This is a genomic window from Maribellus maritimus (assembly GCF_022267315.1).
GTDB classification, from domain to species: Bacteria; Bacteroidota; Bacteroidia; order Bacteroidales; family Prolixibacteraceae; genus Draconibacterium; species Draconibacterium maritimum.
In genome coordinates, this window is sequence record NZ_JAIKLE010000019.1 from 1 (window position 1) to 57,671 (window position 57,671).

At 37.5% G+C, this 57,671-nt stretch carries 41 protein-coding genes (1 of these 41 running past the window's edge); 23 read left to right on the forward strand and 18 right to left on the reverse strand.

The window, feature by feature from the left end; translation table 11 throughout:
* The 3 genes from K5G00_RS16730 to K5G00_RS16740 all read right to left on the reverse strand — a co-directional run.
* Positions 1-3,035: right-handed parallel beta-helix repeat-containing protein (locus tag K5G00_RS16730; protein ID WP_238767331.1), on the reverse strand; the 3,035-nt coding region annotated here is incomplete at its 3' end.
* 453 nt (positions 3,036-3,488) lie between these two features.
* Positions 3,489-7,475 carry a LamG-like jellyroll fold domain-containing protein gene (locus tag K5G00_RS16735; RefSeq protein ID WP_238767332.1) on the reverse strand — a complete coding sequence of 1,329 codons (3,987 nt, stop codon included), beginning with the start codon at positions 7,473-7,475 and terminating at the stop codon, positions 3,489-3,491.
* 660 nt (positions 7,476-8,135) lie between these two features.
* On the reverse strand, positions 8,136-9,131 hold the full coding sequence (locus K5G00_RS16740; protein WP_238767333.1) for a class II fructose-bisphosphate aldolase: 996 nt from the start codon (positions 9,129-9,131) through the stop codon (positions 8,136-8,138).
* 301 nt (positions 9,132-9,432) lie between these two features.
* Between K5G00_RS16740 and fbaA the strand changes: the two genes are divergently transcribed.
* Positions 9,433-10,509 (forward strand): class II fructose-bisphosphate aldolase, encoded by a 1,077-nt coding sequence (fbaA, locus tag K5G00_RS16745; protein WP_238767334.1) that lies wholly within the window; start codon positions 9,433-9,435, stop codon positions 10,507-10,509.
* Between the two features lie 197 nt (positions 10,510-10,706).
* Here fbaA and K5G00_RS16750 read toward each other — a convergent pair whose 3' ends face one another.
* From K5G00_RS16750 to lipA, 4 genes are all read right to left on the reverse strand, one after another.
* The gene (locus K5G00_RS16750) at positions 10,707-14,105 is read right to left on the reverse strand and encodes a family 16 glycoside hydrolase (RefSeq protein WP_238767335.1); all 3,399 of its coding nucleotides are present in this window, start codon (positions 14,103-14,105) and stop codon (positions 10,707-10,709) included.
* A 35-nt stretch (positions 14,106-14,140) separates the two neighbouring features.
* Entirely contained in the window at positions 14,141-15,412 is a 1,272-nt protein-coding gene (locus K5G00_RS16755) for a Gfo/Idh/MocA family oxidoreductase (protein ID WP_158865495.1), read from the reverse strand.
* A gap of 245 nt (positions 15,413-15,657) precedes the next feature.
* Complete coding sequence (gene lipB / locus K5G00_RS16760; RefSeq protein WP_238767336.1) at positions 15,658-16,323, reverse strand: lipoyl(octanoyl) transferase LipB; 666 nt, start codon at positions 16,321-16,323, stop codon at positions 15,658-15,660.
* Between the two features lie 35 nt (positions 16,324-16,358).
* Entirely contained in the window at positions 16,359-17,222 is an 864-nt protein-coding gene (lipA, locus tag K5G00_RS16765; protein WP_238767337.1) for a lipoyl synthase, read from the reverse strand.
* Between the two features lie 126 nt (positions 17,223-17,348).
* On the opposite strand from lipA, the gene K5G00_RS16770 reads away from it, so the two are divergent.
* The 5 genes from K5G00_RS16770 to K5G00_RS16790 all read left to right on the forward strand — a co-directional run bounded on the left by K5G00_RS16770 (position 17,349) and on the right by K5G00_RS16790 (position 22,371).
* Positions 17,349-19,250: a tetratricopeptide repeat protein gene (locus tag K5G00_RS16770; protein WP_238767338.1), complete on the forward strand. Its 1,902-nt coding sequence runs from the start codon at positions 17,349-17,351 to the stop codon at positions 19,248-19,250.
* Positions 19,237-20,130 (forward strand): DMT family transporter, encoded by an 894-nt coding sequence (locus tag K5G00_RS16775; RefSeq protein ID WP_238767339.1) that lies wholly within the window; start codon positions 19,237-19,239, stop codon positions 20,128-20,130. The genes K5G00_RS16770 and K5G00_RS16775 overlap by 14 nt, the downstream gene beginning before the upstream one ends.
* Positions 20,127-20,681 (forward strand): crossover junction endodeoxyribonuclease RuvC, encoded by a 555-nt coding sequence (ruvC, locus tag K5G00_RS16780; RefSeq protein WP_217447751.1) that lies wholly within the window; start codon positions 20,127-20,129, stop codon positions 20,679-20,681. The genes K5G00_RS16775 and ruvC overlap by 4 nt, the downstream gene beginning before the upstream one ends.
* A gap of 409 nt (positions 20,682-21,090) precedes the next feature.
* A complete protein-coding gene (locus K5G00_RS16785; RefSeq protein WP_238767340.1) occupies positions 21,091-21,669 on the forward strand; it encodes a 30S ribosomal protein S16 in 579 nt (192 codons plus the stop codon).
* Positions 21,670-21,840: 171 nt separating this feature from the next.
* The gene (locus K5G00_RS16790; RefSeq protein WP_238767341.1) at positions 21,841-22,371 is read left to right on the forward strand and encodes a ribosome maturation factor RimM; all 531 of its coding nucleotides are present in this window, start codon (positions 21,841-21,843) and stop codon (positions 22,369-22,371) included.
* Here the strand turns inward: K5G00_RS16790 and K5G00_RS16795 are convergent.
* On the reverse strand, positions 22,339-22,779 hold the full coding sequence (locus K5G00_RS16795) for an acyl-CoA thioesterase (protein ID WP_238767342.1): 441 nt from the start codon (positions 22,777-22,779) through the stop codon (positions 22,339-22,341). The two genes, K5G00_RS16790 and K5G00_RS16795, sit on opposite strands and share 33 nt — an antisense overlap.
* 111 nt (positions 22,780-22,890) lie before the next feature.
* Between K5G00_RS16795 and K5G00_RS16800 the strand changes: the two genes are divergently transcribed.
* The 3 genes from K5G00_RS16800 to K5G00_RS16810 all read left to right on the forward strand — a co-directional run bounded on the left by K5G00_RS16800 (position 22,891) and on the right by K5G00_RS16810 (position 28,289).
* Positions 22,891-23,598 (forward strand): head GIN domain-containing protein, encoded by a 708-nt coding sequence (locus K5G00_RS16800; RefSeq protein ID WP_238767343.1) that lies wholly within the window; start codon positions 22,891-22,893, stop codon positions 23,596-23,598.
* A 344-nt stretch (positions 23,599-23,942) separates the two neighbouring features.
* Positions 23,943-26,969: an amidohydrolase family protein gene (locus K5G00_RS16805; RefSeq protein ID WP_238767344.1), complete on the forward strand. Its 3,027-nt coding sequence runs from the start codon at positions 23,943-23,945 to the stop codon at positions 26,967-26,969.
* Positions 26,970-26,984: 15 nt separating this feature from the next.
* A complete protein-coding gene (locus K5G00_RS16810) occupies positions 26,985-28,289 on the forward strand; it encodes an amidohydrolase family protein (protein ID WP_238767345.1) in 1,305 nt (434 codons plus the stop codon).
* Between the two features lie 58 nt (positions 28,290-28,347).
* Here the strand turns inward: K5G00_RS16810 and K5G00_RS16815 are convergent, their stop codons facing one another.
* The 4 genes from K5G00_RS16815 to dapF form a co-directional block, all read right to left on the reverse strand.
* A complete protein-coding gene (locus K5G00_RS16815) occupies positions 28,348-28,911 on the reverse strand; it encodes an L-threonylcarbamoyladenylate synthase (protein ID WP_238767346.1) in 564 nt (187 codons plus the stop codon).
* Positions 28,912-28,916: 5 nt separating this feature from the next.
* The gene (locus K5G00_RS16820; protein WP_238767347.1) at positions 28,917-30,026 is read right to left on the reverse strand and encodes a glycosyltransferase family 4 protein; all 1,110 of its coding nucleotides are present in this window, start codon (positions 30,024-30,026) and stop codon (positions 28,917-28,919) included.
* Between the two features lie 79 nt (positions 30,027-30,105).
* Positions 30,106-31,371, reverse strand: coding sequence for a diaminopimelate decarboxylase (lysA, locus tag K5G00_RS16825; RefSeq protein WP_238767348.1), 1,266 nt, complete (start codon positions 31,369-31,371; stop codon positions 30,106-30,108).
* A 112-nt stretch (positions 31,372-31,483) separates the two neighbouring features.
* On the reverse strand, positions 31,484-32,341 hold the full coding sequence (gene dapF, locus K5G00_RS16830) for a diaminopimelate epimerase (RefSeq protein ID WP_238767349.1): 858 nt from the start codon (positions 32,339-32,341) through the stop codon (positions 31,484-31,486).
* A gap of 138 nt (positions 32,342-32,479) precedes the next feature.
* On the opposite strand from dapF, the gene K5G00_RS16835 reads away from it, so the two are divergent.
* Positions 32,480-33,709, forward strand: coding sequence for an LL-diaminopimelate aminotransferase (locus K5G00_RS16835; RefSeq protein ID WP_238767350.1), 1,230 nt, complete (start codon positions 32,480-32,482; stop codon positions 33,707-33,709).
* 44 nt (positions 33,710-33,753) lie between these two features.
* Here the strand turns inward: K5G00_RS16835 and K5G00_RS16840 are convergent, their stop codons facing one another.
* The 3 genes from K5G00_RS16840 to K5G00_RS16850 form a co-directional block, all read right to left on the reverse strand.
* Positions 33,754-34,167: a hypothetical protein gene (locus K5G00_RS16840; RefSeq protein WP_238767351.1), complete on the reverse strand. Its 414-nt coding sequence runs from the start codon at positions 34,165-34,167 to the stop codon at positions 33,754-33,756.
* Positions 34,168-34,305: 138 nt separating this feature from the next.
* Positions 34,306-36,189, reverse strand: a complete 1,884-nt coding sequence (locus tag K5G00_RS16845; protein WP_238767352.1) for a CocE/NonD family hydrolase — start codon at positions 36,187-36,189, stop codon at positions 34,306-34,308.
* A gap of 198 nt (positions 36,190-36,387) precedes the next feature.
* Positions 36,388-37,617 (reverse strand): pyridoxal phosphate-dependent aminotransferase, encoded by a 1,230-nt coding sequence (locus tag K5G00_RS16850; protein WP_238767353.1) that lies wholly within the window; start codon positions 37,615-37,617, stop codon positions 36,388-36,390.
* A 226-nt stretch (positions 37,618-37,843) separates the two neighbouring features.
* On the opposite strand from K5G00_RS16850, the gene ald reads away from it, so the two are divergent.
* The 5 genes from ald to K5G00_RS16875 all read left to right on the forward strand — a co-directional run bounded on the left by ald (position 37,844) and on the right by K5G00_RS16875 (position 43,327).
* Positions 37,844-38,956, forward strand: a complete 1,113-nt coding sequence (gene ald, locus K5G00_RS16855) for an alanine dehydrogenase (protein ID WP_238767354.1) — start codon at positions 37,844-37,846, stop codon at positions 38,954-38,956.
* A gap of 102 nt (positions 38,957-39,058) precedes the next feature.
* The gene (locus K5G00_RS16860; RefSeq protein WP_238767355.1) at positions 39,059-39,862 is read left to right on the forward strand and encodes an ion transporter; all 804 of its coding nucleotides are present in this window, start codon (positions 39,059-39,061) and stop codon (positions 39,860-39,862) included.
* A gap of 106 nt (positions 39,863-39,968) precedes the next feature.
* Entirely contained in the window at positions 39,969-40,862 is an 894-nt protein-coding gene (gene thyA, locus K5G00_RS16865; protein WP_238767356.1) for a thymidylate synthase, read from the forward strand.
* An 87-nt stretch (positions 40,863-40,949) separates the two neighbouring features.
* Positions 40,950-41,450: a dihydrofolate reductase gene (locus K5G00_RS16870; protein WP_238767357.1), complete on the forward strand. Its 501-nt coding sequence runs from the start codon at positions 40,950-40,952 to the stop codon at positions 41,448-41,450.
* Positions 41,451-41,554: 104 nt separating this feature from the next.
* Positions 41,555-43,327, forward strand: coding sequence for a M14 family zinc carboxypeptidase (locus K5G00_RS16875; RefSeq protein WP_238767358.1), 1,773 nt, complete (start codon positions 41,555-41,557; stop codon positions 43,325-43,327).
* Positions 43,328-43,439: 112 nt separating this feature from the next.
* Here K5G00_RS16875 and K5G00_RS16880 read toward each other — a convergent pair whose 3' ends face one another.
* The 3 genes from K5G00_RS16880 to K5G00_RS16890 form a co-directional block, all read right to left on the reverse strand.
* Entirely contained in the window at positions 43,440-44,105 is a 666-nt protein-coding gene (locus K5G00_RS16880) for an inorganic pyrophosphatase (protein ID WP_238767359.1), read from the reverse strand.
* A gap of 82 nt (positions 44,106-44,187) precedes the next feature.
* Entirely contained in the window at positions 44,188-45,660 is a 1,473-nt protein-coding gene (locus tag K5G00_RS16885; protein WP_238767360.1) for an aldo/keto reductase, read from the reverse strand.
* A 64-nt stretch (positions 45,661-45,724) separates the two neighbouring features.
* Entirely contained in the window at positions 45,725-47,356 is a 1,632-nt protein-coding gene (locus K5G00_RS16890) for a glycoside hydrolase family 9 protein (protein WP_238767361.1), read from the reverse strand.
* Positions 47,357-47,656: 300 nt separating this feature from the next.
* Here K5G00_RS16890 and K5G00_RS16895 point away from each other — a divergent pair, with 300 nt between their 5' ends.
* The 8 genes from K5G00_RS16895 to K5G00_RS16930 form a co-directional block, all read left to right on the forward strand.
* Positions 47,657-48,598, forward strand: a complete 942-nt coding sequence (locus tag K5G00_RS16895) for an RES family NAD+ phosphorylase (protein WP_238767362.1) — start codon at positions 47,657-47,659, stop codon at positions 48,596-48,598.
* Positions 48,599-48,610: 12 nt separating this feature from the next.
* The gene (locus K5G00_RS16900; protein ID WP_238767363.1) at positions 48,611-49,816 is read left to right on the forward strand and encodes an AlbA family DNA-binding domain-containing protein; all 1,206 of its coding nucleotides are present in this window, start codon (positions 48,611-48,613) and stop codon (positions 49,814-49,816) included.
* A gap of 33 nt (positions 49,817-49,849) precedes the next feature.
* On the forward strand, positions 49,850-50,635 hold the full coding sequence (locus K5G00_RS16905) for a hypothetical protein (RefSeq protein WP_238767364.1): 786 nt from the start codon (positions 49,850-49,852) through the stop codon (positions 50,633-50,635).
* A 221-nt stretch (positions 50,636-50,856) separates the two neighbouring features.
* Complete coding sequence (locus K5G00_RS16910) at positions 50,857-52,347, forward strand: DNA/RNA helicase domain-containing protein (RefSeq protein ID WP_238767365.1); 1,491 nt, start codon at positions 50,857-50,859, stop codon at positions 52,345-52,347.
* A 202-nt stretch (positions 52,348-52,549) separates the two neighbouring features.
* Positions 52,550-54,109: a type I restriction-modification system subunit M gene (locus K5G00_RS16915; RefSeq protein WP_238767366.1), complete on the forward strand. Its 1,560-nt coding sequence runs from the start codon at positions 52,550-52,552 to the stop codon at positions 54,107-54,109.
* Between the two features lies 1 nt (position 54,110).
* Entirely contained in the window at positions 54,111-55,331 is a 1,221-nt protein-coding gene (locus K5G00_RS16920) for a restriction endonuclease subunit S (protein WP_238767367.1), read from the forward strand.
* 10 nt (positions 55,332-55,341) lie between these two features.
* Positions 55,342-56,235: a DUF3800 domain-containing protein gene (locus K5G00_RS16925; RefSeq protein ID WP_238767368.1), complete on the forward strand. Its 894-nt coding sequence runs from the start codon at positions 55,342-55,344 to the stop codon at positions 56,233-56,235.
* Positions 56,232-57,671: the 5' portion of a type I restriction endonuclease subunit R gene (locus K5G00_RS16930; RefSeq protein WP_238767369.1), read on the forward strand. The gene runs 1,461 nt beyond the window's last position; 1,440 of the gene's 2,901 nt are visible here — the first part of the coding sequence; it begins with the start codon at positions 56,232-56,234; its stop codon lies off the right edge, out of view. Before K5G00_RS16925 ends, K5G00_RS16930 begins: the two co-directional genes overlap by 4 nt.

The following is a 57,671-nucleotide window of genomic DNA, read 5'->3' on the forward strand; positions in this document are numbered from 1 at the left end:
CATTCGCCATCCCAGATGTCAATATTATCAACAAAGAACCATGCAGCAGAAGTGGTACCGGTTGTTTTGAATGCGATACGTTTGTATGCAGAGTTGATGTACATTGCATATGTATCATCATTTGGTCCGCCGTGCATAATAACACCCTGGTAATCTGTATATGTTGCATCGGGTTTTACCCATGCGCTAAGTGTCAGCTGGTCCTGTACCTCACAAAAGCAGTGTCCCAGGTTAATGTGGCCTTTACCTGTGAATTGCAGGCCGCCTGCATTTGCTCCATCACATCTGTTTTCTTCATTGATTATTGAGCCGTCGTTTGATCCTTTTGAGTCGATAACTGTTGCTCCCGAAGCTTCTTCAAACAGGTATTCAGAAAATGGAGAAGAATTATCTTGAAAAACAACGTTGATCAATGCAGAAATTGAATTTGATACATTTCCAGCTTCATCTTTTGTCCAGGCGAACAGTTCAAAGGAGCCGCTTGAAGTAAAAGTGTATGAATCAGGAACTGAGGCCGACCAGTTTTGGTCGTCAGCAGCTGGTGTGTTCTCGGATTCAGTAATCAGATACCCGGTAATAGCTTTATTGTCAGAAGCTTCAAATGTTAAAACCGGAATTTCCAGAGAAGAAGTTATTTCTGGTACTGAGAAAGCAGAGATAACCGGGGCTGTTAAATCATCAGAGCTTGCATTTGTTTCGTCGTTATTTACTACTGCGAAGATGTTAATTGTCACAGTTGCAGAAGCAGACAGCGGATCTGTGGCGTCATCGATAACAGTAACAAACAGTTCGATTGTCTTATCTGCAGAAGCGTATATGTCGGTATTTGCAAATATCTCTCCGGTTTTAGAATCGATATAAAATAAATTTTCGCTGTTTCCTCCTGTTATAGAGTAGTTTAGGGTTTGTTCATCCGGATCGTTTGCTACCAGTTGGCCGATAATTGTATTAGCAGCTACATGTGAGTCAATTTCAAAAAACTGGTTTTGGATTTCAGGTCTCTGATTAGTGTTAATATTTTCTGCATTTGTTCCGATAAGGATTTTTGAAGTAAAGGGCTGCAGTGTTATTGTTCCACTAATCGGATTGCCATCAACATCGAGGTATACAGAGCTTCCAAGGTTAAATGTTTTTGCCTGTTTTGTATTATTGTAAATTAACTTTTCAGTTTTCCCGTTATCGAGGGGAGTCCCGTCAAAAGTTGAATTTCCATCGTGGCCAGTGACAGATTTCCATTGAGCATATGTTTTGTACGAATAGTCCTTTGTATTTGCGAATGGCGTATCCCTGTGCTTATCAATGTATTTGTTGTTATTAATATCAACAATAGAGCTTTCATTTGAATTTAATATACCCAGAGTTGCTTTTGAAGTCGAACCGGAAGAGGCAATGTTTAGGATAATATTATTTTTGATACTGTTGTCTGATGCTCCGAATGAACCGGTAGCCCTATATCCGCTGCCGTTATCATAAACGGTATTGTTTGAAACACTAATAAACCTGTTGTTATGTAAAAATATTGCATAGTATGAAGATCTTGCTATTGTATTATTTTCAATTGTAATATGATGGATGCGGTCATCCATGTAAATGCCTGCACCTTGTTTCGTGCTTGATGTGCACCCTTCGGTATTTCCAGGTACGTTATCAATAATATTTCCACGGATTTCAGAGTATTGACATCCGGGGTCTGAAGTACTGGTGTTATAGCAATAAATACCACCGCCATCCTGTGTTGTAAGACACGTATTCTTAATATAATTGTATTCGATTACTGTATAGGGTGCAGCAAAAAAGCCAATTCCGTTGTACCCAATGTTTTCTATGTGGTTGTACCTGACTTTGCTATGTTCACCAAGAATAATTATACCTCTTTTTCCTTGTGGTGAGCCCAAACCGCCAACGCCAAAATTTTCAAAAAGGCCAATATTTTTAATTGTATTGTCTTCAAAAGTATGATAGGTACCGTAGGCTTTTATCCCATCGTGATTGGCACCGATGATAGTATTGTTTGTAAATGTCAGATTTTTTGCAGAACCGGAGCTAATTTCAACTCCAATATTGTCCGGATAACTGATTTCGCAGTTTTTAATAGTTATATAGTCACAATCCCCCATTGTTATTCCATTTCCATTGGAATGCAGGAATTCAATGTTTTCAAGGGTAATGTAATTTTTAGAATTGATAACCACAGCATTTTCGAGAACCGAAGCTCTAACAGTGTAATTTTCAGGCGAATCTCCGTTGGGGGTCCACAGATACAAATATTTACTGTTTTTGTCATAGTACCATTCACCTGCGGCATCCAGATATTTTAAGTTATTCAGTAATACAAATCCTTCTCCCGTATTTAGGCTGTAAAGCGGTGCTTGTGAGATATTGATGGTTTGTGAAGAAGAACTGGTAACGGTAGATGTAGATGTTGACCATTCTTTGTCACGGAAAACGATAACTGAACCTGAGTAATCAATTTCACCGTTGATAGCTGTTGATTTGAATTGCGTAGAACTGTTAACAGAAGATATCTTAAAATAACCGCTGTTAGGATACCTTGCCGAGCGTACAGGGTTGTCATTAATAAATACCCTATCAATACTTTGAGCACTAATGGAAGCCCTGTATATATTCCCGGAATAGACAGACCATCCGGACACGGCAGTTGAATTATAAATTTTTGGTTTTTCTCCTGTTCCGTAAGCTCCAAAAACGATTGGATTTCCTGAGCTACCAGACACATTGATTGTTAGAGTACCAACCCATTGGTCTCCACGATTGAAAAGTATTTGATCTCCGGGGCTTGGAGAAAAGCTGTTTACTTTTTCCAACGTACGCCAGGCCTGACTCGAACTAGTGCCGGAGTTGTTGTCGTTTCCGGCAGAGCTAACATAGTAAGTGGTAGCGAAACCATTACTGGCAAGGAATACCAATAAAATAGCTGACAAAACAATTTCTCTGAATGAGAGTAATTTATTTTTTAAAAATAAATCACCAATGACACCCTTGGTAAGGGTATAACCTTTCCGATTTAAAAACATAAGTAAAATATTTAAACGTCCAATTTGATTTTGTATCGGTAGCAAAAGTATCAATTAGGATTAAAACAGGGGTTGGGCAAAATGCCTATTTTACTATCGGTAAAGTGCTGAAAGTTAAACTGTATAAGTCTAACAGGTTTTGAGAGTTTGTTTCCAATAGATTAAATTGGACGAAACTTTGGTCAGTAAAATGGTGTTAACATAATATTTTTCAGAGTCGGATACCTTGGGTTATCAGGGAAAGGCGAAGAAAATTATTAGGTTAAACAAACTTTTTTCTTACCATGTGCAATAGCTGCTAAAAAAAACAACTCTACTTATTAAAGCTATATTTTAACAAGTAGAGCTGAAATCTGAATTTTTACGCAATGTGGGTTGTCAATTTTGAGCTGAATGACAAGTTTATTTATGAGACAGCTTAATATCGTGCATATAAAGATTAAAATTTAATATTTACTTTATCATTAATTTTTTTGTATTTGTTCCGTAGTTTGTTTTGGATACCACAAAGTATAATCCAGGAGTTAAATTTTCTAAATTAATTCTTGTCAATTTGTTTACAATCAATTGGCTGATCTGAACTACCCCGTTACTATCTATTATTTCCAGTAAAGCATTAGAGTCTGGAGGAAATCCATAGTCAATATTTATAAATGAACCTGTTGTCGGGTTAGGATAAATTATAAAGTCAGAAGACGGATTAATCTTTATTGAACTAAGATTCTCATTGCTTCTATAATCTTCAGTCTGCACGTTGTTGAAATTATAATCCGAATTAAAGGTTAAAGACTTATTGGATGTGTTTTCTGTTGCTGTAGAATCGTCTGTACTATTTTCAGTATACGATTCCACAGTAAGCAAAGTTGTGACAATGCTATCGCAGCCGGTTACAGAACTTAGTGTTCTTAAGTATTCACCCTCTTCTGTCCACCCCAGATAGCTTTCACCTTTTTGAATGGTAACTTCTTCAGTTATTTCATAATTGGGGTTTACAATTAATTCAGTAGTAATAATGCTATCCGTTCCCAAAAGAGTTGTTAAGATTTGTTCATAAGTTCCGGTTTCTGTCCATCCCAGATAATTATCTCCTTCGCAGATTGTTATGGATTCAATAGTGTAAGCAGACGAAGAAATTAGTGGTTGCTGAGGTTTATTAAAAAGTTCGCTTATTTGCTCAATGGTTAATGCGTAGTTATAGATTCTAACCTCGTCGATTAGTCCTTTGTATAGGAGAGTTGGCTTCTCAGTATCTCTTCCGGCTCCAATTAATAAATTGTATCCTTCTCCAGCCGAGATATTTCCTTCATTAACCGATCTTCCAATAACTATGTTATCTAAATAGATAATTTTTTCAGTGCCGTTATAAACGGCTGTGATATTATGCCATTCCCCATCCCATAGTTCATCTGTTTTATCGATAGCAAGCCATGGTTCCGAAGTCTCGGTTGTTTTAAAAGCGATTCGTTTAAATGTTTGATTAATGTATATAGCATAGGTATCAAAATCTGATCCTCCATGCATAATAATTCCCTGATAACCGAAAAATTTTGGATCTGGCTTTATCCATGCACTGAGTGTTATTTGGTCCTCGATTTTTTCGGCAAAGCATTCCCCTAAATTGATATAATTTGAACCATCAAGTTTCAATCCACTACCTATAATTCCCTCTGTTCTGGTTTCTTTATTGTAAATAGTTCCGTCATTGGGACCTTGTGAGTCATATACTAACGGACCGGACTCTTCTTCAAATAGATACTCAGAAAATGATCTGTTTAAATCTATCTCTACCTGTGTTGAATAAGAATTTGAAATATTTCCTGCCTGATCTTTTGTCCACGCGTAAAGAATCGAAGTTTCGGCTGAACTTGCAAGAAAAGTATCAGGTGCGGAGGAGAGCCATGCTGAATCAGTTGCCGATGGCTTAAGCCCCGTTTCGGTAATTAGGTATCCTGCAACTCCGTTGTCGTCGGTAGCTTCGAATGTTAAAACAGGAATAGATAAAGTGTTTATTGATTCCTGGACTGTAAAGGAAGTGATTGATGGCGGATTAACATCTAAAATCAGCCCCGTTTCATCACTTTTAGTTGCCAAAATATAAATCATTACAACTGCTGAGGCAGATAACGGATTCGTTCCATCATCCGTTGCAGTAACAATCAATTCAATGGTTTTATCTTGAGCTACAGAAATATCTTTGGTTGAGTATATCCTACCGGTTGATGATTCGATATAAAACAAATTTTCATTATTTCCTCCTTCTATTGAAAAAGTAAGGTTTTGGTTTTCGTCAGGGTCGTTGGCCAATACTTGCCCTACGACCCCCTCCGCAGGGAGCTCATCTTTTATTTCAAAAGATTGTCCATTTATTTCAGGTTCTCGGTTTGTATCAATATTTTCGATATTTGTCCCGATAAGAATTTTAGAGGTGAAAGGTTTTAAAGTAATTTTTCCTGTAACCTGATTTCCATCGGAATCCAGATAAACCGTATTTCCCAGATTTATTGTTTTTTCTTGTTTGGTGTTGTTATATATTAATTTTTCTGCTTCGCCGGCACTTAATGGTTTAGAGTCAATCGTAGAGTTCGAATCGCCTCCGCTAATTGACCTCCATTGTGAAAAAGTTTTATATGTATAGTCTTTTGTATTTGCAAAAGGTGTATCTCGGTGTTTATCGATATATTTGTTACTGTTAATTTTAACAATAGACGATTCAGAAGAATTTATTAATCCGAGAGTTGCTTTTTTCCCAGAGCCTGATGAGGAAATATTTAAAAAGGTGTTGTTCTGTATACTGTTTTGAGTTGCCCCAAATGAGCCTGTTACGCGGAAACCACTTCCGTTATCAAAGATTGTATTGTTTGAGACGGTAATATATCTGTTATTGTGAAGATATATGGCATAATAGGAAGCTCTTGCTACAGTGTTATTTTCAATAATAATGTGGTGGATACGATCATCCATATAAATACCCGCGCCTTGTTTTAAGGTTGTGGTACAGCCATCAATATTTCCGGGAACATTGTCAACAATATTTCCGCGAATCTCTGAGTATTGACAACCTGGTGCCAAAACACTTCTGTTATAGCAGTATATCCCACCTCCATCTTGTGTTGTAAGACATGTATTTTTGATATAGTTATATTCAATTTTTGTATATGGTGCATCGAAGAAACCAATTCCATTATACCCAATATTTTCAATATGGTTGTATTGTATTTGAGAGTAACCACCAATTATACTTATTCCTCTTCCTGCCATCGGGTCTCCAAGACCGCCAATGCCAAAATTCTCAAATAATCGAATATTTTTTATTGTATTATCCGAAATTGTATGATAAGTTCCATCAACTTTTAAACCATCGTGGTTTGCTCCATTAATCATGTTATTCGAAATTGTTACATGGCTTGAAGCAATGGAATTAATCGTCATCCCTCGGTTATCGGGATATAGAATATTGTTGTTGTTGATCGTAATATGTAGTGATTTGCTAACATAAACCGCATCAGTGTTTGAATGTAGTAGGTTCAGATTTTCGATATTGACATAGAATCTGCCGTCGATATAAACTGCATAATCTTTGGTCGAAGCCCGAATTGTATAATTTTCCGGAGAATCATTATTCGGTGTCCAAAGATATAGTGTCCCTGAGTTTTTATCGTAGTACCATTCTCCAGCCTCATCCAGAAATTCCAGCTTACCAACTAAAACAAAACCTTTACCTACACCTAGTCCGTATAGTGGAGCAGATGCCAGCGTAATGGTTTGAGAGGAAGAGCCGGATACATTTTTAGAGGAGATTGACCATTCTTTGTCGCGTATTACTGCCATTGCACCACCGTAATTTATCCCTCCGTTTAAATCTTTAGAAGTAAATTTGTTTGCTGCATTTACAGAACTTATGTCAAAATAACCGTTATTTGGATACCTGGCGGATCTTAGCCGGAGATTGTCGTTAATAAAAACCTGTTCGATTTTATCAGCAGAGACTTTAGCTTTATAGATGTTTCCGGAATGAATTTCCCAATTGGTCACTTTCTCCGAATTATAGATTTTAGGATTTTCTCCAGAGCCATATGCTCCATAGACGACAGGATTACCCGAAGAACCAGAGCCACCTGCTTTTAATGTGCCAACCCAGCTATTCCCTCTTTTAAAGAGAATTTGATCTCCCGGGCCGGGATAAAAGCTGTTTACTTTTTTCAGTGTTTGCCAGGCCTCGGTAGGACTGGTTCCGGAATTATTATCATTTCCGGAGTTACTGACATAGTAAACGGTTGCATAACTGCTGGCAGTAGAAACTACCAGAAAAAACAAAATCGGGAAAATATAGATAAATTTCTTTATAAGAATTAATCTCTCCCCTTTCAACATTAAAAATGTTGAGCCTAAATTTGAAAACACCATGGACATACTTAACAATATAATTACAAATAGATTCAAACTCAATAACGTTTCAAAGATAGGAAAAAGTATATTTTTCAAAATAAGTGTCAATATGATAGAGAGTTACAATATTTAAATATTTTACATAATGTTAGAATGTCGACGAAGTTTTGATAATTAGAATTTTTCTTAGAATTTATTATAATAGAGGCTTTCTTATTTAAAGTTGTATTTAACAATTGTTCTGATCCTTGGTTCTTTTTTTGGATAATTTTGTCACAAAATTTACGCAATCGATATTCTAATAAATGATAAAGGTTTATATAGAAATATTCTATAAGATTTCAGAAACAAAATGATACCTGACTTCGCAATTGAACAATAATATGTTATATTAGGGCGTATAGTATTTTTATAATTTAGAATCACTTTAAATAATAAAGAGTCGTTATTGCCCCTTTGCTATAGGTTGCTAATGTTTTGTTAACATAAGGGTAACACTAAGATAACACCGTGGCTTGCTTTCACTCAACGATTTTTTGTTCACTAATTTAAGTGACAAATACCGAATGTTAAATAATCATAATAAAAATTATAAGTTTTTAATTATTAAAGAGAGCGAACTACCAAAAATAGAAAATGTAGGTGATATTTAATAAAAAAAAGGATGACTAATTAATTAGCCATCCTTCCTAATTGTTCAATTTCTTATTTTTTTTAAGCCTGCCCTGCTGAACCTAAAACATTCTCGTTTTTGTGTTTATACAATTCTTTTAATGAGTCACGGGCAGGCCCCAGATATTTTCTTGGATCAAATTCACCTGGTTTTTCAGCCATAACTTTGCGAATAGCAGCTGTCATTGCCAAACGTCCGTCAGAATCAATATTGATTTTGCAAACAGCCGATTTTGCTGCCTTGCGCAACCATTCTTCCGGAATACCTACTGCATCTTTTAATGCTCCGCCGAATTGGTTAATAATAGCCACCTGGTCTTGTGGAACTGATGAAGAACCATGAAGAACAATTGGGAAGCCTGGAATACGTTTTTCAATTTCTTCCAGAATATCAAAACGAAGCATTGGCGGAATTAAAACTCCATCTTCATTTTTAGTGCATTGTTCTGGTGTAAATTTGTTTGCACCGTGGGAAGTGCCGATTGAAATTGCCAGCGAATCAACACCTGTTTTGGCAACAAAGTCTTCTACTTCTTCCGGACGGGTATAAGTTGATTTTTCGGCAACTACATCGTCTTCAACCCCTGCCAAAACTCCAAGCTCTCCTTCAACAGTTACACCATGTGCGTGAGCATATTCAACTACTTTTTTGGTTAATGCAACATTTTCTTCGTAGGAATGATGCGAACCATCAATCATAACAGATGAAAATCCATTGTCGATACAATCTTTACAAAGTTCGAAAGTATCGCCATGGTCGAGATGAAGAACAATCGGAATTTCATATCCCAGTTCTTTTACATATTCAACAGCACCTTTGGCCATGTTGCGCAACAAAGTTGCGTTGGCATACTTACGTGCACCTGACGAAACCTGTAAAATAACCGGCGACTTTGTATCAACGCAGGCCTGCAGAATGGCCTGCAATTGTTCTAAATTATTAAAATTGTATGCAGGAATTGCGTATCCACCTGCAACAGCTTTGGCAAATAAATCTTTACTATTTACCAGACCTAAATCTTTATAACTTACTGTCATTTTTATTTGAGTTAGATTTGATTTTTAATTTTTGGTGGGTGAAAGTAATTAAAATTCAATAATTCATTCGGATTTAAAAACCGGGAAATATAAAATTTAACTTTAATATTTTGGTTCAATAAAAAATGTCGGAAGAATAATGGTTTCCCTAATTCAGAATGAATTAATGAATTGTGAATCAGCAATATTAAATAATGAAGAATTTAATCTTCGTTAACATCGTAATTTTGCACTCCAAGAACTGAAATCGTAATTTTGTGTTGTTTTTAAGTAATCAATAATAAATTAAATATTTGAAATTATGGGAAAAATAGCTGATGCAGTTAAACCGGGTGTGGTTACCGGATCCGATTTACAGTTTATTTTTGAGGTAGCTAAGGAAAAACACTTTGCCCTTCCGGCAGTAAACGTTGTAAGTTCATCTTCAGTTAATGCTGTTATGGAAGCTGCAAAATTGGCAAAGGCTCCGGTAATGATCCAGTTCTCAAACGGAGGAGCTGTATTTAATGCAGGAAAAGGACTAAAACTGGATGGACAGGAAGCGGCGGTTTTGGGCGCTGTTGCCGGTGCAAAACACATTCATACCCTGGCCGAAGCTTATGGAGTGCATGTTGTTTTACATACCGACCACGCTGCAAAAAAATTGTTACCCTGGATTGACGGCCTGCTTGATGCCAGTGAAAAGCATTTTGCTGAAACAGGAAAGCCGTTGTTCAGCTCACATATGCTTGATCTTTCGGAAGAACCGCTGGAAGAAAATATTGAAATCAGTAAAAAGTACCTCGAAAGAATGAGTAAAATGGGTATGACCCTGGAAATTGAATTGGGTATTACCGGTGGAGAAGAGGACGGTGTTGACAATACCGGTGTTGACAGTTCAAAACTATATACACAGCCCGAAGAGGTTTGTTATGCCTATGAAGAACTAAGTAAGGTAAGTCCTAACTTTACGATTGCAGCTTCATTTGGAAACGTTCATGGAGTTTACAAACCAGGGAACGTAAAACTGACTCCGAAAATTTTAGATAACTCCCAAAAATATATTCAGGAAAAACTGGGGACGGAAGAAAAACCAGTAAATTTTGTTTTTCATGGTGGTTCTGGATCTACTCATGAAGAAATTCGGGAAGCAATTTCATATGGAGTTATAAAAATGAATATCGATACCGATACTCAGTGGGCTTACTGGAAAGGTGTTCGTGATTTTGAAGCAGCTAACCACGGTTATTTGCAGGGACAAATTGGTAACCCGGACGGAGAAGACAAACCGAATAAGAAATTTTATGATCCACGTGTTTGGATTCGCAAAGCGGAAGAAGCAATGATTGAACGCTTAAAAGTTGCTTTTGACGATTTGAACGCAATTGACAGTATTTAAGGAATTTAGATGAATATTATGAAGAACCGCTTTTTTAAAGCGGTTTTTTTATTGCAAAATTTAGAGGGATACAGTGTAATCCTGAAGATTCTTCTGATGCAGTTCCCCGGAGAATAAAAAAAGCAGAGCTTCAAAATGAAACCCTGCTTTAGTTAATCAAACTATTATTACTGAATCGATTGAGTTACTTCAAAAGTTTACTCATTCAAATCTTTTATCCGTATGTTTTTGAATTTTAATTCAGAACCGTGCCCCAAAAATCCAATGTAGCCTTTTTCACGTTTCAGCCCCGGATGTTTTTTGCCATCCAAAGTTCCGTTTTTGCTGGCTTCTTTGATGTCGCCGTCCAGAATGGTTTCGCCATTCAAAATTACTTTCACTTTTGAACCCCGAACAATTACTTCTTCAGAATTCCATTCTCCTACCGAATTCTGAAATCCTCGCTTTGCCGGGATAACACCATAAACAGAACCATGGTATTGATACTCGTGCAGGTTGGCATAAATCGCTGCCGTGTTATCCAGAATTTGCAATTCCATTCCCACATAAGCAGCGTCGCCTTCCAGAGGAGCCCGGATTCCTAGTCCGTTATTTGCTCCGGGTGTTAATTGAAAATCAAAACGGAAAATAAAATCACTGTATTCTTTTTCTGTAAAAAGATTTCCATGTCCGCCCCGTTTTGGGTTTACAATTAACTCACCATTTTTAGCATAGTAGTCAGTTTTATTGCCTTGCCAGCCATTCAGATTTTTTCCGTTAAAAAGTGAAGTAAATCCGTCAGCAATTTCGTTATTGCTTAACCCGATGTGATCGGTGTTGATTTCGCGAACATAAATATCGCGGAAAGCCAGTTCGTTTCCATGGGCCTGTAATTCAATGGTGCCGCTTTCAAAAATCGGAATACTGCGATCCCAATAATTGTCCATTCGGACGTTGTCAACAACCAGCTCGCCATTTAGATAAACCGTTACATTTTCACCGATCATTGTAATACGGAATGTGTTCCACTCGTCAATAGGATTGTCGGCTACTTTTAGCGGGTTTCGAATATTGTCGGCATTGTTGTTGTACAGTCCGCCTGAACCAACCTGGGCACCCACTTCAACACGCGATGTATCCCAGATTTGTACTTGTGGTGTTCCTCTCAGATAAATGCCGCTGTCGCCCTCTTTGGTAATTTTCCAGTCAACAATCATCTCAAAGTCTTTGTAATTTTTTGTTGAAACCAGGTTTGCTCCATGCCCGTTAAAAATAATCTGGCCATCCCGGACACTCCAGTTCTCAAACATTTTTTTATTGGCTTCTTCCTGAGCTTTGGCGCGTTCTTTTTCACTTAGTTCAGCAATTTTAATGGGATTTCCATTCAAAAGCATTCCCTGCCAACCGTCAAGATTTTTGCCGTTAAACATCGAGACAAATCCTTTTTCTTTTGGCATATCTTCAAGGTAATTCCGAATGTTAATTTTATCGTAATCACTTTCTTCACCAGAAAGAACAGATGTTACCCTATCCAAAAGATTTTTTACAAATTCTCCCGAAAAACCTTTTTCTTCCGAGCCCGGAAGTGCAATTTTCATAACAGAGCGTGCAGCTGTTTGCTGCAACTCACTTTTGTCAAGAAACTGTTCAAGATAAACCAATGCAAGGAAAGTCTTAAGATTTCCAATCGAGCTGATAACCGTTGTTTTTTCCTGTGTTGACTTTGCAAACGGCATTACTTTACGGTATTGAAGCAATTTTTGATCATCAGGGATATTGGCAGAACGCACCTGACGAATAAAACTTGCAAAAGCTTTTTCGCGGAAAGAACTGTTTGTTTGGCAAATTTCATAAAGTGTTTTTGAAGCATCATATTCTTTCCAGTTGGTTAATGCTTCAAACGCAGCTTCTTTTGTTTTTCCGTTTGAGTTATTAAAAAATCCGGCAACAGTTTCAAGTGCAACAGGGCCGCCAATTTCTGGCAGGATGGCAATAATTCTTTCTTTGTCGTCGGTTGATTTTAAGGCTCCCAGAACTTTGCCCTTTTCACTTTTTTCCTCTTCAATGCCTTGTGCAGCAGTTATAACAGCAGCCTGTACTTCACCAACTTCATTGTCATTTATCGATGAAAGTAAAAGCATAATCAGCTGATCCAGGTTTTCTGAGTTTGAAATTCTTTTTAGAGCGCTGAAAGCGGAATTTCTTACCACCTGATCTGAAGAGTTGGTAAGCGCATAAATCTCACTGAAATATTCGGAACCTGATTTTGCAGCAATCAAATCAATAAATGCAGCTTTTGTTTCGCCCGAAGTTTTGGGTATTTGCGTTGCAACAGGTACCAGATGATTTTGATCAAGTAATTGAAGTAATGCATTGTTTGCAGCAGAAACATCTTTTCCCGCTGCCAAATGGGTAATTAATACCGGAATTGCTTTTGTTTCCTGTAATTTAACCATCGCTGTAATTGATTCTTCTCTTACTTTTTGTGATGAAGAATTCAGGCTTTCTTTGATAAAATCGAGGGCAAATTTGTTTCCTTTTCTGCCCAACATATCAATAATTTCTGCTTTTATATCTTCCTGAGAATTTTTAGCTTTTTCAATCCAGGCGCGTGTACTGGCAATATCATCGGTTTTTTCCGCCAAATTTAAAGCAGAATAGCGGAAAGCCTTGTCGTTGTTATCCACTGCTCCTAGCAAAAGCGGTAATGCATCTGCACCAAAATATTTAGAATAGATTGCCAGAGCTTTTGAATAATTGTGCAATTTTTCCGCGCTTTGGTTGGCTTTGAAAATCACTTTGCAGGCTTTTTTACAAAGCTCGACCTGGTTTTTTTCTCCCAGTTTTTCAGTATAATTTAAAAAAGCTTCCGTTGCGTTGGTTGCTTCATACGTAAAGTCAACATTTTTTGCGGCGTTGTACAATGTTTTATATGAGGCAGGAGAACCGATGTTGGCAAGTGCTGCCAACGAAGCTTTTTTTAATTTCTGATTTTCGGTTTCTGCAAAATGTGCAATTGCATCAGCAGCCTGACTGTATTCTAAAACTCCAAGCGCTCTCGCCAGTGTTTCTTTTGTGGCATCTTCCTGAGCTTTCGGGAGCGCTTCAAACAATGCCCACGCTGCTTTCTCAGATCCAATTGTTACGAGCGTTTGTGTTATTGGCTCTGTCAAATCTTTTTCTGCAAGGTGTTTTTTGATGGCATCAACGGTTTTATCGTCGGCAACTAAATTCAACTGATTGAGTAAAAATGTTTTTACTTCTACGTCGTGGTGGGCATCCAAAGCTTTTAAAAGTTGGGTCTCGGTAAAAGTTTTTTCTTCTTCCTTCCCAAAGGCACTTGAATATCTTGCCAAACTGTTAATCGCAAAACGAACGGCTGTATCGTCGCCGGTACCAAGTGGAACAAGTAATTCTGAGAATTTTTGAAACCCCTCCGGTCCCAGTTCAAACATTTCGGCTATAACACGGTCGCGGTGAACCAGATCTTTTGTTGGCATTTGTGCCAGGATATCGGCAACTTTTGTATCAAGAGTCCGGTGATCTTGTGCAAAGGAAGTTAAAAAAGCCACCGTTAGCAGGAGAATGGTAAATAATTTGAAAATATTTTTTTTCATCGTTTTAATCCTTAAAATAGTTAATCTTTCATCCTTTAAATTGTCCATGGAGCACGCATGGGTTGATTGATCATTTTGTTTGCCCCCTCGTCATCAATAAACTCAAGTTGTTCAGGATCAAAATGAAGTGTTCTCCCAAGTCGTACTGCAATAATTCCCAGATTTACCATTGTTGCTGAACGGAACCCATTGGTTTCATTCAATGCAAATTTTTTGCGTGTTTTTACTGATTCCGAGAAGATAGAAATTTGTGGTTCGGGATCAGGAAGTGTTTCCAGGAATTTGTGAAGATTAGGAATGTCTGATTTAAATCCCCTGAAAATTTTTCCGTTTGGCCCTTCAATGTATGCCGCATCTTTATCCCGGTTTTCACCATCCAATATTATTTGGCAGCCATCAGCATAAGTGTAGGTAATTCTTCTCCATGAGCCTACTGCATCGTAGTGTTGTTGTGGAGCGTCCACTTCAATTTTTACCGGACTGGTATCATCTTTTCCCAACAAATATTGAACCGGGTCGAGATAATGTTGCCCCATGTCACCTAATCCGCCACCATCATAATCCCAGTATCCGCGAAATTTCGCGTGCACACGGTTTGGATTGTAAGGTTTATATGGAGCCGGCCCCAGCCAAAAATCGTAATCGAGGTTTTCCGGTACCGGCATAGGTTTTAAATTGTGTTCCCCGCTCCAGTAAAATTTCCAGTCGTAGCCGGTAATTCCGCTCACGGTAACTTTTAACGGCCATCCCAGAATTCCGCTGTCAATAATTTTTTTAAGTGGTTTTACATCTGTTCCCAGTCCGTAAAAAGTATCTTTAAAACGAAACCAGGTGTTTAGTCGAAACATTCTTCCATGAGCATTTACGGCTTCCACCACTTTTTTACCTTCTCCGATGGTTCGGGTCATTGGTTTTTCACACCAAATATCTTTTCCGGCTTTTGCTGCTTCAACAGCCATTAGCCCATGCCAGTGCGGAGGAGTGGCAATGTGCACAATATCAACTTCCGGTAAATGGCAAACTTCCCTGAAATCGTGAAATTTTTTTACATCGTAATCAATTTTACTTTGTGCCAGTGCCAAATGTTCAGTGTCAACATCGCAAATAGCAACAACGCGGGTTCCCTCGTATGGGATGTGGCCGCGTCCCATCCCTCCAACTCCGATAATGGCTTTTGTGAGTTGATCGGAAGGTGGAATAAAACCATTGCCTCCCAGAACATGACGCGGAACAACGGTAAAACCGGCTCCTGCAACCAATGCACTTTTCAAAAACCGTCTTCTTGATGTTTGATTTATTTTGCTCATTTTGGTGATATTTATTTAATTATTTGAACAGTAAGAATTCGGATCAATATTTAAAAATAATTCCAAAGATAAAATTAACTTATTAAAAAAATATAAAACTTTAATGTGAAATTGATGTGGAGACGCACATTTCTCTCAACCTGAAGAAAGATACATGGAACTTATAAGCAGATCAAGGGCTACTCTATGTGACGTAGTTCATTTTAAAAACTATTGTCGGGAATTTGAAATGCCGGATGAGAGATTTAATAGATAGAATTAAACTTTTCTTTCAGGATCGACTTAACCTCTTCCAAATCAATTTTTCTTCCCAGTTCCTGTTGGATGGAAGTAACACCAAAAGTTAGTCCACAGGGATTGATGTAAGTAAAGTAACGCATATCGGTGTTCACATTTAATGCAAAACCATGCATCGTGACGTAGCGGCTCACGCGCACGCCGATGGCACAGATTTTTCGGGAACGGACTTTATGGTTAAAATCGAGCCAAACACCAGTAGCACCTTCTTTCCTGCCGCCCTCCAAGCCATATTCGGCAATGGCGGCGATGATAGCATCTTCCATTTTTTCGATGTACTCGCGCACACCAATTTTGTAGTGTTCCAAATCGATGATGGGGTAGCCCACAATCTGTCCCGGGCCGTGGTAGGTAATGTCACCTCCACGGTTGATTTTATAGTAAACGGCTTTAATTTTTTTCAGGAAATCGGCATTGGCCAGCAAATTTGTTTCATCTCCACTTTTTCCCAAGGTGTAAACATGCGGGTGTTCAACCAAAATAAACTGGTTTTTTGCTGTTGGTTTGCCGCTTGCCCGTTTTTCAGCAACCACATCAGCCAGTATTTTTTCCTGATAATCCCAACATTCTTTGTAGTCTTTTAGACCTAAATCGTTGTAATTAAAATTTGTCACTTGTTACTCAATGCTAATTGCTTTATACTCTTTTTTTATGCATTCACATGTTCTTCCGCCCGGTATGAACTTCTTACCAGCGGAGAGCTTTCTACAAATTTAAATCCTTTTTGCCTGCCTATTTTGGCGTATTCATAAAACTGCTCAGGAGTAATATATTCAACCACCGGCATATGTTTTGAAGTTGGTGCCAGATACTGCCCGATAGTCATTACTTTGCAGCCTGCTTCCAACAAGTCGTCCATCGTTTGCAGGATTTCTTCATGGGTTTCTCCCAATCCGAGCATGATTCCTGATTTGGCAATTTTATAGTTTTGTGCAACATATTTTACTACATCGAGGCTGCGGCGGTATTTTGAAGCAAACCGAATAAAAGGTGTCAAGCGTTCTACCGTTTCCAGATTGTGCGAGATCACTTCCGGGCCTGCTTCAATAACCTGTTGAATCAAATCTTCCTTTCCTCTGAAATCAGGAATCAAAACTTCGATTTTAGTATCCGGGTTTACACGTTTAACTTCCCGAATGGTACGGGCCCAAATTTCAGCTCCCTGATCATCCAAATCATCCCTGTCAACAGAAGTTATTACACAATGCTTTACGCCCATAATCCGAACCGATTCTGCCAGCTTCCCGGGCTCTTCTAAATCAGGAGCCAGTGGACGGCCACTTTTAACAGCGCAAAATTTACACCGGCGCGTACAAACATCACCCAAAATCATAAATGTCGCTGTTCCACGGCTCCAGCAGTCTCCGATATTGGGGCAGTTTCCGCTTGTGCAAATGGTGTGAAGTCCGTGCTGTTCAACAAGATTTTTGACTTTCGAGTAGCTTTCTCCCTTTGGCATTTTCATCTTCATCCACTTCGGCAGTCGCTGCCTGTCTTTCAACTCGTGTGCCATATCAAAATATATTTTTTATAAAAGTAAAGTAATCTGTTTAAAAAGTAACTGTATATTGTAAAAAGTAACAGAAAGAACCGTTTATGGTTTTAAGTGTTATTTTTGTAGTGACCATTTTGAAAGATTATGAGATACATAGCCATATTATTTATATTTATTTTTACATTACAGGACGCGTTCGGCCAACAACTTCAGCAAAAGGAAAAAACCGATGCTCAACTTGCCATTACATATTATAATTCGAGAGATTATGAAAAGGCAATTCCTCTATTACTTTCGGTATATAAAAAGTCTTCGAATAATTATTATTTCAGACTTTACATTAATAGTCTGCTTCAACTCGATCGGTTTGCCGAAGCAGAGGAGAGTCTTACCAGCGAGATAAAAAAGAGCAAAAATCCCAGTCCTGAACTTGTTGTCTTCCTGGGTTATGTTCTCGATGAGCAGGGGAGGTCTGAGGAAGCAACTATTAAATACCAGGATGCTATTCGGTCAATTCCTCCAAATAAAGGAAGTTATTTGGTTACAGCAAACACCTTTTTGCAGTGGGGAAAATATGATTATACAGTTGAAACCTATTTAAAAGGGCGACAGGAAATTCAGGGGGAACAGTTTAATTACGAACTGGCAAGAGCCTATCTCTACCAGCGGAATTACGACAATATGCTCGAAGAATACCTCAATCTTTTACGTCAGGATGAAAAACAGCTGGCAAGAGTTCAAAGCAGCCTTTCTTCGGCAATGCGGCTCGATATTGATGACGGTTTGCGAAACCAGTTTCGGGGTCAGGTTTTGAAAAGAATTCAGGCAGATCCCAATGTTATAGGTTATAACCGTCTGCTGATTTGGTTTTTTCTTCAGGAAAAAAAATTTTCAAGCGCTTTACGACAATCAATAGCATTGGATAAAAGAACAGGAAAAGAAGATCCGCAAATTGCACAGTTGGGGCAATTGGCCCTAAATAACAAAAGTTACGGCGACGCTCAAAAAGCATATGAATATCTGCTCGCAAAAGGGAAGGAAAATCCTTATTATAACCGGGCATTTTCGCAACAGGTTCACGTAAATTATCTTCAATTTATAAACGGTTCAAAAGAAGATATTGAAAAAGGAAAAGAAATTGCCAGTCAATATAATAGTGTGCTGAATTATTTGGGTTACGACGTAGCATCGTTAAATATGATTCAGGAGTATGCCCATCTTTTGGCTTTTTATTTGAATGACTCAGAAAAAGCAATTGGTGTTTTGCAAAAAGGTTTGGAAATACCCAAATTAAAACCGGAACAATCAGGATTGTTAAAAACTGAAATGGCGGATATTTATGTGTATTCCGGCGATCAGTGGGAAGCAACACTGGTTTACTCTCAGGTTATTGACGCAAACAAAATGAATACTTTGGGTGATGAAGTGAAATTAAAGAAAGCAAAATTGGCCTATTACATGGGGAATTTTAGCTGGGCCAAAGCGCAGTTGGATGTGTTAAAGGCCAGTACATCGAAATTAACTGCAAACGATGCCCTTGACCTTTCGTTGTTAATTGGCAATAATTTGAATATGGACACTACTGCTGTTCCGCTAACCATGTTTGCAAAAGCAGATTTGCTTTTTTTTCAAAACAAGCCTGAAGATGCAATGGCTGTTTTGAATGGCTTACAGGAAGTTTATCCCTACAATTCTTTGGTCGACGACATTTTATTCCGGAAAGCAAAAATTGAAATAGAAAGACAGGAGTATGAGAAAGCTGCCGCTTACCTCGAACAGATAGTAACAGATTTTAGCTATGATATTCTGGCCGATGATGCTCTTTTTGAGCTTGCAGGACTGTTTAATTACCATTTGGGAGAAAAAGAAAAAGCCCGCGATTTCTATAAAAAAATGTTGTTTGATTATCCCGGAAGTGTGTTTGTTGATGAATCGAGAACAATTTACAGAGAGTTACGGGAAATATATCCGGATGAAGAAATAGATCAAAAACCCACGGAAGAAGATTTATTTATGCAACCAGTCAATCCGAATGAAATCAACTGAGAAAGCCTATTTATTTGCCGGCTTGTCCGTATTTTTTTGGTCAACGGTTGCCACATCTTTTAAACTGGCCTTACGCGGATACGATTTTATCCAGCTTATTTTTTATATCTCGGCAGTGTCTGTATTGTTTCTTTTCGTTTTTATTGTCGTTCAGGGGAAATTTAATCTCATTTTTAAACAATCACCGAAGAAGTGGTTAACGTCCATGGGTATGGGTGCATTAAATCCATTGATTTATTATTTGGTTTTATTTAAAGCTTATTCCCTTTTGCCGGCACAAATTGCGCAACCCATAAATATGGTTTGGCCCATTGTTTTGGCGCTGCTTTCGGTTCCCTTTTTAAAACAGAAAATTGGGTGGGTAAGTTTTGCCGCACTTTTTATAAGTTTTACCGGAGTAGTTTTTATTTCATCGCAGGGCGGTATTGAAGGATTCAAACAGGTTAATGTTACGGGTGTAATTCTGGCTCTGATTACTTCTGTGCTTTGGGCTATCTACTGGATCTTAAATGTTCGCGATAAACGCGATGAAGTGGTCAAGCTTTTTTTAAACTATTTTTTCGGTTTATTGTATCTTACCGTTGCCGTGGTACTTTTCTCTGATTTTGAGATGGAACTCAACCCAAGTTTTTGGGCGGCAGTTTACTCCGGAATTTTTGAAGTAGGAATCACCTATGTGTTGTGGTTAAAGGCTATGAACCTTACCACCAGCAATGCAAAAATTGGAAACCTGGTTTTTCTGGCACCCTTCATTTCACTTATTTTTATTCACTTTATTTTGAAGGAAACCATTTACATCACTACTTTTATTGGCTTGGTTTTTATTGTTGCGGGCATTTTTGTGCAGCAACTCGACAAAACAAATCAAAAATTTTCATGATTTCAGAACCGATAAAAATATTAGGAATAGACCCCGGAACCAATATCACCGGTTATGGTTTGGTTGAAATACGCAACAAAAAACCGGAGATTCTGGACATGGGAAAAATAACACCAAAAAAAGGGATGGTTCACTATGAGCGGATAAAGGTGTTACATGAAGAAGCGTTAAAACTGATGGTAGCGCTAAAGCCGGATGTGATGGCCATTGAAGCGCCTTTTTACGGGAAAGACATTCAGGCAATGCTAAAACTGGGGCGTGCGCAGGGAGTAATTATGGTTGCTGCACTGATGCACAATATTCCGATTCATGAATACGCGCCGTTGCTGGTAAAACAATCCATTACCGGAATGGGACGCGCATCCAAAGAGCAGGTGGCCTATTTTCTGCAAAAGGTGTATCATTTAAAAGAACTGCCCGACAAAATGGACATTACAGATGCCATTGCTGTTGCCATTTGTCATTTTATTCAATTGGACAGGCCACAGCAAAAAAAAGAATATAAAAATTGGAACGATTTTATTAAAAAAAATCCGGGTAGGGTGAAATAGAAAAATTAGTAAGAGGGCACATGAAAAAAATTGCAGAGTTTGTAGAGATCCTTTTAATTTCTTTTGTGATGTTTTTATTTATTCCTGAAATCTTTGGATGGATTTTTCGAGGAACTTTTAATATTACGTCGCAGGATTTAAAAAATTCTGCCTTTTTGGCTTTGGCGGTTCCTGTATTTTTATATTTCTCCAAAAAAATAAGGAATAGCGTTGCTTTTATATTGTATATAATCTTTGTGGTTTTAATTTTGTTTGAAGCGGTACATCTAATCAGGTGGTAAAAATAAGATTTAGAAATACTAAAAAGTCTCCAAATCAATAATCTGATGAAAAAAGCCAGTTAATAATTTCGTAAACAGATTTTTATACTATCTTTGCGCCACATTTTCAAAAAAATAATTTTAGAATTATGCCAGTAAAAATGAGATTAGCGCGGCACGGCCGCAAACGTTATGCTTACTACCACATTGTGGTAGCAGATAGCAGGGCGCCACGAGATGGCAGGTATATTGAAAGGATTGGCTCTTATAATCCCAACACTAATCCTGCTACGATAGATCTCGATTTTGACAAAGCTTACGACTGGCTTGTAAAAGGCGCACAACCTACCGACACCGTACGTGGAATTTTATCGTACAAAGGTGTACTCTACAAAAAACACCTGATGGGTGGAGTTAAAAAAGGAGCTTTTGATGAAGCGGAAGCTGAGAAACGTATGGAAAAATGGATGGCTGAAAAAGAAGCAAAAATTCAGGCTAAAGTCGACCGGTTGGCCGGCGATGCCGATGCAGCTGCCCAAAAACAACTCGAAGCTGAAACTAAAATCAAAGAAGAAAGAGCAGCTGCCATTGCTGCCAGAAATGCTGAATTAGCTGCTGAAACAGAGGCTGAAGTTGCCGAAGAAGAAGCAGAAGCTGCGAAAGAAGCTGCCGATGAGGCTGCTGAAACGGAAGCAACAGCTACAGATGAAGAAGCTCCAAAAGAATAGGGTGCTGAATCTGAAAAAGACAACATCTGAACATAGAAAACCACCGGTCGGAAGACCGGTGGTTTTTTTTGCTTCAGGTCTCCGTCATCCTGAACATAGGGCAGCATGTTATAATTAGACATTGAGTAATCAGAAAGATGAGTCGATAAATATTTTCCCTATTTTTACTGCATGGAAACAATACCAAAGGCAGATTGTACACAAATTGGTTTTTTTCGGAAAACACACGGTGTTCACGGAGAATTAGTTTTGGATTACGAACCTGAATATGAAACTTCGTTGGAAGAAGCCGAGCATTTTTTTGTTGAACAGGAAGGGCTTTTGGTACCCTTTTTTATTGCTGAAAATGGTTTTCGTTTTCGATCTTCAAAGTCGGCCATTATAAAATTCGATTGGGTGGATACCGAAAATTATGCCCGTCGGCTGGTTGGAGGTTCGGTCTGGCTTTTTAATCATGAGATTGTTTTGGAAGAGGCTGAAATGACAATCTCAATGTTTGTTGATTTTATTCTGAAAGATGAAAAAATAGGAAGAATAGGAAAAATCACAAGCGTCGAGGATTTCTCAGGAAACATGGTCTTGAATGTTGATTATAACGGGAGCGAGGTTTTGGTACCTTTTAATGAAGATTTTCTGGTTTCGGTTGATGAGGAGCAAAAAGTGCTGGTATTAAAGCTTCCCGACGGACTGATTGATATTTAAATCCGGCTCATAATCAATAAGCTTTTCTCTCCATTTCTGCGGAATAAATTCCGAAATTCTTTTTTTCATATCAAAACAAACCATGGTTGTTTTCCCAATTGCAACCGGCTCAGTTTGCCCGTTTTTGAAAACCTGTTGTGTCATTGTCAGGCTTTTTTCGCCAAGTGAACTCACGTGGGAAACCACCTCTATTTTATCTTCAAGAAAGGTAGACTGTAAATAATCTGTTTTTACCGAAGCAATAATCAAACCTTTGTGTGTCCAGCTAATTAAATTACCCAGAACTTCCTCAAAATATTTAATGCGGGCCAAATCGAAAAATTCCTGGTATTTAGCATTGTACACGTGTCCCATTAAATCAATATCGTTAAACCTGATTTGAACCGGTATAATATGTTCGTTTTTCATGTTTCTTTTATTTCAGCGTCAAAAGTTGCACTTTTTTTTGTTCAATGTGCAACTTTAGTGTTATTTGCACGTCATTACAAGGTATTGATAATATTCAAAAACAAAATAAACATGAAAACAAAAATCTTTATCCTCACTTTTCTTTTTGTAACTGCTTTGTTTATCAATCCCTTATTTGCTGAAGACGAAGAGCGTGAAGTGTCTTCTTTTTCAGAAATTTCATTGCGTGTTCCCGGTAAATTGTATCTGGAACAAGGGAAAACACAAAGTGTTGAAATTGTTGCCAAGTCATCAACAATGGAAGAAATTGTTACAGAAGTTAATGGAAGAAGACTTACCATCCGGTTTAAAAACAAAAATTATTTCTTCAAATCATTTAATCCTGGTAAAATAGAAATTTATATAACTGTTCCCGAGATTGACGCGCTTGCAGTATCCGGTTCGGGAGATATTATTGCTGAAGATGAAATTAAAACACGTATTCTGGATTTGGCCGTTAGCGGTAGCGGTGATATAAATTTGGCTGAATTGGATACAGAAAGAGTAAAAGCTTCTATTTCCGGTTCAGGTGATATTGTTATCGGGAGTGGGGGAGTTGCTGACGATTTATCAGTTTCAATTTCCGGCTCCGGCGATGTAAAAGCCGAAGACTTTGAAGCCGAAGATGTTGTTGTTCGAATAGCCGGTTCAGGAAATTGTTCGGTCACTTCCAATGGCTCTTTAAAAGCAAGAGTTGCCGGTTCCGGGAGTGTATATTATCACGGCAGTCCAAGTATCGATTCATCTGTTGCCGGTTCCGGTAGAGTGAAAAAGATGTAAATAAACAGTCTAAAATAAAGTGAACCACTGCAACCACTGTAGTGGTTTTTTTTGTGCTGAATCTCCAGCTTGAGTTAGTATATTACCCATTGTTTTTTTAGGGTGTGATTTAATTTTTTTGTAAATTTTACAAATGCTCTCCCGTTTTTCTCCCCGTTGGATTTTAATCTATCTATTTTTTAGTAGTTTTAGTGTCGAATTCATGATTTTAAGAAGGGGGACATTTCATGAGTTTAAAAAGAGACTATCAACTAAAATTAAGGCATAGCATTTATCTGTTGTAGTTTGCAATATTTTTTTATAACCCTGTTGCTTCGATCTTACAATAGTTACTTAAATAAATTATGAAAAAACTGTACTGTTTAATTGTAACGATTGCATTTTTTACATTTACGCATGCACAAAATTTATCTCCGGTTTTAGGAGTTGGCGATGAGCGCCCGGAAGTGTATGCTTTTATAAATGCAACCGTAGTAGTCGATTACCAAACTGAAATAGAAGATGCAGCTATGGTAATTAAAAAAGGTAAAATCACCGGAGTAGGTAAAAACATTGTTATACCGGATAATGCGGTGGTTTTTGATTTGGAAGGAAAATATATTTATCCTTCGTTTGTCGATCTCTTTACTGAATATGGGATTGAAAAAAAGAGTTTAGGGACATCTGCTTCGCGGTCTTATTTCTCAAGGCAGCAGGTATTCGATTCAAAAATTGACGGGCCTTTTTACTGGAATGATGCCATTAAACCTTATCAGAGTGCAATTGAAGAATTTCACGTAAATTCCAAGGATGCGGAAGATTTCAGAAAAGCGGGTTTTGGGGCTGTTGTTACTCAGAAGAATGACGGTATTATGAGGGGAATTTCGGCTTTGGTTGCTTTAACCGACGAAGACGAAGAACAAGTGGTTTTAAGCGGGAAAGTTGCTTGTGGTTATTCATTTGATAAAGGAAACTCACAGATGAATTATCCGGGTTCGCTAATGGGAGCTTTTGCTTTAATTCGCCAAACTTTCTACGACGCCGAATGGTACGATTCAGATAGTGATAAAAACGTTTTCGACGCTTCTTTGGAAGCAGTAACTGAAAACAAAAGTTTACCTTCTGTTTTCCAGGTGAGAGATAAAATTAACTTGCTGGATGTAGCCAGATTAAGCGATGAATTCAATATTCCTTTTGTAATGAAAGGGAATGGCGATGAATACCAGTTGCTTGACGAAATTGTTTCAACTGGTGCACCGCTGATTTTGCCTTTGAATTTTCCTGAAGCACCTGATGTTGATGATCCTTATAAAGCAATTTTGGTACCTTTTGAAGACTTAAAACATTGGGAATTGGCACCCTATAATCCAGGCAGGTTGGCGGACAAAGAAGTAGAATTTTCTTTTACAACCGAGGGATTAAAAGATAAAAAACAGTTTAGAACGAACTTGCTGAAAGCGATTAAGTGTGGCTTGTCAAAAAGAGATGCGCTAAAAGCTTTGACAGAAACACCAGTCAAACTGATTGGTTGCGAAAATATGTTGGGTTCGTTGGAAGATGGTAAACTCGCTAATTTTTTGGTTACTTCTTCAGAAATATTTGATCCGGAATGTATTGTTTATGAAAACTGGGTACAGGGCAGGAAATATGTAATTACCGACAGTAGGTTGCCGGATTTGAAAGGGGAGTACACCTTGGCTTTAAGTAACGACGAGCATTTTGACCTTGTAATTGAAGGAAAACCTGGTTCATATTCTTTAAAGGTAAAAACCGAAAAAGATAAAACGGAATCGGGGACAATATCGGTCTCAGAAAATTTGATTTATCTTTCGTTTCCGAAAGATAAAAAGTGGGTTCGCCTTTCTGGTTGGATGGAAGATAAAGCAATAGAAGGAACAGGAGTTCTTCCCCAAGGAAAAAACGTTACCTGGGAAATGACTTTGGAAAAGGCAGGAAAAGACAAGGCGAGGAAAAAGAAAGATGAAAAATTAACTGAACCCGGGAAAGTAATATATCCGTTTGTAGCATATGGAAGCGAGATGAAACCACAGTACAAAGATTTTGTAATTAAAAATGCTACAGTGTGGACTTTGGAAGATGAGGGAATTATTGAGAATGCAGATGTCCTGGTAAAAAATGGAAAAATTGCGCAGTTTGGGAAAAATATCAATGCAGGAAATGTTTGGGAAATTGACGGAACAGGGATGCATATCACTCCCGGGATAATCGATGAACATTCACATATGGCATTGAGCGGAACCAACGAAGGTTCACACGCAATTACTTCAGAAGTGCGGATGCGAGATGTTTTAAATCCTGAAGATGCAACAATTTACCGTCAGTTGGCTGGCGGAGTCACCTGTTCACATTTATTACATGGTTCTGCAAACCCAATTGGCGGCCAATCCGTGTTAATAAAACTTCGTTGGGGCGGCAATCCTGAAGAAATGTTGGTGAAAAACCAGGTAGGATTCTTAAAACACGCGCTGGGCGAGAACGTAAAACAGTCGAGAATGCCTACCAGCGAGCGTTTCCCGCTAACCCGTATGGGAGTGGAGCAATCCATTCGCGATGTATATGCCAGAGCAAAAGAATATCAGCAAAAATGGGAAGCCTATGATGCGCTTTCTGAAGCTGAAAAGCTAAAAACTCCGGCACCAAGAAAAGACCTCCAGCTGGATGCTATTGTTGACGAGTTTAACGAAAAATCGTTTATGGTTTGTCATACCTATGTTCAGAGCGAAACCAACATGATTATGAGGCTGGCACAGGAATTTGACATAATACCACATACTTTAATTCATAATACAGAGGGATATAAAGTAGCTGATAAAATGGCGGAAGCCGGGGCTGCGGGTAGTGTTTTTTCTGACTGGTGGAATTATAAGTATGAAGTAATTGATGCCATTGCTTATAACGCAGCAATACAATCGAATGAAGGTGTTTTGGTTTGTATAAACTCCGACGATGCGGAAATGGGAAGACGCCTGAATCAGGAAGCAGGGAAAATTGTAAAATACGGTGGGCTTTCTGAAATTGAAGCAATAAAACTGGTTACTTTAAATCCGGCTAAAATCCTTCATCTTGATGACCGAATGGGGAGTATAAAGGTTGGTAAGGATGCTGATTTGGTGCTTTGGACTGATCATCCGCTTTCGGTTTACGCAATGCCCTCAAAAACATTTGTTGACGGCACAGTATATTACGACAAGGAAAAAGACAAAGAGATGCACAATTCCATTCAGGAGGAGCGTTCACGGATAATCAATAAAATTCTTGCCGAAGGAGGTGGAAGTAAAAAAGGGCTTGGAGGAAGTCGTTCCCCGATGCGTGTAAACGATCAGTTTATATACGACGATGAGGATATCACAGATTATACCATTGATGAATAACCAAAAAAGCAAAAAATGAAAACGACATTCAAAAATATAATTTATACCATTTTACTATTGGGGTTTGCTTATTCAACTTTTGCCCAGGTTCCGTCACCAGCTTCGGAGCAGGATCACGGAATTGTTCTGATTGGAGCAAAGGCTCATATAGGAACGGGTGACGTAATTGAAAATTCAGCCATTGCGTTCGACAATGGGAAAATAGCTTTTGTTGGAAAAGCTGATGAATTGGGGAATCAGTTTTCCGGTTATGAAAAAATAGATGTTACCGGGAAAGAGGTTTATCCGGGTTTAATCATTATGCAATCACAATTGGGATTAGCCGAAATCGGAGGAGTTCGTGCAACATTGGATAATAGCGAAACAGGCGAACTAAATCCCAGCGTTCGCTCCTGTGTGGCGTATAACACCGATTCTGAAATAATACCGGTGACCCGTTCAAATGGAGTGCTTTTGGCACAAGTAATTCCGCAGGGAGGAATGATTTGTGGATTATCATCGGTTATGAACCTGGATGCGTGGAATTATGAAGACGCTCTTTACAAAACCGATGAAGGAATGTGGCTTAACTGGCCTTCATATTATTCCAGAAGAGGCTACGGAAGTAACCGGACTTTGCAGGAAAATAAATTGTATGCTGATGAAGTTAAAAAGCTGGAGAAGATTTTTAGTGATGCAAAAGTATACAAAGGTACACCTGCCAATTCGAAACTGGCAGCTATGCAGGGGATTTTTGACGGTTCAACCATTCTGTATATTCAGGCCGACTATGTTAAGACAATTATTGAAAGCATCAGTTTTGCAAAAAAAATGGGTGTGAGAAAAATTGTTTTAGCAGGAGCCGACGAGGATGCCCTGATGGTAAAAGATTTTTTGAAAGAAAATGAAATTCCGGTGATAGTTGCCCCGATTCATCGCCTGCCTAAAAGAAAAGATTCGTATACAAAAGCTCCATACGAAATGGCAGCAAGGTTTAAAGATGCCGGTATTTTAGCTGCCTTAACTTACGATAATACAACAAACAGTGCAAACCTGCCGTTTGTTGCCGGGCATGGTGTTCCTTACGGATTAACAAAAGAAGAGGCCCTGCAAACGGTTACTTTGAATCCGGCCAAAATACTTGGAATTGAAGATAGGGCAGGAACATTGGAAATGGGGAAAGATGCGCATATTGTGGTTTCTGATGGCGATTTACTCGATATGAGAACCAACAAAGTCACCCTGGCATTTATTAATGGACGGAATGTAGATTTGGACAACAAACACAAAAAATTGTACAGAAAATTTGCGACAAAATATGGTCAGGAAATTACGGAGTGATTTCTTTGATTTATCTATGAAAGGGAACAAAAGGGCTGCCTTTGTATGGCGGCTCTTTTTATTTTCTGATAATATCGATTCTTCCTCCCGGGCCAAGTTTGATAATACTTGAGGGTTGTGACGGAGTGGTATCGTCCTGCCGGTATTCAACAATGTAATCGACCTGATCTTTAATTTCTTCGGAAATTTCATCAAAAAATGCCGGCGATTTTTCACCGCTTATATTTGCCGATGTAGAAACCAAAGGTCGTCGGAAACGCTGCAAAAGTTGTGAGGTAAATTCCTCCTTTGTAAAACGAATCCCGATGCTTCCGTCTTCAGCAATTAAATTTGAAGCCAGATTTTTTGCATTTGGATAAATAACGGTTAAAGGAGTAGTGGTAATTTCAACCAAATCCCAAGCAACTTCCGGGACATCGTCAACATAACGGTCGAGTAGCGCAGGATTTTCCATCAAAACCAACATACTTTTTGAGTCTTCTCTTTTTTTTATGTTGTAGATTCGTGTTACAGCTTCAGGGTTTGTTGCATCGCAGCCAATGCCCCATATGGTATCGGTAGGATACAAAATTATACCTCCGCTTTTTAGAACTTCCAATGCTTTTTTTAAGTCGTTGTGCATAAATTTTATGATAAAACTTGGGAGTACAAAGAAATCATTTTTTCTGAAAAACAGGCAGGATGAAAATGTTTAGCTCGTTTATGACCTTTGGCAATATATTTTTCCCGTTCTTTTTTGTTTTCTATCAATTTTGTTAAAGCAGTGCCAATCTCTTCAATATTTTTTGGGTCACATAAAATTGCCGCGTCATCTGCTGTTTCCGGCAAACAGGATGCATTTGATGTGATAACCGGGCATCCGCTGGCCATTGATTCAATCACAGGTAGTCCAAATCCTTCAAAAAAGGAAATATAAATAGATAAGGTTGCCATTTGATACAAACCTGCCAAATCTTTTTTGGGGATATTGCTCAAAAATTTTACTTGATTTTCCAGTTTATTTTCCGAAATGAATTTTAAAAGTTCAGCACTGTAAATGGTGGGCGTTCCAACAAAAACAACCGTCGTTTTTATTTCGGATGAACGAATGGCTTTCAATATTGCCAATTGATTTTTCCGGTGCTCAATTGTTCCCACTGAAAGAATAAATTTTTCGGGGAGCTCATATTTCTTTAGTAGCTCTCCTGTGTTTTGAGTTTCAAAAAACTTTGGTGAGACAGACTGATAAACTACTTCAATTTTTTCGGGATCTATGTGAAAATAGTTTACTATGTCTGTTTTGGTTTGTTTGCTGATGGCATGGATTTTTGTAGACGCAGAACAGGCATATTTTACTTTCCGGTAATAAATATTTCGGTCGATAGGTTTATAAAATTCGGGGAACCGCAAAAAAATAAGGTCATGGATAGTTACTACCGATGGCACACTTGTTTTATGAATACCGGCAGGAAGCTCATTGCTTAAACCATGAAAAACATCGAGCTCTCGTTTATTTAAATAACCGCTAACCGAAAAGCTTCGCCACAGCGATTTAAAAATTTTTGAAGTAGGACTGTCGGGAGAAATAACATCAAATTTTTCGGAATGATGAAAAAGCTCTTTTTTAATTTCAGGGGTGAACAGTATATAATGGTTGTCGGGATAATACTGATGTAGCGCGTTTAAAGTATTACGACTGTAATTTCCTAAACCCGATGAGTTTAAAAAGGCGCGTTTTGCATCAAAACCGATTTTCATTTTCTAAATATTTGTATTTACAATACGAAAAAGGCCGGAAATTAGTTCCCGGCCCAAGTTAAATATTTTGTAAAATACTTTATACTGAAAAATCTTTTAATCCGTCAAAATCAAGCGTAGCAAAATAATCTTCCACTGTTTCTGCTCTTCTAATCAGAACAACTTCTCCATTTTCACGCAACAACAACTCAGCCGATTTTAGTTTTCCGTTGTAATTAAATCCCATGGCGTGTCCGTGAGCACCTGCATCGTGAATTACCAGAGTATCGTCGGTTTCAACTTTGGGTAACATTCTGTCGATAGCAAATTTGTCGTTATTTTCACACAACGAACCAGTGACATCATATTTTTCAGTATGTGCTTCGTTTTCTTTCCCTAAAACGGTGATGTGGTGGTAAGCCCCGTACATAGCCGGGCGCATCAGGTTTACCATACATGCGTCCATCCCGGCAAACTGTTTATAGGTTTTTTTTATGTGCCGGACTTTGGTTACCAAATATCCGTAAGGCCCTGTAATTGCACGACCTGATTCAAAAAGAAGTTTTAACGGCGCCAATCCGTTTCCAACAATCATTTTATGATATAATTTCTGAATTCCGGCACTTACATATTCCAGATTTACCGGTTTTTGTTCCGGTTTGTAGGGTATTCCGATGCCACCACCTAAATTGGCAAATTCAATCTTAACACCTGTTTTTTCCGAAACTTCAATAATCAGTTTGAAAAGAATTTCAGCAGTTTCAATAAAATAATCAGGGTCTAGTTCGTTGGATGCAACCATGGTGTGGATACCAAAATGTTTTACTCCTTTTGATTTCAGGATTTTATATCCTTCGATGATTTGTTCATGCGTAAAACCGTACTTGGCATCCTCTGGGTGGCCAATAATAAGGTTCCCTTGTTTTAAGTCGCCGGGATTGTATCGCATGCTGATTGTATCAGGCAATCCAACATGTTTTTCAAGAAAAGCAATGTGGGAAATATCGTCGAGATTAATAATCGCTCCCAAATCACTTGCCAGTTGAAATTCATAAGCCGGTGTGTCATTTGAAGTGAGAATAATTTCCTCGCCGCGCATACCAACCCGTTTAGCAAGTTCCAATTCGGCAATTGAACTGCAATCGATACCAAATCCTTCTTCACGTAAAATTCTCATCAGATAAGGATTTGGAGCAGCTTTTATGGCAAAATATTCCTTAAATCCTTCATTCCATGAAAATGCATTTATAAAATTACGCGCATTTTCCCGAATTGCTTTTTCATCGTAAATATGAAATGGTGTGGGGTGCGTTTCAATAATTTTTTCTATTTGTTCTTTTGAAAACGGTAGTTTTTTTTCTGCCATAATTATACTGCGATTTTTTTAAAGATACAAAGGTACAATTTATCCAAGAATTGTTAGAATAATTCTAAATAAAGCATGTTTTGGGGTGAATAAATTTAACTTCAGGAAATATTTACAAATCGGCAATGAGTTCATTGCTCAGGATTCCGGATGCAATTTCTCTTACTTCGCCTGTCATCTTGAGGTTCCAGAGATCATCAATTTCAATTTTCAGAATACCTCCCGGCATTTTTACCTCCAGCTTTTTTTCTGTTAATCCTTTTTTAGCAACAATCGATGCAACGGCACAGGACGAACTCCCTGAGGCCAGTGTCCAGCCGGCACCGCGTTCCCAAATTAAAATCTCAACCTGGGTTGGAGAAATTATTTTGGCAAACTGTACATTGATCCGGTTTGGAAACATCGGATGGTGCTCAATCTGAGAACCAAACTCCCTGATTTCTTTTTCATCCAGTTCATCTTTTAAAATAACACAATGCGGATTTCCAACCGAAACACAATTGATTGTATAATCTTTATACTCCAGGTTCAAAATCTCGTCCAAACATTCTTCATTTTCACAATCTACAGGAATCTCCTTCGAATTAAAGATGGCTTTTCCCATATCTACTTTTATGGTTTTTGCTTTCCCGTTTTCTTCTTCCACAATTTCTGCGCGAACCAGGCCTCCGGGGGTTTCGATGGTAAACATTTTGTCGCGCGAGAATTTATTATCGAAAAGATATTTGGCAAAAATACGAAGTCCGTTTCCACTTTTTTCTGCTTCCGAACCGTCAGGATTTAAAATTCGCAAGCCAAAATTCGCATTGAAACTCGGAACCTTTAGTAAAATACCATCGGAACCAATTCCGTAATGGACATCACATATTTTTTGGATGGCTTTTTTTGTTAATTCAAAGCTTATCTCGTACTGATTTAAAACTATATAATCGTTTCCCAAACCATGGGATTTAACAAAGAAATTTTGCATGACATAAAAATTTAAACTGCAAATGTATTAAACCAAGATGAAATTTTATGCTGTATTTAGTGCAATTATTTCGGTGCGATAATTATTCTTAAATTTGTTGTCCTTTTTAACTCGAATCATAATTAAACAAAATAAAGTATGGCAATTATTAATGAAAACTACCTTAAACTGCAGGCAGGTTATTTATTCCCTGAAATTGGAAGACGAGTAAGTGAATTTATTGAAGCAAATCCGGATAAAAAAGTCATTAAAATGGGTATTGGTGATGTTACCCAACCTTTGGTTCCATCAGTTGTAAAGGCATTTCATGAGGGTGTGGAAGAAATGGCAAAAGCTGAAACCTTTAAAGGCTATGGCCCGGAACAAGGCTACGCTTTTTTGCGAGAGGCGATTGCTGAAAATTCATACAAAACAAGAGGAATTGATATTTCTGCCAACGACATTTTTGTTTCAGATGGTTCAAAATGTGATACCGGAAATATTCAGGAGATTTTTGGAAATGAGAATAAAATTGCGATTTGTGACCCGGTTTACCCGGTATATGCCGACACAACTGTGATGGCAGGGAAGACCGGTGTTTGCCAGACCAATGGTTATTACGACGGAATAATTTACATGCCTTGTACAAAAGAAAATGGGTTTATTCCTGAACTTCCAACTGAAATCCCGGATTTAATCTTCTTGTGTTATCCGAATAATCCAACCGGAACAGTGGCTTCAAAAGAAGAGTTAAAAAAATGGGTAGACTTCGCTATCGCAAACAAAAGTATCATATTGTATGATGCAGCCTACGAATCATTTATTCAGGATGATGAAATTCCGCACTCTATTTATGAAATTGAAGGTGCCAAAAAGGTAGCTATCGAATTTCGAAGTTTCTCAAAAACCGCCGGATTTACAGGGACACGCTGTGCGTATACTGTAATCCCGGAAGAACTGGTTGCTTACGATGCCGAAGGGAAGGCACACCCTGTAAAACCGTTGTGGAACCGTCGGCAGTCAACAAAATTCAATGGCGTTTCTTATCCGGTTCAGAAAGCAGCTGCCTCTATTTTTACTGAAGAAGGTAAAAATGAAGTAAAGGAGGTAATTGCCTATTATATGGAGAATGCCCGTATTATGAGAGAGAGTTTGCAGGATGCTGGCTATGAGGTTTTTGGAGGTGAAAATGCACCGTATGTTTGGGTGAAGACAAAAAACAATACCAAATCATGGGATTTCTTTGACAAAGTTTTGAATGAAGCGAATGTTGTAGGAACTCCGGGTTCTGGTTTTGGCCCTTCGGGTGAAGGATACTTCCGCTTTTCTGCTTTTGCCGATCGTGAAAATGTTCTGGAAGCAATGGAACGAATAAAAAATTTAAGCTAAGATAGATGGTCAACCGGTTTGAAAATTCAGACCGGTTTTTTTTGCTATTTATATTCGATGGTTATCAGCAATTCGTTTGTATGAGGATTTAAACTCGCGTTCCATTTTGTATCGTTTCTTTCCCCTTTTTTAATAAACAAATCACCACTTTTTTCAAAATTGTTATTTACCGTATAATCGGAGATATTAACCCGGGAGGAATCAATAACAAATTTGGAGACCTTTATATTTCCATTGCAGTTACACTCTGATTTTAAAACAGCCGGAATATCAGTATGTGTCCTTAGCTCGATATTGTCGATATTGAATCTTTTGCAGTCTTTTCTGTCGTAAATACTTTTGGCCAATAAATTGAATCCTGTAAAGGTTAATGCCAGAAAAAAAACGATTCCCAAAAATATTTTTACCGTCCTTATAATGGTTTTGAATTTTTGTGAGGGCAACTTTTGTTTTGTCATTTTTAGTTCGTTTTAGTTCAGATAAAACGTTGATTTTATTTAATATATTGTTTTTTATCTGTCTAAAATTACTATCCAGGATTTCGGTATTTATGTATCGCCGGACTTTGGAGACCCACAAATCCTCCAAAACTGATTTTATTCATTCAGTACCGGCAAAATAATTTTTGAAGCATTTTGGGTGTCGTGGAAAATTTTAATTTCACTTTTCACGAAATCTGATTCATCACAATGGTAAATATCTACAAACTGTTGCGGGTTTCGGTCAACCAGTGGAAACCAGCTGCTTTGAATTTGTACCATAATCCGGTGGCCTTTTTTGAAAGAGTGCGCTATTGGTGGCAACTCGAATTTAACTTTTTCGATTTTTTCTGGCGTAAAGGCTGTTGGATTTTCAAAACTGTTTCTGTACCTGCCACGAAAAACCTCACCACGCACCAGCATCTGATAGCCGCCCATCGGGTAATTGTTTTCTGTGCTTTTAATACTGTCGGGATAACTAAAATAATCCGGGAAAACGTCAATTATTTTCACCACAAAATCAGCATCAGTGGTTGAAATGCTTGTAAGAATATCTGCTGTTACATTGCCAGTGACAGTAACATCTTCTGTTAATGTATCGGTTTGAAAAACCAGAACATCCGGACGGCGTGCAGCAAAACGCTGGTCGTTCGACATATATTCGCGGGTTCTGGAGAGATGAATATGTTCTTCATAAGGAACTGGTTTCGTTGGATCGCTTACGTATTCAGAAAAACTCTTGGTTCCGGCAGGTTTTGTTTTTGTTAATTTCCCGTTTGCCTGGAGATACATGGTTTTGTCTTCTTTTTTCGCCGGTGGCCACTGTTCGAATTGTTTCCATTCATCTGCTCCTGTGATGTATACATTGGCTTCCGCGATTTGAGAAACGTTACCTTTCCCTTTTAGGTAGTAATTAAAAAATGGTATCTCAAATTCCTGCTGATAATATTCACTTGTATTTGAGCCAAACTCGATGTTACCATGGTTTGCTCCTTTCCCCCGTGCCCATTGTCCGTGAAACCAGGGGCCTTCCACAATTTTATTGAATGCTTTTCCCGGGTTATTTTTCTCCGCCGCCAAATATGCATTCCAGGCGCCCCAGCAATCTTCTGCATCAAATAAACCACCAACCCAAAGCATTGCCGGTTTTAAATCAACGGTTGCATTTCTTGCGTCGCGTGCCTGCCACCATTCATCGTAATTGGGGTGTTCCATCATTTCGCTCCAGAATTTGATGGTATCGCCGGTTAATTTTGTGAGGTTTTTTAAGTTCTCCTGTTCGAGATAAAATTTGTAATTGTCCTTTACCGGAAAGCCCACCGATTTTGGGCCTTCGGTAGTTGGTTTTGGGCGCGGTGCTCCAAAACCCCAGCCGACAGAAGTGTAGAATGAAAAAGCATCCATCAGGAAAAAAGCTCCGTTGTGGTGAAAATCATCGCCGATAAACCAGTTGGTTACCGGCGCCTGCGGACTTACCGCTTTTATAGCAGGATGATTGCTTGCTGCCGCCATCGTGGAATAAAATCCGGGGTAAGAAATTCCGAAAACCCCAACATTCCCATTATTGTTTTGAATATTTTTAATCAGCCAGTCTACGGTATCGTATGTATCACTGGCCTCATCAATTTCGTTTCCCTTTTTATTTGGAATAAATGGCCTCACATCCGCATATTCTCCTTCACTCATCCATCTGCCCCTTACATCCTGCGTAACCATGATATAACCTTCTTTTAAATATTCCATTTTATAGTTATCCCAGAAAGATGAAAATTTGTCTTCGCCATAAGGACGGCAGGAATATGGAGTTCTTGTAATTAAAACGGGGTGCTTTTCTTTCATATCTTTCGGAGCGTAAATGGAGGTAAACAGCCGGACTCCGTCGCGCATGGTGATGTAAACTTCCTTTTTTGTGTAGTTGTTTCTAACCCATATTGAATCTTTATCTTCGGCTTTTGATACAATTGTTGAAACAATAAATAACAGAAAGAGAATACGTTTCATTTTTTTGAATTTGAGTTATCAGGAAAAATGGAATGTTAAAGCAATGGCCTAAACTTTCCGCGTTTCAAGTTAGAAATAATAACAATGTAAAGGTTATTTTTGATTGTTTTCCATAAAAAATTAAGATTAAAGTCTTTGGAAACAAAAAGTCCGACAAGAATTTTCGAGCCGGACTTTTACTATATAATAAAAATGGTCTTAGTTATTTTCTTTACTAAAAGCTTTTTGTCTGACTTTACTTCCGGGGTAAACTTTTAATGCTTCCTCCAGAATTTTCAAACAAACAGCCAGATCTTTTTTATTCAGCACATATGCAATCCTTACTTCATCAACTCCCTGATTGGCTCCGGTATAAAAACCTGAGGCAGGTGCCATCATAACGGTTTGCCCTTCATATTCAAAATCGGAAAGCAACCAGGCGCAGAATTTATCCGAGTTATCTACAGGTAGACGCGCCACCGTATAAAAAGCTCCCATCGGAATAGGTGAATAAACACCGTCAATCCGGTTTAATCCGTCGATGAGAAATTTTCTGCGGTTTACATATTCATTGTAATTATTAAGCATGTAGTCCGGATCTGCATCCAGTGAGGCCTCTGCGGCAATTTGCCCGATAAGTGGCGGGCTCAAACGTGCCTGGCAAAATTTCATCACATTTTTCTTCACCGCCTCATTTTTGGTGATTAAAGCTCCGATTCGAAGGCCACACTCGCTGTACCGTTTTGAAACGGAGTCCACAAGTACAACGTTTTGTTCAATTCCTTCCAAATGGAAAGCTGAAATATAGGGAGCACCGGTGTAACAAAATTCGCGGTACACTTCATCGGAAAAAAGATACAAATCGTATTTTTTCACCAGGTCGCGAATTTTATTCATTTCTTCACGTGTATATAAATAGCCGGTTGGGTTGTTTGGGTTACAAATCATAATCCCCTTGGTTTTCGGGGTGATGAGTTTTTCAAATTCCTCAACAGGCGGCAGAGAAAACCCTTCCTCTATTTTGGCTGCAATCGATTTAATCTCAGCACCGGCTACAATGGCAAAAGCTTCGTAGTTGGCATAGGCAGGTTCCGGAACAATAATTTCATCACCCGGATCAAGGCAACTCATAAAAGCAAAAGTAACCGCTTCGCTGCCTCCCGATGTTATGATGATGTCTTCAACCGAAACATCAATGTCAAATTTCTGGTAATATTTGACCAGTTTTTTCCTGAACGAAAGAATACCCTCGCTTGGCGTGTATTCAAGGATGGTTCTGTCGATATTTTTAATTGCCGCGAGCGCTTCAGGAGGTGTCGGTAAATCGGGTTGTCCGATGTTTAAATGATATACCTTTATCCCTTTCGCTTTGGCCTTTTCGGCAAGCGGGCCCAACTTTCGAATTGGTGAGTCGGGCATTATCTTTCCCCTGTCTGAAACTGTCGGCATGTTATTAAAAATAGTTTTTAAAAAGTTAGCAAATATACAAGTATCAATTTGAAATCTATAATCTGATTAAAATTTCATTTTGAAATCTTATTAAAAAATTAACTTCCTAATTATTAAGTCTGTAAAAAGACCTTTTGTTTTTGTTGCAAATCATTAATTTTTATCATGTTTTAGTACATTGTTGCTGCCTATTTTTGAAATTCAAATACAATTAATATTTACTGAAATGATAATTGGAGTACCAAAGGAAATTAAGAATAACGAAAATCGTATTGCATTAACCCCGGCAGGTGCCGCCGAATTAGTTAAACACGGCCATGAGGTTTATGTTCAGGCCGGCGGAGGAAATGGAAGCGGGTTTCATGATGAAGATTATATCGCGGCCGGGGCCATAATTCTTCCAACAATTGAAGATGTTTACGGGATTGCTGAAATGATAATCAAAGTAAAAGAGCCCATTGAACTGGAATATAAACTGATTAAAAAAGGACAGATTTTATACACCTATTTTCATTTTGCCTCTTCGGAAGTATTAACCAATGCCATGATTGAAAATGGTTCAGTTTGTTTGGCTTATGAAACTGTTGAACTGGCAGATCGCTCGCTACCTTTACTTGTACCAATGAGCGAAGTAGCCGGAAGAATGTCGGTTCAGGAAGGTGCAAAATATTTGGAAAAAACATACGGTGGTTACGGTGTCCTTCTGGGTGGTGTGCCAGGTGTATTACCTGCAAAAGTTTTGATTATTGGTGGTGGAATTGTGGGGACTGAAGCAGCAAAAATGGCTGCCGGATTGGGTGCAGATGTAACCATAATGGATGTGTCGCTAAAACGCCTGCGCTATCTCGATGATATTATGCCGGCCAATGTAAAAACAATGATGAGTAACGAATTTAACATTCGTGAAATGGTGCAAACACACGATGTAATTATAGGAGCAGTGCTGATTCCCGGAGCAAAAGCTCCGCACCTTGTTACCCGCGATATGTTAAAAACTATGAAAGCCGGAACTGTTTTGGTGGATGTTGCTGTTGATCAGGGCGGCTGTTTTGAAACCACAGTTGCAACAACACATGCTGAGCCAACATTTACAATCGATGATGTTATTCATTATTGCGTTGCCAACATGCCGGGTGCGGTTCCGCGTACTTCAACTATTGCACTTACCAACGCGACCTTACCTTATGCCATTCAGATTGCTAACAAAGGGTGGAAGCAGGCTTGTGTTGATAGCGTACCGTTGCGAAAAGGATTAAATGTTGTAAATGGAAAAGTAGTGTACGAAGGAGTTGCAGAAGCGTTTAACCTGCCTTTTGAAAATGTGGAAAGCGTGCTTTAACAATAGATAATAATCGTAAATTTTAGGGGAAGCCCGCTATCATCTGATGGTGGGCTTTTTTCTTTAGCAACCATTCCTTATATTTAGTTGTTGAAATAACTTATGAAAAATACCCGGGATAAATTATACGAAGTAATTTTTGAAGCCGACACAAAGGAAGGTAAAGCTTTTGATGTGGTTTTACTATTTGTAATTTTATTGAGTATCGCGCTGGTGATGCTCGAAAGCGTTCCCTTTGTAAGAGAAGACTACCGGAGTATACTCAGAATAATGGAGTGGACAATTACCATTATCTTTTCAATAGAATACATTCTTCGGGTTATTATTGTAAAAAAAGCATTCAAATATATCTTTAGTTTTTATGGGATTATCGATTTTTTATCTGTTATACCCACATATTTAGGACTATTTCTTATTGGTACGCACAGTCTTGTTGTTATTCGTATATTACGTTTACTTCGGGTTTTCAGGATTTTGAAGCTTACACGTTACACGCATGCCGGACGAACTTTAGCCAGAGCGATGTGGGCCAGCCGCGAGAAAATTAGCGTTTTTATATTTTTTGTGGTGACCATTGTGGTGATTGTAGGAACAGTTATGTACCTTGTTGAAGGCGAACCACACGGTTTTACAAGTATTCCAAGAAGTATATACTGGGCAATTGTAACGCTTACAACTGTTGGTTATGGCGATATTAGCCCGCAAACTTCGCTGGGGCAATTTTTGGCCAGCGTGGTTATGATTTTGGGCTATGCAATTATTGCTGTTCCTACCGGAATTGTTACTGCCGAAATGATGAAATCGACAAGCGAAAGCAATACCCAGGTTTGCCCAAGTTGTTTGCACGATAAACATGACGATGATGCCGTTTTTTGTAAAAAGTGTGGAGCCCGCTTAAATCCCTGACCTTCGTTATAAAAGTTGACAACGTATCAATATTTGTGGATATTTAAATGTTAATTTAAGAAATCACTTCTTTTCAAAACTTTATTTTTGCATCAAACAAAAGAAAATGAGGCAGTATTTAGATTTATTGGAAACCATTCTTGAAAAAGGAAGTGAAAAAGGCGATCGCACAGGGACAGGTACCATAAGTAGATTTGGACACCAGATGCGTTTTGATTTGAGCGAGGGATTCCCGGCGGTAACAACCAAAAAGCTGCATTTGAAATCAATTATTCACGAGTTGCTTTGGTTTTTGGCGGGCGATACAAATCTTAGATATCTTGCCCAAAATAATGTTCATATCTGGGATGACTGGCCGTACAGGCGGTATAAAAACAGTCCGGACTTTCAGGAGGAATCGATTCGTGAATTTTCACAGAAAGTAGCGGAAGACGAAAAATTTGCCGCTGTTTGGGGCGAACTTGGTCCGGTTTATGGAAAACAGTGGCGCGACTTTTCCGGAATCGACCAGATTAAATGGGTGGTTGATGAAATTAAATATCTTCAGGAAAACAAAGAAAGTCCCAATGGAAGGCGCCTGATTGTTTCTGCCTGGAATCCGCCGGAAGTAGAAGAGATGGCAAAAGCCGGACTTCCTCCTTGTCATACCCTTTTTCAGTTTTATGTAAATAATGGAAAACTTTCATGCCAGCTATACCAGCGCAGCGCCGATGTTTTTTTGGGTGTTCCGTTTAATATCGCTTCCTATGCATTGTTAACCATGATGATAGCACAGGTCACAGGCCTGGAAGCTGGCGATTTTGTGCATACATTTGGCGATGTGCATATTTATTCCAATCATATTGAGCAGGTGAAACTGCAACTCAGCCGTGAACCCTATCCCTTGCCGACGATGAAAATAAGTCCGGAGGTCAAAAGTATTTTTGATTTTAAATATGAAGATTTTGAGTTGGTAGGATACCAGTCTCACCCGCACATAAAAGGGATTGTGGCCGTTTAGTTTTGTTGCAAAAGATAAATTCGAAGTCTGAGCAGTTTATCTCTGAAATTTGAATGTTGAAGATTGTTAATTGAACGATTTTAAAATATGATCCATAAAAATATATCCATTATCGTTGCTATTGCTGAGAATTTTGCCATCGGTAAAAATAACGACTTGCTTTTTCATTTACCCAACGATTTAAAACGTTTTAAGGAAATTACCTCGGGGCACAGTTTAATTATGGGAAGAAACACTTTGCTTTCGTTGCCAAAGTGGCCTTTACCTAATCGGCGGCACGTCGTAATTACTGACAAAAAAGATGACGTGTTTTCAGGCTGTGAAGTGGTTTTTTCTATCGAAGAGGCGATTGAAAAAGTAACAAATGAAAAAGAAGCTTTTATTATTGGCGGAGGAATGGTTTACCGGCAGTTTTATCCGGTGGCGGGGAAACTCTATTTAACGTTGGTGCATAAACCTTTTGACGCTGACGTATATTTTCCCAAAATCGAATATTCTGAGTGGAAGGAAACTTCACGTGAAGATTTTTATGATGAGAAAAATGATTTTAACTATTCCTATTTAAATCTGGAAAGAAAGGATATGTAACGACGAATTTTTTGCCTGTTCACGTTATTAAAAAGATTTACAAAGTTTTAAATGTAAATTTTCTCCGTAAAAAATTATATTTTTCCGCATTAATTTTTATTCCGATGAAAAGATTTTTTTTTACCCCTTTTTTAGTTCTGTTTTGTTTTGTAGTTTTTGCTCAGAATAAGTCGTTGCTTGAGTTGAAGTATGAAGAAAATTATACACCAACCTACAAAGAAGTAATCGAAATGTACCAGCTTCTGGATAAAACTTATCCGAACGCATCGCTTTTGGAAAAAGGCAAAACAGATATTGGGAAGCCTTTACACCTTTTTGTTATCAATAGCGAACCTGTTTTTGATCCGCAACGAATCAGAGAACAGGGAAAATCAGTTTTGTTAATTAATAATGGAATTCATCCGGGAGAACCCGTAGGGATTGACGCCAGTTTGAAGTTTGCTGACGATATGCTTCGAAACAAAAATAAAATGCAAAAGTGGCTTGAAAACACGGTGATTATAATAATACCGGCCTACAATATTGGCGGCTTGTTAAACCGCAGTGCAACCAACCGGGCCAACCAGAGCACTCCTTATGAAACGGGTTTTCGGGGAAATGCAAAAAATCTCGATTTAAATCGTGACTTCACAAAAAACGATTCAGAAAATGCAAAATCTTTTACCAAAATATTTCAGGAGTGGAATCCCGATGTTTTTCTGGATACACATACTACTAATGGTTCCGATCATCAGTACAGTGTAACCTGGATTCCTCCTTTCCCGGATTATTTTCCACCAGCACAGGAAAAATTCCTTCGCGAAAAAATGCTTCCGCAAATGTTTGAGAAAATGAAGAAAGGTGAGTATGAATTAACACCTTATGTAAACTGGATGCATCGCGATCCCAAAAAAGGGATTCAAATGTGGCAGGATGCTCCCCGCTATTCTTCCGGTTTTGCAAGTCTCTTTAACAGTTATGGAATGATGACCGAAAATCATGTTTACAAAGTTTATTCCGACCGCGTAAAATCGTGTTACGAATTTATATGTAGCCTCGCAGAATTTACCTTTGAATATTCTGAGGAAATAATTACAAGCCGGGAAACCGGGATTGAGGAATTGCTGTCGGCGGAAAACTATCCTTTAAGTTATGAAGTTGATACCATGAAATATAGCACAATTACTTTTAACGGATATGAGGCAAACGACGAAATTATTGATAAGGTAACCGGACTTCCACGTTTTGGTTATGATCGAACAAAACCTTATTCACATGAAATTCGGTATTATGATGTTTACAACACGGTGGAAGAAACTCAGATTCCTGAGTATTACATTTTACCACAGGGATGGAAAGAAGTGATAGAACGCCTGAAACTAAACGGAATTGAATTTTATACCATCTCGAAGGACATTTCTTTTGATGTGGAAGTTGATTATATTGATGATTTTGGTGGTCCGCCGCAACCTTATAACGGGCATTATTTTCATAGTAAGGTAACAACGCACAGAGAAATACAGAATTTGGAATATTACGCAGGTGATATTATTATTCCGGTTCGGCAAAAGAAAATAAAGTATATTCTGGAAATGCTGGAACCTAAAGCGATGGATTCATTTTTTCGATGGAATTTTTTTGATTCGATTTTGGATCAGCGTGAATATTTTTCAACCTATGGTTTTGAAGAAAATGCATTAAAATATTTGGAAAGCCACCCGGATTTTAAAAGCAAGTTTTTAGAAAAAAGGAATTCCGATCCTGAATTTGCTAAAGATCATCGCGCTCAGTTGGCCTATATTTACAACAATACCGAGTGGGCGGAGAAAACCTGCAAAAGATATCCTGCTGCGAAAATATTTAAGAAGTTTTCCGAAAACGAATTAAAAAGCTTCTAAAAGAAGTGAATATTCCCAAAGTAGTCTTTGGTCGTTCTAAAATCGTATCAGAACCTTTGGGTTTAAAAATAATCAGCCCCGGAAAATTCAGAATAGTTTTTGAGCGGTTTTTTTAAGAAAGCAGTTTTCCTAAATTGTCAAATCTTATGTTGTAGTCTTCCATCGATCGTTTGATAACTTCGTAAGCTTCTTCAATGCCGTAAGTTGCCGTAATTTCTGTATTACTGTCTTGGCCTGGCATATCTTTATAAGTTAAGAAGTAGTGTTCCAGTCGCTGAATTACAATTTTGGGTACTTCATTGATATTTTTCATATGACCATAAACTGTATCGTTATTGAGCACGGCGATGATCTTATCATCGGCCTGATTGCCGTCAATCATTCTGAATCCTCCAATCGGACGTGCATTTACAAGAAGATCGCCATGAGCCAGCGTTTTTTCGGTTAAAACACAAATATCTATGGGGTCTCCGTCTCCTCTTATATCTTTTCTGCCTGTTTTCTGATTACAGTATTCGCCTACTTTATCGCCACAATAAGTTTGAGGGATAAAACCATACAATGCCGGTACTACATTTGAGAATTTTTGAGGACGGTCAATACGGAGATATCCGCTTTCTTTGTCTATTTCGTATTTAACGGTATCTGTTGATACTACTTCAATAAAAGCGGTTAATTCTTCCGGTGCATCTTTCCCTATAAAAACTCCGTGCCAGGGGTGTGATTTATAACGAAGTCCCATCAATCTTCCAATGGGGTCTGATAATTTATCTGCCATTCTGTTAATTTTTGTTTTACAGTGGAACCAAAATAACAGAAATTAGTTCATTCGGGAAGTTTAAATTTTCGGAAAAAAATCGTTAAATAAGGTTTGCTTTCGCTTTATTACCGGCTTTATCCACAGCTGCTACACTTACCCCAGAACCCATATTTTTAAGTTCAAAAACAAAAGGTTTTTCTTTTAGTACCTGTGGTTTATGTTCTACTTTTCCTGCCGTTTTTCCATCCACCATTATTTCATAGTGAGATATCGGCTCATCGCCGGCATATGCCGTTTGCCAGGTAACTTTATTTCCTTCTTTTTGAAGATCACGCGGTGCTGACAGTCCTGATTTATCAACTACCTGGAAATAATTACTCCCTGGTTTCATTTTTAGTGCATGTTCTTCAATCTTTTTACGTTCGTCTGCCGGCATTCCATCTGGTTCAATTTGCGCAGCGTAAAAATTTTGTACCAGCTGGCATTTTACCGGATCATCGTCAATTTGACCAATTCCGACAATTAGAGTGTGTACGCCCGGAGTCGTCAGGGTATATTCTATGAGCGGGCGACTAGGTAATTCCGGAGTTCCTATTTTCCGGAAAACATCGGCAGGAGTTTGCGACCAACGAGGTTCTTTGTGATACATCGCGGCATCGGCAAATACTTTCATGCCAATGATGCCCATTCCCTTGGCTTCCGCAACCGGGATGACATTGTTCTGCATGTTCATTTTGGTTTTGTCGTTTGCATTTATTGCGATGAGCATTCCATCCAGAATTCCATATCTGTCGCGTTGAATCATATCTATCATCGCCGGAGGATTAGCATGACCTGAAAAACCGATATGTTTTATCAGCTTTTCATTTTTGGGATTCATCCCTGTCAGGTTTGTTCCGTCTCTTAAATCGCGCAATGCAACCAAAGCTCCAAAATTTTCTTCAGGGGCAAGTTCTGATTCCAGCCCTTTATATAAAACATCAACTTCTTCAACTGTTTGAAGTGTATGAACAAGTACCATGTCTAAATATGCTCCTTTAGGATAATTTCCATTATTGTCACCAAAAATTTGGGTAAGTGAGCGTTTTACGTCATCAACAGCACAACGTACCTCTTTTCCATTCGACGAGTTTCGTACTTTATCCTGTGCTTCCCAACCGGGTTTTCCCCATCGCATCGCTGTTTTGCTGGTGAGCCATATGGATTTACGGAGTTCCTCGTTATATCCCTCTTCGCCGGGAATGAGGTTTAGTTGTTTAAAAGCTTTGTTATAGTTCAGCTGGCTGCCTGCATATAAATTTGAAGTATCAAAATAGTTAATGCCCATTTTAAAGGCTTTCAAAATAATCGGAACAGGATCAACATCCTCCGGAGTCCATTGTAATGAGGCCTGTCCTCCCAATGCAATGGTTGTAACATCGAAACCAAGATTTCCGAACTTACGTTTCATTGGGGCCGGTAGATTTTCAACGTTGCAACCTCCGAGTGATATTGCAGAAACAGCAGCCGTTGAAGCCGCGGAAACTTTTATAAAGCTTCTTCTTGAAATCGGATATTTTTTTTGATTAGCCATAGGTTTAGTTTTTCTTTAAAATTACAAAAATTATTGAATATTAAAGAATTAGGAGCTGGCTTTTCTAATTGATAAATCCTACTAAGGCATAGACCAACGCAGCCTGCCAGTTAACGGCAATCTCGTTGTGGCTGTATGATTCCTGTTTATCTACCCAGTCGGTTGCGGAATGACCACCACCAACAATATAACCTGGCCACGGCGCATCTATATTGTCGGCTCCTGAACGGCGATCGTGCGGGTACATGGGCGGGTCAATTCCTAAACCTGTGACATAAGATCGGTTGTAGAAATTATTTCCAAAAATATGATCCACGGCTGAAAGAGCGGTCTCGATATATTCTTTTTTTGGCTGAATTTTATTGGCCACCTGCAGATTAACAGTTTGTCGCGCAACAGTTCCGTTGCAACCCCAGTAATATCTTCCTCCCAATGGTCGGGAATAAACATCAACACCGGCTTTTTTAACCAGCGCATCGGCATTGGCAATGATGTTGCTTTTAATCGATTGTTCGGTATCTGCATTTTTTTCTTTTCTTTTTGAGAGGGCGTAGGTAAACATTCCCAGGTTCGAAACACTTCCCCAGTCCCAGTTTTCCTCAATTTTGAAATCCATTTCAGCAGCACGTTTTTCAAAATCTTCAAGGCAGGTTGGGTTACCTGTAGTTTCCCACATCTCGGCAGCGGCCCACAAACGGTCGTCAACATCGTTGGTTTGGTAACCACCGGTTTGAAAATCACCCTGAACAAAACGTTTGTATTCGGTATTTTTAAGAAGAAAACGGTAGCTCACCCATGCCGCATCGAGGCATTTTTGCGCATATTCTGTATCGTACGGTTGAAAATACCGGGAGGCCATGGCCATAATTGCCACAAAATCGGCAGTGGCGGCTGAACTCCATTCAGTAAAGTATCGTTTCTCTTTATCTTCACCGGGCATAATAAAAGCTGAAAAATTGGTCCTGGTGAGTTTGTGCGACACTCTTCCCGAGCCATCGGGGTACTGCATTTTTAAAATCCAGTCGGTTTCCCATTTGAGTTCTTTTAAAAAGTCAGGGAATCCGGGAGCGGTTTCCGGGATTTCGAGATTCATTTTTTCGATTTTGGGTTGGAAATGATCCCACGCCATAAAAAGGACACCCATGGTTACACCGGCATTTACAACATATTTTCCATAATCGCCGGCATCGTGCCAGCCACCGGTACCGTCTCTTTTCGTGCCTTTCTTGCTAGTGTAATTTTCAAAGGCATCTTCCAAATGACACGCATCCTGGTGGTAGTGAATCTCGTTAAAATCTCCTTCAACAGCCATTCCGCAACGCCATAAATAGAATGCCCGCATACTTGTTTTTGCAGCAAAATTGAAAACATCGTCAGCGATTTTAAATCTCACCGATTGACCAACACCCGGAACTTTCAGCATATATTCGCCGGGTTTGGTAAATGAGGAAAAATCTGCATGCCAAACATTTTGATCTACGTCTTTTTGATATTCCGGCCCCGTTGTTTTTCCTGAAAAAACTATTTTCCCGGTTTCATCAATAAGGTTAAATTCAGAACACACTTTGGTAATGGTTGCCGTTTTTTTGAGATGAGGAAAAAATCCGAGCGAATTTAAATGAACTGCACTGTTTTGTGCGTGTAGTATTAGTGCATTTAAAAATAATAATGCCGAAAGAATAAGGTATTTTTTCATTGTTGTCAGTTAGTTTGAATTCCCGATTTGAAATTACAAAAATTATTTATTGTTCAAATTACAAAAAGTAAGAATATTTGAAATAGGCTAAAACTGCCAGTAGCACCTAAAGGCCGCTAACTAATACTACAGAGGAAGTAATATTATAAAGGGAGGTATTTTCGATAACTTACTAATTAAAACTAAATGAAAACAATCAACGACATACAACCGTCACCGATAGATATCAATATATTGCAACATTAGTGACTGCACAAAAACTTGAAGAATATTATTCAACAAACCATACCCGTGATATAAATGAACGAACAAGCCAAAATACCAATTCCATCTTTTGATGACTTAAAAAAGAATATTGATGAACTCCTTTTAATTGATAAATGGGATAATTATAAAATAAAAAGCAGTCCTAAAAAATTCGAGAAAAGGCTACATCAACTTTTTAGTAGCAAACTTGGTCTTTTCCCTCAAGTCTTAAAGTTTATGAAAGGAAAAGACTTTACTTTTCCATTCTATCGACTCAGGAAAGAAACATACAATATGAATAGGGTTTTAATTTCAGAGTATTCTTATCCACCAAATAAAATTATAAAATCCACACAAAGAGCAAATATCCCATATCATCCAGTGTTTTATTGCGCAGATAATCCAATGACTGCAATTCTTGAAACAGTGAGAGATGAAAAGGAGATTAATCCAAAAACGAATTATTACTTGTCAGAGTGGAAGTTGAAACCAGATATTGACTATAGAGTTACACCTTTCCTTTTTGGAAATCTTGATGCTTCAAGCCCATTCAAAAGTATGTCTGACGATAATTTTAAAAAAATTGAAAAAATGCTTGAAGGCTATGAAAGAGAAGAAATTGAAAGTTTTAAAAAAATTATGCATTTTTTAAGTCATCTTTTTGTCTACGATAACAGCTATGTAATTTCGAGTTTTATTGCCCATAGCCATTTATATGCTCCACATAATTACCGTACAGATATTTTTATTTATCCAAGTCATCAAACTGAAAGAAAACACGTAAATTTTGCCATTCATCCAAATGTTGTGACAGAAAAAATGCAATTGAAAAGTGTGTATAAAATGAACATTGAAAAGCTAAATTTAGATGAAGGTTTTTGTACTGTGAAAACTACCCAGATAGGAAAAAATAATGATTCAATAATTTATTGGGAGAATGTTTCAGAAACAAATGGAAAACATATTATGGAACTGAAAAAGTTATTCAATGAATAAATTAGAGCTAAAATGGATGAAATACTTGATTTGATTCTTTACGAGAATGAAAATATTAGACTCGATTTTAAACGTGACGAATATAAGAAAAATGACTATGTTTCTTTGTTAAAGGATATTCTTTCAATGGCTAATGCATTCACAATGCAAGAAAGATTTATAATAATTGGATTAAAACCTAAATCAAACAAAAATCGTGGAATAAAAGGCATAGATGGAGAACTTACGGATGCTGCTACATATCAACAGCTTGTTCATGAAAATATCGAACCTGAACTGTCCATAGATTACTTCCCTTTTTATGCCGAAGAAAAAAAACTTGGAATAATAAAGATTTCGAATTGTACTAATCCACCTTATTTGATGAAAAAGGATTATGGAAATGGTGAAAAAAAATTATTCAAAGGAGAAGGTTTTATTAGAAAAGGAACGCATCAAGCGAGACTAATAAGAAGAGATTTTGATAGATATATGCAAAATAGATTTGATGAAAAATACTTTAATGATGAAATAAAAATCAGTTTTGTTGCAAATAATCTAAAAAACCAAATTGAACTTGTTTCTTTTGACGACATAAAAAGACCATCCCAGATTCAGAAAGAGAAAATTCAAACAATTTTAACTAAAAAAAAGGAAGAAAAGGAAAGGTATAAAGCTATGGGGATGCAAGATATTAACATTGATTCTCTTTCAAATTCAATGGATTACATGAATGCTGCATTTAGAGGAGGCGGAATACCATATAGGAGTAGAAGTATTGAAACACTTGAAGAAAACCTAAAAAATGTTGAAAAAACTTATTACGAGGAGGATTTATATGAAGTGTTTGAAAAAAATTCTGCAAAATGCAATATCTCCATTTTTAATATGGGGCATAAATATATTGAAGAAGCCTCAGTAATATTAAAAATACCCAAACTTGATGGTTTAGCTGTTGTTGACCAAGTTTATAGCAATCCCGATAATCCTTCAGGATTTGTTGGTACTCTGCATTATCCAGAAGTGACAGAAGAAGAAGGTTATTTCATTATAAAAGATGATGTTGGGAACATAAAACATCAATTAGACCAAGAACTTTTTGATATTCCATTGAGAATTTTTGCTTCCCAAAGAATCATACAGAACTCATTTATGATTCATTGTGAACTATTCGCAAAAAATATTAAGACATCGATTAAAAAGGATATAGAAGTTAAAATTAGTACTGGCAACAAATAGCGAGATTGGTTATTATTAAAAAATATACCGTTTATGACAAGACCAATACCTGATGAAAATTCTTTAGTTCAGTTAGATGATATTTATTATCCTGAAAAAATAGAGTTGGTTGAACTACTTATGTTTCCGATTACTAAGAAAAATCAATATCGCTTTAGTAAGATTAATTGGGCACTTTTTCATATTTGGAAGAATATATGCAATAAGTATATGATAGACCATGAATATCGATACATATATTTCGATTATTTTCATTCATATGAGAGTCAAGAACCTTGGGAGGATGAAATTGATGAAGTAAAAAGGGCAAGAACCAATGCAGAAACATGGATTGAAAAAGCAAAACAAGAAATGTTAGATTTTTGTGCTCCATTGTATTCCTTGATAGTAGACAGAAATGATTATCCTAAACATTATCCAAGATTTGGTGAGTCCAAAGAGAGTATAAAAAATCGTTCAAGGAATAATGACGCAATTTTGCTACCAGAATACACCAATGCGTTACAAAACTTTCTATTCACAAAAGTTGTAGAATATGGCTTCCCGATAATCTTAACGAAAATCAATTCTGTTTTTATAATTGAAAGAAAAAAATTAACTGGTTATTCAGAAGGATTTGAATGTACTAAATTAGTATGCAAAATTAACTCCACATCTAAATTGGTTCATTTATATCCAATTCATGATAATGAGTTATATAAATATCAAAAAATATATCCTAATCCTATTTTGACAAATCATATATTTGGGATAGATGAAGATGATGAAAATGAACATTTAAAAGAAAAAGAAATTAAGAATTTAATTGAGATAGATTAATAAAATTAGCAAAATTTTTTATACTGATTTGCAACTTAAATTAAAACCTAAAAAGATGAACTTCTATTCCACTAAAATGCACTTACACAACCCAATTGGGGATATAAAACAAAGTGATACTAACGGAAGAAATATAATTATACATTTCCGCATACGTTTATGGGCAAGCGAAAAAAAATGTAGCGCATCAAGATAAAATATATCAATAATAATTTACAGAAATGAAAGAAGTTAATTTGCTCTCATTAGTGCAAGCTCACAACAAATTGGAAGACTCCCTATATTGTGAATATTGCAAATATTTTGGAGTTAGCACGAAAGCAAATGAAATTGATGATATAAGAAAGTATATTAATAAGTTAATAAATGTTAGTCCTGATATTAATGTCCTTGATAATTATTTTATTGGATATACAATACCTCAGATTAGCAAAGAATTTGACCTTTTGAGAATTGGTTCAGAAGACATTGTAAATATTGAATTAAAGAGTGAAAATACAGGAGCAAAAATGTATAAACAACTCTTGCGAAATCAGTATTATTTAAGTTTTTTGGATAAAAAAATTTATAATTTCACATATGTATCAAGTGAAAATCAACTCTACTCAATTAACGATAATCAAGAATTAATAAAAGTTGACTTTAAAAGTCTATTTAAAATTCTTGCTAATCAAACCAGAATAGAAATATCTGATATTGATAGGTTATTTAATCCTTCTAATTATTTGGTTTCTCCATTTAATTCAACTGACGAGTTTATAAAAGAAAAATATTTTTTAACCGCCCATCAAGAAGAGATAAAAAGTAAAAGTCTAAAGTTTATTGACAAAAAGGGTGAGTGTTTTTTATCAATTTGTGGTAAAGCAGGTACTGGAAAAACGCTTCTTACTTTTGACATTGTAAAGGAATTGTATAAAAGTGAACACAAGATACTTGTAATTCACTGTGGATTTTTAAATGATGGACACATTAAACTTAGAGATGAGTATGGATGGGATATTATCTCTATTAGAAATTTGGGTTCTCGTAATCTCTCAAGTTACTATTTAGTTGTTGTTGATGAAATACAAAGAATTTATCCAAATCAATTAGACTCCATAATCAGTCAAATAAAAAGTTTTAAGCGGAATTGTATTTTCTCATATGACAAACAACAATGCCTAAGAAACTGGGAAGAGAACAATAATATAGCTCAGGTTATTTCAGAAAAGACCAATTCCACTTTATTCGAATTAACTGAGAAAATAAGAACTAATAAAGAAATAGCCTCATTTATTATTGCGTTATTCAATAATACCAAAATAATCGAAAAAATAAATCGAGATAATATTGAATTACATTATTTCAAAAACTATAAAGGAGCTAAAAAATATATTGAATTATTAGGAGAACAAGGATGGAAAATAATCAATTATACTCCATCAAATAAACATACACATCCTTACGTAAATTATGCAATTTCAATGGAGGATAATACACACAAAGTAATAGGACAAGAATTTGATAAAGTAATTGCTGTAATCGATGAAAATTTCTACTATAACGGGAATAAACTTGACACCAGAAACTATGAACACACACCTTATTACAATCCGACAAAGATGTTGTTCCAAATAGTAACAAGGACAAGAAAAAAACTAAGTATAATTGTGATAAACAATGATGAATTAATGACCAGATGTTTATCAATTTTAAATTCGACACCCATATAAATGACAAATGAATCAGAAAATCATTGAAACTACTAACCTTGAAAAAGAAGTTCCTCAATATCGCACTTGGTTTAGGTTACATGGAGAAGTATTTCCAGCAAATAAAACTCGTAATTGATTTGTTGAAATAACAAGATATTGTAATCGAATTAATTATTTTTAGATTTTAAAATTAAAAACGCATAAAAATCAATTATAACTAATGTCCGAAGAACTAAAGAAAATCCTTGAAGCACAACTCTGGGGAATAGCAAACCTGCTTCGAGGTAAAGTGAGTGCAGATGATTACCGTGATTATATTTTAGGTTTTATATTTTTCAAATACCTGTCCGAAAAGCAATTAATATATGCAAACGAATTGCTGGAAACAGAAGATATTAAAGATTATGCCAAGGTAACTGATGAAGCAACTTTAGAAGCCATTAAAGAGGATTCGTTGATTAAATTGGGTTATTTCCTTCGCCCAAGTGAACTGTTCAATACACTGGCTGAAAAGGGCAAAAACGGGGGCGATAATTACATACTTGATGAACTTCAGGCAGTGATGAACCACATCGAGCAAACAACGATGGGTACGGAATCGGAAGATGATTTTAATGCCTTATTTGAAGATATTGACTTGAGTTCAACAAAAATAGGACGTACACCAAAAGCACGGAATGAAATTATAGTAAGCATACTGAACTACCTGAATAAAATTGACTTTAAACTGGAAGAAGCTGAAGCCGATGTGCTTGGTGATGCTTACGAATACCTGATTTCAAAATTTGCTGCTGGTGCTGGCAAAACGGCTGGTGAGTTCTACACTCCACAACAAGTATCGAAGATATTGGCAAAGATAGTTACCACTGGTAAGCAAAAGATAAAATCAGCATACGACCCAACATGTGGTTCAGGTTCATTATTGCTTCGTATTGCTAAAGAAGCAGAGGTTAGTGAGTTCTTCGGTCAGGAAATGACCAGAACAACTTATAACCTTGCTCGAATGAATATGATACTTCATGGTGTACATTATCGCCAGTTCGACATACAGCATGAAGATACACTGGAAAATCCACGACACTTGGAAATGCGATTTGAAGCGGTGGTTGCCAATCCTCCATTTTCTGCTCATTGGAAAAGCAATGATAATCCATTAAACGATACAGATGAACGGTTTAGTCAGTATGGGAAACTTGCACCGAAAACCAAAGCTGATTATGCATTCATAACCCACATGATTTACCAATTGGCTGATAATGGCATTATGGCAACCGTTGTTCCTCATGGTGTGTTGTTCCGTGGTGCAGCAGAAGGTACTATACGTGAATACCTGATTAAGGAACTGAACTATTTGGATGCGGTGATTGGTTTACCAGCCAATATTTTTTATGGCACTTCAATACCTACTTGTATCATGGTTTTTAAGAAGTGCAGGGAGGTTGACGATAATATCGTGTTTATTGATGCTTCGGGTGAAGGGCATTACGAAAAGGTGAGCAACCAGAATGCACTGCGGAATGAAGATGTGGAATTAATTGTTGAAACGTACCGTAAGCGTGAACCCATTGATAAATACAGTTACGTTGCCACACTGAATGAAATAAAAGAAAACGACTATAACCTGAACATTCCAAGGTATGTGGACACCTTCGAGGAAGAAGAACCAATAGACTTGGAACTGGTATCGAAGGAGTTAAAGGCGATTGATGCGGAATTGGCGATCGCCAATTCCGGCATACAATCGTACTGCAATGAACTTGGAATCTCAACACCTTATTAGTATGAAAGAATTAAAGAGCGTACCCGAGTTGAGGTTTCCTGAGTTTACTTGTGGTTGGGAGAAAAATAAACTACGAGATGTTACAAATATTTATGATGGAACACATCAAACACCAAAATATTTGGAAAGTGGTGTGAAGTTCGTAAGCGTTGAGAATATCAACAATCTCGAAGGGACTGATAAATATATTAGTGCTGAAGCATTTGAAAAGGGGTTTAAAATAAAACCACGGAGAGATGATATTTTAATGACCAGAATAACAGCTGGTGTAATTGGTGCAACAGCAATCGTTCCCAACAATAATCCTTTAGGATATTATGTGAGCCTTGCATTGATTAGAAAAAAAGGTGAAATTGATACTCGCTTTCTTGATTATAAAATCAATACCGAACAGTTTAAAAATGAGTTACACAAAAGAATAATTCATGTTGCTTTTCCTAAAAAAATAAATCTGGGTGACATTGGTGATTGTATAATTACTAAGACATCCCTCCCCGAACAAACTAAAATCGCCAATTTCCTAACCACGGTTGATAAACGAATTAACTTGCTCACCCAACAAAAAGAAAAACTGGAACAATACAAAAAAGGTGTGATGCAACAAATCTTTAGCCAACAAATACGGTTTAAAGATGAACATGGGAATGCTTTTCCTGAGTGGGAAGAAAAGAGGTTGGGGGAAATTACAACATATGTAGATTATCGTGGAAAGAGTCCAATAAAAATGGATTCAGGAATATTTTTAGTTACAGCTAAAAATATTAAAAATGGATATATTGATTACGAATGTTCAAAAGAATATATTTCTGAATCAGATTATAATGAAGTGATGAAGCGTGGGTTTCCACAAAATGGTGATGTTTTATTTACCACAGAAGCACCTTTGGGAAATGTATCCCAAATTGATAATGAAAAGATTGCTCTCGCACAAAGAGTAATTAAATTTAGAGGGAAGAATGTTTTAGATAATTCATTTTTGAAATACTACATGTTAAGTGATAAATTTCAGAATGTAATTCAAAAAAAAGCAATAGGTAGTACTGTTAAAGGAATTCAAGGTAAAGTGTTACATAAATTGACAATTGGACTGCCATTATTAAAAGAGCAACAAAAAATAGCATCCTTCCTTTCATCCATTGATAAAAAGATTGAACTGGTAAACCAACAAATAGAGCAAACTAAAACTTGGAAGAAGGGTTTGCTGCAAAAAATGTTTGTGTAATTTTTATAGTATGACCGTGCCAAGTAGACATTTAATTTTTAGTGATGAATCAGGCTGGGACAATAGCAATAGGTTCGGCAGTTTGGCAATGATTTCAGGAGCATTCCAAGATACTAAAGATTTAAACTTCGAATTAAAAGCTATACTTGATGACAGGAATAAAAAGGAGGTTCGTTTTAAGGGACTAAAAAACAACCATGCCGTAAGTGTTGCTGAAGAATTCCTGAATATTAGTTTTCAATATTTACTTACGTCAAAAATAAAAGTACATGTATTGGTCTGGGATAAGAAGGATTCAAGACATGATGTTATTGGTCGCTGTGATATCGAAAACCTAAAAAGGATGTACTATAAGAACATGATGGTGACAAAGAGGCATTGGAACGTTAACACCACTTGGGAATTTTATCCAGATGAATTTACAGCTATAAATTGGAACGATGATATAATTCGTTACCTTCAAAATACAACCATACAAAAAAAAGATTCACATCCTCAACTTTTTGAGGCTTTTGCAGAAACGAAGTTTCCCACTTATACTAACGTCAGGGAGTTGGAATCGAACAAGTATGCAATTATACAATTAGCCGATTTATATGCAGGTTTAATTCGCACTTCACGAAGTGAATCTGAAAGATTTGTACCGTGGTATCTATACAAAAAGGCTACTGAACAACCGACCCTATTTGACATGGGAGTTTCTCCATCTGTTTCGAATAGCCAATTACCGAAGTTTGAGTTGATGTATCGGTTTAAAAAGAAAGCTGATAGTTTAAGTTTAGGGATAAACCTGAATACAAACAAATACTTTGATAAAATTGGTAAAAAGTATAATCTTTTCATTTGGCATTATGAGCCTCAAGGAGATTACGATAAAGCACCAACAAAGAAAAAGCAGCAATGAACACCCAACCTGAACAAATATTAGAGAACAGCCTCGTTGCCCAATTGGAACAACTCACCTATAAAAAGGTGCAAATTCAGGATGAAGCTGACCTGCTTATCAATCTGAAAAAGCAGTTAGAAGTACACAATAAGGTTAGCTTATCCAATAATGATTTTACGCAGATACTAAATTACATCAACAAGGGCAACATCTTTGAACGTGCTAAGCTATTGCGTGACCGTGTGCCATATACCAATGATGAAGGGGAAGCAAAAACCATTGAACTGATTAACCAGATTCATTGGTGTCAGAACCAGTTTCAGGTTACCCAGCAGGTTACTATGGAAGGTAAATACAAAAACCGTTATGATGTAACCATATTGATTAACGGTTTACCATTGGTGCAAATCGAATTAAAAAGACGAGGTTTAGAATTGAAAGAAGCATTTAACCAAACCAACCGATATGAACGTCATTCCTATGGTGCTGGGTATGGTTTATTCCAATTCATACAGATATTTATTATCAGCAATGGTGTTAACACCAAGTATTACGCAAATAGTCCGTTAAAAGCACGTTCATTTAAGCAAACATTCTACTGGTCGGATGAAGAAAACAAACTGGTGACGCAATTATCGGAATTCGCTGATATATTTTTAGAACCGTGCCACATCGCAAAAATGATTACCAAGTATGTGGTCTTGAATGAATCACAAAAGATTCTGATGGTTTTAAGACCATACCAATACTATGCCGTAGAAGCGATTATAGAGCGTGTAAAGACAAGCAGAAAGTACGGTTATATTTGGCACACCACTGGCTCAGGAAAGACACTCACGTCCTTTAAAACGGCTCAAATATTAACAGCAATACCCAAAGTGCATAAGGTGGTTTTTGTGGTTGATAGACAGGATTTGGATTACCAGACCATTAAGGAATTTAATGCATTTGCAAAAGGTAGTATTGATGGAACGAATAATACCGATACGTTGGTAAAACAAATGGTTGGCGATAATCCGTTAATCGTTACAACCATCCAGAAGTTGAATAATGCCATTGTAAAGCAACGCTACTTAAACAAAATGGAAGCGTTGAAAGATGAACGTATTGTCTTCATATTTGACGAGTGCCACCGTTCACAGTTTGGTAAAACACATGAAACGATTAAGAATTTCTTCACCAGTTGCCAGATGTTTGGATTTACTGGAACACCGATATTTGAAGAAAACGCAGGCAGTAACGAGTATGGTAAACGAACTACGAAAACATTATTTGAAAAGTGCCTGCACAAATACGTGATTACAGATGCGATTCGGGATGAAAACGTATTGAAATTTGCCGTAGAATATATTAGCACCTTTAAAAAGAAAGACCATATACTCGACATTGAGGTCGAAGCAATTGATGAAGCTGAAGTAATGAATGCGCCACAACGATTAAACAATATCGTAGAT

Excerpts from the sequence above, each read along its gene's own strand:
- thyA (WP_238767356.1), top strand. The coding sequence starts at position 39,969 with ATGAGGCAGTATTTAGATTTATTGGAAACCATTCTTGAAAAAGGAAGT.
- K5G00_RS16905 (WP_238767364.1), top strand. The coding sequence starts at position 49,850 with ATGACAAGACCAATACCTGATGAAAATTCTTTAGTTCAGTTAGATGAT.
- K5G00_RS16915 (WP_238767366.1), top strand. The coding sequence starts at position 52,550 with ATGTCCGAAGAACTAAAGAAAATCCTTGAAGCACAACTCTGGGGAATA.
- K5G00_RS16820 (WP_238767347.1), bottom strand. The coding sequence starts at position 30,026 with ATGAAAATCGGTTTTGATGCAAAACGCGCCTTTTTAAACTCATCGGGT.
- K5G00_RS16775 (WP_238767339.1), top strand. The coding sequence starts at position 19,237 with ATGAAATCAACTGAGAAAGCCTATTTATTTGCCGGCTTGTCCGTATTT.
- K5G00_RS16875 (WP_238767358.1), top strand. The coding sequence starts at position 41,555 with ATGAAAAGATTTTTTTTTACCCCTTTTTTAGTTCTGTTTTGTTTTGTA.
- K5G00_RS16925 (WP_238767368.1), top strand. The coding sequence starts at position 55,342 with ATGACCGTGCCAAGTAGACATTTAATTTTTAGTGATGAATCAGGCTGG.
- K5G00_RS16920 (WP_238767367.1), top strand. The coding sequence starts at position 54,111 with ATGAAAGAATTAAAGAGCGTACCCGAGTTGAGGTTTCCTGAGTTTACT.
- K5G00_RS16795 (WP_238767342.1), bottom strand. The coding sequence starts at position 22,779 with ATGAAAAACGAACATATTATACCGGTTCAAATCAGGTTTAACGATATT.
- K5G00_RS16805 (WP_238767344.1), top strand. The coding sequence starts at position 23,943 with ATGAAAAAACTGTACTGTTTAATTGTAACGATTGCATTTTTTACATTT.
- lipA (WP_238767337.1), bottom strand. The coding sequence starts at position 17,222 with ATGGCACACGAGTTGAAAGACAGGCAGCGACTGCCGAAGTGGATGAAG.
- lysA (WP_238767348.1), bottom strand. The coding sequence starts at position 31,371 with ATGGCAGAAAAAAAACTACCGTTTTCAAAAGAACAAATAGAAAAAATT.
- K5G00_RS16840 (WP_238767351.1), bottom strand. The coding sequence starts at position 34,167 with ATGACAAAACAAAAGTTGCCCTCACAAAAATTCAAAACCATTATAAGG.
- K5G00_RS16845 (WP_238767352.1), bottom strand. The coding sequence starts at position 36,189 with ATGAAACGTATTCTCTTTCTGTTATTTATTGTTTCAACAATTGTATCA.
- K5G00_RS16800 (WP_238767343.1), top strand. The coding sequence starts at position 22,891 with ATGAAAACAAAAATCTTTATCCTCACTTTTCTTTTTGTAACTGCTTTG.
- K5G00_RS16870 (WP_238767357.1), top strand. The coding sequence starts at position 40,950 with ATGATCCATAAAAATATATCCATTATCGTTGCTATTGCTGAGAATTTT.
- K5G00_RS16810 (WP_238767345.1), top strand. The coding sequence starts at position 26,985 with ATGAAAACGACATTCAAAAATATAATTTATACCATTTTACTATTGGGG.
- ald (WP_238767354.1), top strand. The coding sequence starts at position 37,844 with ATGATAATTGGAGTACCAAAGGAAATTAAGAATAACGAAAATCGTATT.
- K5G00_RS16880 (WP_238767359.1), bottom strand. The coding sequence starts at position 44,105 with ATGGCAGATAAATTATCAGACCCCATTGGAAGATTGATGGGACTTCGT.
- K5G00_RS16895 (WP_238767362.1), top strand. The coding sequence starts at position 47,657 with ATGAACGAACAAGCCAAAATACCAATTCCATCTTTTGATGACTTAAAA.
- K5G00_RS16860 (WP_238767355.1), top strand. The coding sequence starts at position 39,059 with ATGAAAAATACCCGGGATAAATTATACGAAGTAATTTTTGAAGCCGAC.
- K5G00_RS16785 (WP_238767340.1), top strand. The coding sequence starts at position 21,091 with ATGCCAGTAAAAATGAGATTAGCGCGGCACGGCCGCAAACGTTATGCT.
- dapF (WP_238767349.1), bottom strand. The coding sequence starts at position 32,341 with ATGCAAAATTTCTTTGTTAAATCCCATGGTTTGGGAAACGATTATATA.
- K5G00_RS16755 (WP_158865495.1), bottom strand. The coding sequence starts at position 15,412 with ATGAGCAAAATAAATCAAACATCAAGAAGACGGTTTTTGAAAAGTGCA.
- K5G00_RS16750 (WP_238767335.1), bottom strand. The coding sequence starts at position 14,105 with ATGAAAAAAAATATTTTCAAATTATTTACCATTCTCCTGCTAACGGTG.
- K5G00_RS16815 (WP_238767346.1), bottom strand. The coding sequence starts at position 28,911 with ATGCACAACGACTTAAAAAAAGCATTGGAAGTTCTAAAAAGCGGAGGT.
- K5G00_RS16885 (WP_238767360.1), bottom strand. The coding sequence starts at position 45,660 with ATGGCTAATCAAAAAAAATATCCGATTTCAAGAAGAAGCTTTATAAAA.
- ruvC (WP_217447751.1), top strand. The coding sequence starts at position 20,127 with ATGATTTCAGAACCGATAAAAATATTAGGAATAGACCCCGGAACCAAT.
- K5G00_RS16850 (WP_238767353.1), bottom strand. The coding sequence starts at position 37,617 with ATGCCGACAGTTTCAGACAGGGGAAAGATAATGCCCGACTCACCAATT.
- K5G00_RS16770 (WP_238767338.1), top strand. The coding sequence starts at position 17,349 with ATGAGATACATAGCCATATTATTTATATTTATTTTTACATTACAGGAC.
- fbaA (WP_238767334.1), top strand. The coding sequence starts at position 9,433 with ATGGGAAAAATAGCTGATGCAGTTAAACCGGGTGTGGTTACCGGATCC.
- K5G00_RS16890 (WP_238767361.1), bottom strand. The coding sequence starts at position 47,356 with ATGAAAAAATACCTTATTCTTTCGGCATTATTATTTTTAAATGCACTA.
- K5G00_RS16910 (WP_238767365.1), top strand. The coding sequence starts at position 50,857 with ATGAAAGAAGTTAATTTGCTCTCATTAGTGCAAGCTCACAACAAATTG.
- K5G00_RS16790 (WP_238767341.1), top strand. The coding sequence starts at position 21,841 with ATGGAAACAATACCAAAGGCAGATTGTACACAAATTGGTTTTTTTCGG.
- K5G00_RS16900 (WP_238767363.1), top strand. The coding sequence starts at position 48,611 with ATGGATGAAATACTTGATTTGATTCTTTACGAGAATGAAAATATTAGA.
- K5G00_RS16740 (WP_238767333.1), bottom strand. The coding sequence starts at position 9,131 with ATGACAGTAAGTTATAAAGATTTAGGTCTGGTAAATAGTAAAGATTTA.
- K5G00_RS16835 (WP_238767350.1), top strand. The coding sequence starts at position 32,480 with ATGGCAATTATTAATGAAAACTACCTTAAACTGCAGGCAGGTTATTTA.